Source organism: Arthrobacter silviterrae (genome assembly GCF_011045165.1).
GTDB classification, from domain to species: Bacteria; Actinomycetota; Actinomycetes; order Actinomycetales; family Micrococcaceae; genus Specibacter; species Specibacter silviterrae.
In genome coordinates this window covers 1-57,554 of record NZ_JAAKZI010000009.1, presented here as the reverse complement: position 1 = coordinate 57,554, position 57,554 = coordinate 1, and the positions used below count along the sequence as shown (strand labels likewise).

At 66.6% G+C, this 57,554-nt stretch carries 49 protein-coding genes (1 of these 49 running past the window's edge); 27 read left to right on the top strand and 22 right to left on the bottom strand.

Annotated elements, in window-relative coordinates:
• From G6N77_RS07215 to G6N77_RS07190, 6 genes are all read left to right on the top strand, one after another.
• A protein-coding gene (locus G6N77_RS07215; RefSeq protein WP_420867313.1) for a 5-oxoprolinase subunit B/C family protein crosses the window boundary here: on the top strand, nt 1-287 show its 3' end. It extends 1,471 nt beyond the left edge of the window; the window shows 287 of its 1,758 coding nt (coding positions 1,472-1,758); its start codon lies beyond the left edge, outside the window; its stop codon occupies nt 285-287.
• On the top strand, nt 284-2,065 hold the full coding sequence (locus tag G6N77_RS07210; RefSeq protein ID WP_165181355.1) for an acetyl/propionyl/methylcrotonyl-CoA carboxylase subunit alpha: 1,782 nt from the start codon (nt 284-286) through the stop codon (nt 2,063-2,065). Before G6N77_RS07215 ends, G6N77_RS07210 begins: the two co-directional genes overlap by 4 nt.
• A gap of 58 nt (nt 2,066-2,123) precedes the next feature.
• The gene (locus G6N77_RS07205; RefSeq protein ID WP_165181354.1) at nt 2,124-2,798 is read left to right on the top strand and encodes a GntR family transcriptional regulator; all 675 of its coding nucleotides are present in this window, start codon (nt 2,124-2,126) and stop codon (nt 2,796-2,798) included.
• A 181-nt stretch (nt 2,799-2,979) separates the two neighbouring features.
• Nucleotides 2,980-3,705, top strand: a complete 726-nt coding sequence (locus tag G6N77_RS07200; protein ID WP_165181353.1) for a DUF969 domain-containing protein — start codon at nt 2,980-2,982, stop codon at nt 3,703-3,705.
• A complete protein-coding gene (locus G6N77_RS07195; protein WP_165181352.1) occupies nt 3,702-4,679 on the top strand; it encodes a DUF979 domain-containing protein in 978 nt (325 codons plus the stop codon). Before G6N77_RS07200 ends, G6N77_RS07195 begins: the two co-directional genes overlap by 4 nt.
• Before the next feature lie 68 nt (nt 4,680-4,747).
• Nucleotides 4,748-5,812 (top strand): DUF2891 family protein, encoded by a 1,065-nt coding sequence (locus tag G6N77_RS07190; protein WP_240901757.1) that lies wholly within the window; start codon nt 4,748-4,750, stop codon nt 5,810-5,812.
• Nucleotides 5,813-5,913: 101 nt separating this feature from the next.
• Here the strand turns inward: G6N77_RS07190 and G6N77_RS07185 are convergent, their stop codons facing one another.
• Nucleotides 5,914-7,563 carry a flavin monoamine oxidase family protein gene (locus G6N77_RS07185; RefSeq protein ID WP_370875240.1) on the bottom strand — a complete coding sequence of 550 codons (1,650 nt, stop codon included), beginning with the start codon at nt 7,561-7,563 and terminating at the stop codon, nt 5,914-5,916.
• Nucleotides 7,564-7,566: 3 nt separating this feature from the next.
• Nucleotides 7,567-9,036, bottom strand: coding sequence for an amino acid permease (locus tag G6N77_RS07180; RefSeq protein WP_165181418.1), 1,470 nt, complete (start codon nt 9,034-9,036; stop codon nt 7,567-7,569).
• A gap of 301 nt (nt 9,037-9,337) precedes the next feature.
• Between G6N77_RS07180 and alr the strand changes: the two genes are divergently transcribed.
• Both alr and G6N77_RS07170 read left to right on the top strand, forming a co-directional pair.
• Nucleotides 9,338-10,513 (top strand): alanine racemase, encoded by a 1,176-nt coding sequence (gene alr / locus G6N77_RS07175; protein ID WP_205678085.1) that lies wholly within the window; start codon nt 9,338-9,340, stop codon nt 10,511-10,513.
• Complete coding sequence (locus G6N77_RS07170) at nt 10,503-12,119, top strand: PucR family transcriptional regulator (RefSeq protein WP_165181351.1); 1,617 nt, start codon at nt 10,503-10,505, stop codon at nt 12,117-12,119. The genes alr and G6N77_RS07170 overlap by 11 nt, the downstream gene beginning before the upstream one ends.
• Nucleotides 12,120-12,274: 155 nt before the next feature.
• Here the strand turns inward: G6N77_RS07170 and G6N77_RS07165 are convergent, their stop codons facing one another.
• Nucleotides 12,275-13,072 carry a nitrilase-related carbon-nitrogen hydrolase gene (locus G6N77_RS07165; protein WP_165181350.1) on the bottom strand — a complete coding sequence of 266 codons (798 nt, stop codon included), beginning with the start codon at nt 13,070-13,072 and terminating at the stop codon, nt 12,275-12,277.
• A 193-nt stretch (nt 13,073-13,265) separates the two neighbouring features.
• Here G6N77_RS07165 and G6N77_RS07160 point away from each other — a divergent pair, with 193 nt between their 5' ends.
• The 6 genes from G6N77_RS07160 (at nt 13,266) to G6N77_RS07135 (ending at nt 20,438) form a co-directional block, all read left to right on the top strand.
• A complete protein-coding gene (locus G6N77_RS07160) occupies nt 13,266-13,784 on the top strand; it encodes a gamma carbonic anhydrase family protein (RefSeq protein WP_165181349.1) in 519 nt (172 codons plus the stop codon).
• Nucleotides 13,785-13,879: 95 nt separating this feature from the next.
• The gene (locus G6N77_RS07155) at nt 13,880-15,085 is read left to right on the top strand and encodes an ROK family transcriptional regulator (protein ID WP_165181348.1); all 1,206 of its coding nucleotides are present in this window, start codon (nt 13,880-13,882) and stop codon (nt 15,083-15,085) included.
• 121 nt (nt 15,086-15,206) lie between these two features.
• A complete protein-coding gene (mmsA, locus tag G6N77_RS07150; RefSeq protein ID WP_276609773.1) occupies nt 15,207-16,787 on the top strand; it encodes a multiple monosaccharide ABC transporter ATP-binding protein in 1,581 nt (526 codons plus the stop codon).
• Nucleotides 16,788-16,811: 24 nt separating this feature from the next.
• Nucleotides 16,812-18,080: a multiple monosaccharide ABC transporter permease gene (mmsB, locus tag G6N77_RS07145; protein WP_165181347.1), complete on the top strand. Its 1,269-nt coding sequence runs from the start codon at nt 16,812-16,814 to the stop codon at nt 18,078-18,080.
• Between the two features lie 58 nt (nt 18,081-18,138).
• Entirely contained in the window at nt 18,139-19,236 is a 1,098-nt protein-coding gene (locus G6N77_RS07140) for a substrate-binding domain-containing protein (protein ID WP_165181346.1), read from the top strand.
• Between the two features lie 104 nt (nt 19,237-19,340).
• Nucleotides 19,341-20,438: a Gfo/Idh/MocA family protein gene (locus G6N77_RS07135; protein ID WP_165181345.1), complete on the top strand. Its 1,098-nt coding sequence runs from the start codon at nt 19,341-19,343 to the stop codon at nt 20,436-20,438.
• A gap of 341 nt (nt 20,439-20,779) precedes the next feature.
• Here the strand turns inward: G6N77_RS07135 and G6N77_RS07130 are convergent, their stop codons facing one another.
• The 7 genes from G6N77_RS07130 to purH form a co-directional block, all read right to left on the bottom strand.
• A complete protein-coding gene (locus tag G6N77_RS07130; RefSeq protein WP_165181344.1) occupies nt 20,780-21,490 on the bottom strand; it encodes an ABC transporter ATP-binding protein in 711 nt (236 codons plus the stop codon).
• Complete coding sequence (locus G6N77_RS07125; protein WP_165181343.1) at nt 21,477-22,364, bottom strand: ABC transporter ATP-binding protein; 888 nt, start codon at nt 22,362-22,364, stop codon at nt 21,477-21,479. Before G6N77_RS07125 ends, G6N77_RS07130 begins: the two co-directional genes overlap by 14 nt.
• The gene (locus G6N77_RS07120) at nt 22,361-23,578 is read right to left on the bottom strand and encodes a branched-chain amino acid ABC transporter permease (protein ID WP_165181342.1); all 1,218 of its coding nucleotides are present in this window, start codon (nt 23,576-23,578) and stop codon (nt 22,361-22,363) included. The genes G6N77_RS07125 and G6N77_RS07120 overlap by 4 nt, the downstream gene beginning before the upstream one ends.
• Nucleotides 23,575-24,594 (bottom strand): branched-chain amino acid ABC transporter permease, encoded by a 1,020-nt coding sequence (locus tag G6N77_RS07115; RefSeq protein WP_165181341.1) that lies wholly within the window; start codon nt 24,592-24,594, stop codon nt 23,575-23,577. Before G6N77_RS07115 ends, G6N77_RS07120 begins: the two co-directional genes overlap by 4 nt.
• A gap of 132 nt (nt 24,595-24,726) precedes the next feature.
• On the bottom strand, nt 24,727-25,965 hold the full coding sequence (locus G6N77_RS07110; RefSeq protein ID WP_165181340.1) for a branched-chain amino acid ABC transporter substrate-binding protein: 1,239 nt from the start codon (nt 25,963-25,965) through the stop codon (nt 24,727-24,729).
• Nucleotides 25,966-26,223: 258 nt separating this feature from the next.
• A complete protein-coding gene (locus G6N77_RS07105; protein ID WP_165181339.1) occupies nt 26,224-28,443 on the bottom strand; it encodes an NADP-dependent isocitrate dehydrogenase in 2,220 nt (739 codons plus the stop codon).
• 309 nt (nt 28,444-28,752) lie between these two features.
• Nucleotides 28,753-30,420 carry a bifunctional phosphoribosylaminoimidazolecarboxamide formyltransferase/IMP cyclohydrolase gene (gene purH / locus G6N77_RS07100; protein ID WP_165181338.1) on the bottom strand — a complete coding sequence of 556 codons (1,668 nt, stop codon included), beginning with the start codon at nt 30,418-30,420 and terminating at the stop codon, nt 28,753-28,755.
• Between the two features lie 75 nt (nt 30,421-30,495).
• On the opposite strand from purH, the gene G6N77_RS19795 reads away from it, so the two are divergent.
• Both G6N77_RS19795 and G6N77_RS07090 read left to right on the top strand, forming a co-directional pair.
• Nucleotides 30,496-32,292 carry a glycoside hydrolase family 3 N-terminal domain-containing protein gene (locus tag G6N77_RS19795; RefSeq protein WP_240901756.1) on the top strand — a complete coding sequence of 599 codons (1,797 nt, stop codon included), beginning with the start codon at nt 30,496-30,498 and terminating at the stop codon, nt 32,290-32,292.
• 127 nt (nt 32,293-32,419) lie between these two features.
• The gene (locus G6N77_RS07090) at nt 32,420-33,355 is read left to right on the top strand and encodes an endonuclease domain-containing protein (protein ID WP_165181337.1); all 936 of its coding nucleotides are present in this window, start codon (nt 32,420-32,422) and stop codon (nt 33,353-33,355) included.
• A gap of 120 nt (nt 33,356-33,475) precedes the next feature.
• On the opposite strand, the gene G6N77_RS07085 is transcribed toward G6N77_RS07090, so the two are convergent.
• The gene (locus tag G6N77_RS07085; RefSeq protein WP_165181336.1) at nt 33,476-34,351 is read right to left on the bottom strand and encodes a MurR/RpiR family transcriptional regulator; all 876 of its coding nucleotides are present in this window, start codon (nt 34,349-34,351) and stop codon (nt 33,476-33,478) included.
• Nucleotides 34,352-34,496: 145 nt separating this feature from the next.
• On the opposite strand from G6N77_RS07085, the gene murQ reads away from it, so the two are divergent.
• The 4 genes from murQ to G6N77_RS07065 all read left to right on the top strand — a co-directional run bounded on the left by murQ (nt 34,497) and on the right by G6N77_RS07065 (nt 38,407).
• Nucleotides 34,497-35,441, top strand: a complete 945-nt coding sequence (murQ, locus tag G6N77_RS07080) for an N-acetylmuramic acid 6-phosphate etherase (protein ID WP_165181335.1) — start codon at nt 34,497-34,499, stop codon at nt 35,439-35,441.
• Nucleotides 35,442-35,464: 23 nt separating this feature from the next.
• Nucleotides 35,465-36,541: a serine hydrolase domain-containing protein gene (locus G6N77_RS07075; protein ID WP_165181334.1), complete on the top strand. Its 1,077-nt coding sequence runs from the start codon at nt 35,465-35,467 to the stop codon at nt 36,539-36,541.
• Nucleotides 36,542-36,556: 15 nt separating this feature from the next.
• Nucleotides 36,557-37,909: an MFS transporter gene (locus G6N77_RS07070; RefSeq protein WP_165181333.1), complete on the top strand. Its 1,353-nt coding sequence runs from the start codon at nt 36,557-36,559 to the stop codon at nt 37,907-37,909.
• Between the two features lie 177 nt (nt 37,910-38,086).
• A complete protein-coding gene (locus G6N77_RS07065; protein ID WP_165181332.1) occupies nt 38,087-38,407 on the top strand; it encodes a hypothetical protein in 321 nt (106 codons plus the stop codon).
• Between the two features lie 22 nt (nt 38,408-38,429).
• On the opposite strand, the gene purN is transcribed toward G6N77_RS07065, so the two are convergent.
• The 9 genes from purN to moaA form a co-directional block, all read right to left on the bottom strand.
• On the bottom strand, nt 38,430-38,993 hold the full coding sequence (purN, locus tag G6N77_RS07060) for a phosphoribosylglycinamide formyltransferase (RefSeq protein ID WP_165181331.1): 564 nt from the start codon (nt 38,991-38,993) through the stop codon (nt 38,430-38,432).
• 34 nt (nt 38,994-39,027) lie between these two features.
• On the bottom strand, nt 39,028-40,362 hold the full coding sequence (locus tag G6N77_RS07055) for a cell division protein PerM (RefSeq protein ID WP_165181330.1): 1,335 nt from the start codon (nt 40,360-40,362) through the stop codon (nt 39,028-39,030).
• 190 nt (nt 40,363-40,552) lie between these two features.
• Nucleotides 40,553-40,756, bottom strand: a complete 204-nt coding sequence (locus G6N77_RS07050; RefSeq protein WP_038467205.1) for a cold-shock protein — start codon at nt 40,754-40,756, stop codon at nt 40,553-40,555.
• A gap of 390 nt (nt 40,757-41,146) precedes the next feature.
• A complete protein-coding gene (locus G6N77_RS07045) occupies nt 41,147-41,467 on the bottom strand; it encodes a hypothetical protein (RefSeq protein ID WP_165181329.1) in 321 nt (106 codons plus the stop codon).
• Between the two features lie 106 nt (nt 41,468-41,573).
• Complete coding sequence (locus G6N77_RS07040; protein ID WP_165181328.1) at nt 41,574-43,259, bottom strand: acyl-CoA dehydrogenase family protein; 1,686 nt, start codon at nt 43,257-43,259, stop codon at nt 41,574-41,576.
• A gap of 9 nt (nt 43,260-43,268) precedes the next feature.
• Nucleotides 43,269-43,853, bottom strand: coding sequence for a hypothetical protein (locus G6N77_RS07035; protein ID WP_165181327.1), 585 nt, complete (start codon nt 43,851-43,853; stop codon nt 43,269-43,271).
• An 89-nt stretch (nt 43,854-43,942) separates the two neighbouring features.
• A complete protein-coding gene (locus G6N77_RS07030) occupies nt 43,943-46,252 on the bottom strand; it encodes an FdhF/YdeP family oxidoreductase (RefSeq protein WP_165181326.1) in 2,310 nt (769 codons plus the stop codon).
• Between the two features lie 139 nt (nt 46,253-46,391).
• Nucleotides 46,392-47,900 (bottom strand): GntT/GntP/DsdX family permease, encoded by a 1,509-nt coding sequence (locus G6N77_RS07025; protein ID WP_205678092.1) that lies wholly within the window; start codon nt 47,898-47,900, stop codon nt 46,392-46,394.
• A 174-nt stretch (nt 47,901-48,074) separates the two neighbouring features.
• Complete coding sequence (gene moaA / locus G6N77_RS07020) at nt 48,075-49,091, bottom strand: GTP 3',8-cyclase MoaA (RefSeq protein ID WP_306987349.1); 1,017 nt, start codon at nt 49,089-49,091, stop codon at nt 48,075-48,077.
• Between the two features lie 186 nt (nt 49,092-49,277).
• Between moaA and G6N77_RS20295 the strand changes: the two genes are divergently transcribed.
• Nucleotides 49,278-51,692 (top strand): DEAD/DEAH box helicase, encoded by a 2,415-nt coding sequence (locus tag G6N77_RS20295; RefSeq protein ID WP_165181324.1) that lies wholly within the window; start codon nt 49,278-49,280, stop codon nt 51,690-51,692.
• Nucleotides 51,693-51,702: 10 nt separating this feature from the next.
• On the opposite strand, the gene G6N77_RS07010 is transcribed toward G6N77_RS20295, so the two are convergent.
• Nucleotides 51,703-52,383, bottom strand: a complete 681-nt coding sequence (locus G6N77_RS07010) for an alpha/beta fold hydrolase (RefSeq protein WP_165181323.1) — start codon at nt 52,381-52,383, stop codon at nt 51,703-51,705.
• Nucleotides 52,384-52,507: 124 nt separating this feature from the next.
• Between G6N77_RS07010 and G6N77_RS07005 the strand changes: the two genes are divergently transcribed.
• From G6N77_RS07005 to G6N77_RS06980, 6 genes are all read left to right on the top strand, one after another.
• Nucleotides 52,508-53,401 carry an aminoglycoside phosphotransferase family protein gene (locus tag G6N77_RS07005; protein WP_165181322.1) on the top strand — a complete coding sequence of 298 codons (894 nt, stop codon included), beginning with the start codon at nt 52,508-52,510 and terminating at the stop codon, nt 53,399-53,401.
• A gap of 128 nt (nt 53,402-53,529) precedes the next feature.
• A complete protein-coding gene (locus G6N77_RS07000) occupies nt 53,530-54,999 on the top strand; it encodes an MDR family MFS transporter (RefSeq protein ID WP_165181321.1) in 1,470 nt (489 codons plus the stop codon).
• A gap of 126 nt (nt 55,000-55,125) precedes the next feature.
• Nucleotides 55,126-55,488, top strand: a complete 363-nt coding sequence (locus G6N77_RS06995) for a hypothetical protein (protein ID WP_165181320.1) — start codon at nt 55,126-55,128, stop codon at nt 55,486-55,488.
• Nucleotides 55,489-55,532: 44 nt separating this feature from the next.
• Nucleotides 55,533-55,760, top strand: a complete 228-nt coding sequence (locus tag G6N77_RS06990; protein WP_165181319.1) for a hypothetical protein — start codon at nt 55,533-55,535, stop codon at nt 55,758-55,760.
• Between the two features lie 45 nt (nt 55,761-55,805).
• Nucleotides 55,806-56,204: a hypothetical protein gene (locus tag G6N77_RS06985; RefSeq protein WP_165181318.1), complete on the top strand. Its 399-nt coding sequence runs from the start codon at nt 55,806-55,808 to the stop codon at nt 56,202-56,204.
• A gap of 127 nt (nt 56,205-56,331) precedes the next feature.
• The gene (locus G6N77_RS06980; RefSeq protein WP_165181317.1) at nt 56,332-56,676 is read left to right on the top strand and encodes a hypothetical protein; all 345 of its coding nucleotides are present in this window, start codon (nt 56,332-56,334) and stop codon (nt 56,674-56,676) included.
• A 100-nt stretch (nt 56,677-56,776) separates the two neighbouring features.
• On the opposite strand, the gene G6N77_RS06975 is transcribed toward G6N77_RS06980, so the two are convergent.
• Entirely contained in the window at nt 56,777-57,313 is a 537-nt protein-coding gene (locus G6N77_RS06975; protein WP_165181316.1) for a hypothetical protein, read from the bottom strand.
• Between the last annotated feature and the right edge of the window lie 241 nt (nt 57,314-57,554).

Genomic DNA, 57,554 nt, shown 5'->3' with positions numbered 1-57,554 from the left:
TCCGCCTGGAACTGGCCGACGGCGGCATGCCCGTTCCGCGGCTGCGTGACGGCGAGCTGGCCAGTGAAGGCGTGGTCTGGGGGGCCCTGCAGGTGCCGCCGTCCGGGCTGCCCGTGCTGTTTTTGGCCGACCACCCGGTCACGGGCGGCTACCCAGTCATTGCCGCCGTCGTTCCGGAGGATCTCTCCGCCGCCGCGCAGCTGCCGCCAGGCACCCGGGTGCGCTTTGTCCCCGCGAACCCCGCCACCCCCACCGACACCCCGAGCCACCAAGGAACCCGTTCATGAAGAAAGTCCTGATTGCCAACCGCGGCGAAATTGCCGTCCGCGTGGCCCGCGCCTGCGCCGATGCCGGGCTCGCGTCCGTTGCCGTATACTCCGAGCCCGACGCCGACGCCCTGCACGTGCGCCGGGCCGACGAGGCCTACGCGCTGGGCGGGCGTAGCGGTGCGGACACGTACCTGAACATCGAAAAGCTCATTGACGTGGCCGTCCGCTCCGGGGCCGACGCCGTCCACCCCGGCTACGGCTTCCTGTCCGAGAACGCGGATTTCGCCCAGGCCGTGATCGACGCCGGGCTGACGTGGATCGGGCCGCCGCCGCAGGCCATCCGGGACCTGGGCAACAAGGTCACGGCCCGCGACATTGCCGTCCGCGCCGGCGCCCCGCTGGTGCCCGGCAGCGACGGCCCCGTGGGATCCGGCGCCGAGGTCCGGGCGTTCGCGGAGCAGTTCGGCCTGCCCGTCGCCATCAAGGCGGCGTTCGGCGGGGGCGGTCGCGGGCTGAAAATTGCCCGGACCCTGGACGAGATTGACGACGCCTTTGAATCCGCCGTCCGCGAGGCAACCGTCGCGTTTGGGCGCGGGGAATGCTTCGTGGAGCGGTTCCTGGACCGCCCCCGCCATGTGGAGGCCCAGGTGCTGGCGGACCAGCACGGCAATGTGGTGGTGGTGGGCACGCGGGACTGCTCCCTCCAGCGCCGCCACCAAAAACTGGTCGAGGAGGCCCCGGCGCCATTCCTCGGAGATGCCCAGCGGGCCAGCATCCACGCCTCCGCCAAGGCCATCTGCCGGGAGGCCGGCTACCAGGGCGCAGGCACAGTGGAGTACCTCGTGGCCGATGACGGCACTGTCTCCTTCCTGGAGGTCAACACCCGCCTCCAGGTGGAACACCCCATCACGGAGGAAACCACCGGCGTGGACCTGGTTGCCGAGCAGTTCCGCATCGCCGCCGGGGAGCCGCTGAGCTTCACGGAGGATCCGCCGGCTGTGGGCCACGCCTTTGAGTTCCGCCTCAATGCCGAGGACCCGGCCCGCGGTTTCCTGCCCGGCCCCGGCACCATCACGGCCTTCGAGCCGCCCACAGGGTCCGGCATCCGCGTCGATTCCGGCGTCCGGAGCGGCTCCACCGTGCCCGGCGACTACGACTCCCTGCTGGCCAAGCTCATTGTCCACGGCGCCGACCGCGCCCAGGCCCTGCGCCGGGCCCGGGTGGCCCTGGACGAAATGGCCATCACGGGCCTGCCCACCGTGCTGCCGTTCCACCGCGCCGTGGTCCGCGACCCTGCCTTCACCGCGGAGGGCCGCTTCGGCGTGCACACCACCTGGATCGAGTCGGAGTTCGCGGCCACGCTGGCCGCCTCGGACCAGATCGCCCGGGCCGAGCCGGATGGCCGGCGCGAGGAACTGACCGTGGACGTGGACGGAAAGGCGCTGCGGATCGGGCTGCCCGCGCGGCTGCTGGCCGGCCTGCGCAACGGAAACAGCGGGATTTTTGACGACGACGGCACCGCCGGCCGGATCTCCGGCGCCGGCACCCCGGACACCACGGACGACGGCGGCCCCGCCGTCGACGCCGTGGTACTGGCGGCCCCCATGACCGGCAGGCTCGTGAAGTGGGCGGCAGCCGACGGGGCCACCGTCGCGGCCGGGGACGCCGTCGTCGTGCTTGAAGCGATGAAGATGGAATCAACCGTCACGGCACACCGTGCCGGCACCGTGGTGCACGGCCCCCACACCGTGGGCGGGCAGATTGCGCGCGGCGAGGCAGTGTGCCGCATCGAATAGCCCCCATCGAATAGCTGCCGTGCGCAGCATGGCCCGCCGGGTTGGATAGATTGGAACCATGCCAATGAACGCCGCCCTCGGGGACCTTCCATCCGCCGCCACCCATGCCCACACGGGCGCATGGGTGGCCTCGGTGCTGCGCAGCCGCATCGCAGAGGGCCAGCTGGTGCCCGGCACCAAGCTCTCCGAACAGTCCCTCTCGGCCACGTTGGGCGTTTCCCGCAACACCCTGCGCGAGGCCTTCACCGTGCTCGACGGCGAGCTGATCGTCACGCGGATCCCGAACCGTGGAGTGTTTGTCGCCTCCCCCGGGCCGGAGGAGATCCGTGAGATTTACAGCGTGCGCCGCATCCTGGAGCCGGCGGCCGCCCTCTGGGGACCCGGGCCGGACATCGCGGAACTCCGCCGGGTGGTGGCGGAGGCCCGGGACGCCCAGGCGCGCAGCTCGGTGCCGGAAATGGCCGCCGCCAACCAGCGTTTCCACGAGGCTCTCATCCTGGGCACGGGCAGCACCGGGCTGCTGGAGGTGATGTCGCGGGTGCTGGCGCAGATGCGGCTGGTGTTCCATGCCATGGGCAGCGCCCCGGGCTTCCACAGCCGCTACGTGGAACTCAATGCTGAACTCCTCGAGCTGCTGGCCGCCGGGCAGCGGGCCGAGGCCGCCGAGAGGCTGCGCAGCTACCTCGACGTCGCTGAGGCGGAGCTGCTGGAGCAGTTCGCCGTCGCCCCTTAAGACCCTTTCCGGGATTGTTCAACAAACACTTGCAGGATTGTTGAACAAAAGCATATGATGTAGTTCACAGTGACGGCCGCCACCCTTGGCGGGCGTCCGGCCGGCCCGGGCAGCACGCCCACCGGATCCACTACGCCCGTCATAACGGCCCGGCTTCCTGCCGCGGCAGGAACGGATAATTATGCTTGTACTCATCGGGGTCCTGCTGGTGATTGTTGGCTTCGCCATCCGCCTGAACCCCCTCCTTGTTGTCACCATTTCCGGCATCGTCACGGCGCTCCTGGGCGGCATGACCCCTCTGCAGATCCTCAACGCCTTCGGCTCCGGATTCTCCAGCAGCCGCTCCGTCACCATCTTCGTGGTGGTGCTCCCTGTCATCGGCCTGATCGAGCGGTTCGGGCTGCAGGAACAGGCCAAGGCGCTCATTTCCAAGCTGGCCCGGCTCACCACCGGCAGGGTGCTCATCGGCTACCTGTTGATCCGCCAGGCCACCGCCGCTGTGGGCCTGACCAGCATCGGCGGTCACGCCCAGACGGTCCGCCCGCTGGTCTTCCCCATGGCCGAAGGTGCTGCGCTGCGGCGCTACGGCTCCGTGCCGGACAAGGTGCGGGAGAAGATCAAGGGCCACAGTGCCGCGGCGGACAATGTCGGCGTGTTCTTTGGCGAGGACGTGTTTGTCGCCGTCGGCTCCATTCTGCTGATCACCACCTTCGTCGACACCACCTACGGGCTCCACTTGGAGCCCCTGCAGCTGGCCATCTGGGCCATCCCCACGGCCATCTGCGCCTTCCTGATCCACGGCTTCCGCCTGCTGCGCCTTGACCGCCAGCTGGACAAGGCCGTCCAGGAGGCCCGCGCCGAAGAGTCCGCAGCCGCACACACCGCCCCCGCCGGAGGAGCAGCATGATCAACGTCGAATCCATCTACTGGCTCATTGGCCTGCTGTTTGTCGGCTGGGCATTCCTGATAGCCCGTGACGCAACCCACCCGCGCCGCTGGGGCAGCTCGTCCTTCTGGGGGCTGCTTGGCCTGTGCTTCTTCTACGGCACCGCCGTTGAGGCGAAAACCGCCCCGGCCTGGGTGCTGGGCATCGCCGTCCTGGTTCTGGTGGCCCTGGCCAGCACGGGGCTGCTGGGCGACGGCCGCGCCAAGACCACCACGGAGGAACAGCGGACCGCCTTCGCCGGAAAGTTCGGCAACAAGCTCTTCATCCCCGCCTTGGCACTGCCGGTGGTTACAGTCGCCGTCGTCCTGCTGGCACCCGTGCTCAAGATTGGCGCCAAGCCCCTCATCGACCCCACCCACACCACGCTGGTGGCCCTGGGCATCGGCGCCGTGGTTGCCGCCGTCGTCGGTGTCGCCATCCTGCGCCCGAAGAATAAGCTGGCCCCAGTCCTGGAGGGCCGGCGCATCCTGGAAACCATCGGCTGGGCCGCGCTGCTGCCCCAGATGCTCTCAACCCTGGGCATCCTGTTCACGAAGGCCGGGGTGGGGACCGCCGTCGGAACGCTTGCCAAGGGTTTGCTGCCGAACGGTTCCCTGATTGCCGCCGTGGTGGTCTACTGCGTGGGCATGTTCATCTTCACGGTGCTGATGGGCAACGGTTTTGCCGCGTTCCCGATCATGACGGCGGCCATCGGCTGGCCCGTGCTGGTGCAGGGCTTCCACGGCCAGCCGGCCATCGTGTTTGCGATCGGCATGCTGGCCGGATTCTGCGGCACCCTGTGCACGCCCATGGCGGCCAACTTCAACCTGGTCCCGTCCGCGCTGCTGGAAATGAAGAACAAGTACGGCGTCATCACGGCCCAGGTGGCCACCGGCGTGCCGCTCCTGTTCGTCAACATCGCCCTGATGTACTTCCTCGCCTTCCCCCACGCCTAGCCCCTCCCCCGCTCGCCCCCTCCCCCCGTCGCCCCGTCGAAGTTCGAGATAACCACCGAAGGATGCCCATGACCACCGCCCCCGACGCCGCCGCCCGCATGGATTCGCTGGCCAACCACTACGCCGGGATCGTCCTGGACAACCTGGCCCGGCCTTACCCGTACGCTTCCCACCATGTGGAGACGTCACTGGCGGACAGGCCCAGCCCGCAGGAACTGCACCCCGCGTTTTACACGTCCTTCGACTGGCACTCCTGCGTCCACATGAGCTGGCTGGGCGTGACGCTGCTGGGCCACGGGCTCGACGCCGGCCTGGACGCCCAGCTGCGCACGGCCCTTGCTGCGAACCTGACGCCGGAAAACCTGGTCGTTGAGGGCGCGTACCTGCTGAACAACCCCAGTTGGGAGCGCCCCTACGGCTGGGCCTGGCTGGTGCGGCTCGCCGCGGCGGCGGCCGCTTCCGCCGATCCGCAGGTCAAGGCGTGGGGCGCCGCCCTCGATCCGCTGGTGGACATCGTGGCCGGGCTTGTGGCGGGTTGGGCGGAGAAGGCGGAATTCCCGGTCCGCCACGGCCTGCACACCAACGCGGCCTTCGGCTTGGGCCTCCTGCTCGACGCCTTCCGCGCCCTGGGGCGCGACAAGGCGGCTGGTGTGTGCGAGCAGACTGCGCTGCGCTGGTTCAAGCACGACGCCGGCTGGCCCGGCGGGTGGGAAATGAGCGGGCAGGACTTCCTCTCCGCGGGGCTGAGCGAAGCCGACCTCATGGCGCGGGTGCTCGCTCCCGAGGCGTTTGCCGAGTGGTTCGCCGCCTTCCTGCCGGACCTTGGCCCGGACTCGCGGATCCTGGCGAGGTATTCGGTCACCGACGAATCCGACGGCTACCTGGCCCACCTGAACGGGCTCAACCTGACCCGGGCCGGGCAGCTCATTCGCATCGGCCAGGCCCTCCGGCATGGCGGGGCAAACGGCGGCCCCGACGCCGGACAGCTCGCCGCAGTGGTGGACGCCGCCGTGCCGCTGCTGCTCGAGCCGGGCCTGGCTTCCGTAATGACGGAAGAGTTCATGTCGAGCCACTGGCTGGCCAGCTTCGCCTGGGACGCCCTGGCCTCCGCCGCTCTCCACCCTCAACTGTGAGTCAGAAACTGCACGGAATTCGCCCAAAACGACGGGTTTTCGTGCAGTTTCTGACTCACAGTTGGGGGGGGTTGTCGATTCTCGAACGCGCCCACCGGGGGTCAGTCGAGGGACATCGGGCCAATCTCCGGAAGAAGCTCGCCCGGCCCGGGATTCCCCTCGGCAGACGTGCCGCCCAGATGGCGCACCACGCCCCAGACGGCGTTCAGCGCCGTGGTGACGGCGCCGTCGGCCCAGCCCGCGGTCCAGGAAACGTCGTCGCCGGCCAGGAAGATGCCGCGCTGCGAATCCGGCAGCCCGTCCTGCGCAAAGTGCGTGAACAGGCGCTGCTGGTAGCGGTAGTGCCCGGGCAGGTTGGCCTTGAAGGCACCCATGAAGTTGGGGTCTGCCTCCCACGAAACGGTGATCGGCGCGCCCACAATGTGGGACGCGATGTCCACGCCCGGGTAGATCTGCGCCAGCGAATGCAACATCAGCTCCACGCGTTCCTCGGCGGAGAGCGCCAGCCACTTCAGCGCGTCGTCGTTCCAGGTGTAGGACAGCAGGATGACGGCGGGCTTGTCCGGGCCGTTGTCCAGTAGGTATGTGGCGCGGTTGAGCCGGTCCGTCAGCGTCATGGACATGGTTTCGCGGCCCGTGGCGGGGTCAATGTCCTTCCAAAACGGCCGGTCCACCATGACAAAAGTCTTGGACGACTGCATGTAGTGCGACCGCTCAATGGCCGTCCACATGGGCGCGGCAAACAGCGATTCCTCCGTGTTGATGCGCGTGGACAGCAGCCACGACTGGCAGGTGCTGACCACGGCCGCGAAGCGCTGCACCCGCCCCCACCGTTCGGTGATCTCGAGGGAACCGTCGCCGGCGCGGGCAATCTTCGCCACGGCACCGCGCGGGGAGCCTGCATGCAGCGAGCTCAGCGAGGTGCCTTCGGGCCAAAATTCCAGGCCCGACGGCGTGTCCCGCCAGAGTGCCTCGGGGAGCCTCTGCGCCCCGCCTGAAATGCTGCGGTGGCCGTCGTCCGCATCGGTGTAGACCACGCGCAGGATCTCCAGGATGGAATTCGGGAAGTCGGTGTCCCAGCCGCCCGTGCCAAAGCCCACCTGGCCAAAGGCCTCCCGGTGCCCGAACCCTGCCTTCCGGAACGAGGCGGAGCCGGCGATGAAGCCGTAGAACGTTTCCTCGTCCAGCTCCGGGACCAGTGCGTTCCACAGTTCCTTGATGCGCCTGGTGTCCCTGGCCCGGATGGCGTCCTGCATCTGCGAGAACGCGGCGCCGTCGTTAACGGCGTCCTTCCAGGCCCGCGCCACCTCGCGGAAGAATTCCGGCAGTTCCGCCTCGGTGGTGGCGTAGTGCCGCTTCCCGGCCAGCTCGATCACGGTGCTGGAGGTGGCCTCGGCGAGCGGGTTGGGGAACGCCTCGGTGGACAGGCCCAGCAGGTCCACATAATGGTAGAAGGCGCGGCCGGAGACGGGGAAGCGCATGCCGCCCAGGTCGGCCGTGACGTCCGGGGCGCCCGGGAAGCTGGCCGTGCGCAGCCGCCCGCCGATCTGGTCCGCCTCGAAGATGACTGGCTTGAGCCCCATTTTCATGAGCTCGTACGCGGCGACAAGCCCGGAGAGCCCGCCGCCGATCACGGCAACCTCCGTCCCGTAGGCTGCGGCGGGCACGCTGCCCAGGCCGGCCGGGTGCGCAAGGTAGTGGTCGTAGCTGAACGGGAAATCGGGGTTCAGCATGGTGATGGCTTCGGTCATGCCTTACGGTACCTTTGCCTCGGGTGCGGCGGAAGCGGCAGCCGGGGACCCGGCGTCGAACATGTCAGTGGTTTCCAGGGACTGCGCGGAGAGTTCGTCGTACTCTGCAACCGTCAGGGCGGCCACGCGGGAGTGCTTGCGGCCGTAGCCAAAGTACGCCAGCAGGCCCACCAGCATCCAGGCAACGAAGACAATCCAGGTGACGCCGCCCAGGTTGACCATCAGGTAGATGCACATGAGCGAGCCCAGGATGGGGGTGACCGGGTAGAAGGCCACTTTGTAGCTGCGCTTGAGGTCAGGGCGATTGCGGCGCAGGTAGATCACGGCCACGTTGACCAGCGCGAAAGCAAAGAGCGTGCCGATGCTGGTTGCGTCGGCGAGCGCGCCCAGCGGGATCAGGCCCGCGGTCAGGGCGACGGCGATGCCCACGATCAGGGTGCCGGCCACGGGGGTGCCGCGCTTGGCTGAGATGCGGCCGAAGATTTCCGGGACCAGGCCGTCGCGGGACATGGACATCAGGATGCGGGTCTGGCCGTAGAGCACGGTCAGCACGATGGAGGCGATGGCGAGCACGGCGCCCACGGAGAACACCAGGCCCATCCACGGCTGGTGCGTGATTTCAAGCAGGATCTGCACCAGGGCGGCCTGCGTGCCCTCAAACCAGGTCCACTGGCGGGCGCCCACGGCGGCCACAGCCACCAGCACGTACAGCGAGGTCACGATCAACATGGAGAGCATGATGGCCCGGGGCAGGTCGCGCTGCGGGTTCTTGGCTTCCTCCCCGGCCGTGGAGGCGGCGTCGAAGCCGATGTAGGAGAAGAACACGCGTGAGGCTGCCGCGGAGACGCCGGCGGCGCCCATCGGCATGAGCGGGCTGAAGTTGCCGGCCTGGAAAGCGGTGAAGGCGATGGCGCAGAAGAAGAGCAGGATGATGATTTTCACGAACACGATCACCGTGTTGATGACGGCGCTTTCCTTGGCGCCGCGCACCAGCAGGAACATGGCCAGCAGCACAATGGCCATGGCGGGCAGGTTCAGGAATCCGCCCGAACCCGGCGGCTGGGAGATGAAGTCCGGCAGCGCCCACCCGAAGCCGGCCACGGCCTCGTTGATGTACTGCCCCGCGCCCACGGCCACGGCTGCCACGGACACCGCGTATTCGAGCACCAGGCACCAGCCGCAAATCCAGGCCATGCCCTCGCCGAGGGTGGCGTAGGTGTAGGAGTAGCTGGAGCCGGAGACCGGGACCATGCCGGCCATTTCCGCGTAGGACACGGCCGAAAGCAGGGCCGCGACGCCGGCGATGAGGAAGGAGATGAAGACGGCGGGCCCGGCCAGCGGCACGGAGTCGCCCAGGATCACCAGGATGCCGGTGCCCAGGGTGGCGCCCACGCTGATCATGGTCAGCTGCAGCACGCCAAAGCTGCGCACCAGCTTCCGGCCGTCGGTGCCGTTGCCGGCTTCGTGGAGCATCTGGCCCAGCGGCTTGCGCCGCATGAGCTGGGTGCCAAGCCCGACGGCGGGGCCGCCGCCATGGTTGCCGCCTTGCGGCCCGCGTCCTTGCGGCCCGCGTCCTTGCGGCCCGCGTCCTTGCGGCCCGCGTCCTTGCGGGCGTGGTGCGGTCGCCTTTGACCGCTGGCTGAGTTGATCACGCAGTGTCATCCTCTTGATCCAATTCTCTCGAAAGCCTGCTGGAGGCGCTGTTCCCGTTTCTCAACAATAAAGCTGTGACCCACATCTCAACGTAGTGCAAAACATCCTGTACGCTATCCACATGAGACAGAATGCACTACCAGCCTCCGCTGTGGCGGAGCTCACCACCGGCACGGTCAGCGTGGACCTGGATGCCATCGGGCACAATGTGGGAATCCTGCGGGAACGCACGCGTTCCGCGCACTTGATGGCCGTCGTCAAGGGTAACGCCTATGGGCACGGCCTGCTGGAGACGGCCCGGACCGCCCTCGCCGCCGGCGCGGACTGGCTCGGCACGGCACAGCTCTCCGAGGCGCTGGCCCTGCGCCGCGCCGGCATCACGGCCCCCATCCTGGCGTGGCTCTACCTGGCCACCACCTCCGGCGGCGCCATGGCCGAGGCGGTGGGGAACGACGTCGACATTTCCCTGGGCAGCCCGGCCCAGCTTGAGGTGGTGGCCGGCATAGCAAGCGGGCTGGGCCGTACCGCGTTCATCCACCTGGAGCTGGACAGCGGACTGAGCCGCGGCGGCGCCCGGCGCGAGGATTGGCCGGCCCTGGTGGCGGCCGCACGGGCGGCGGAGCTCAGCGGCTCCGTCACGGTCCGCGGCGTGTGGACGCACCTGGCCTGGGCCGACGTCCCCGCCCACCCGGCCAACACGGCCGCCGTCGCCGAGTTTGAGGAGGCGGTCCGGGAGGCGTTCGACGCCGGGCTGGCGCCCACCCTGCGACACGTGGCCAGTTCGGCGAACATCCTGGCCCGGCCCGAGTTCCACTTTGACATGGTGCGCGCCGGGCTGGCCATGTACGGCCTCTCCCCCGCAGAGCACATGGACCCGGCCGACTACGGGCTGCGCCCCGCGCTCTCCGTCACGGCCCCCGTGGTGCTGGTCAAGCATGTGCCGGCGGGCACCGGCGTCAGCTACGAACACCGCGCCATCACGCACGAGTCCCGCTACCTCGGCCTGATCCCGCTGGGTTACGCGGACGGCATCCCCAAGGGGATATCCGGCAGCAGCGTGGTGATGGTGGGCGGCCAAAGGGTGCCGGTGATCGGCAAGGTCTGCATGGACCAGTTCATGGTGGATCTGGGCCACGAGACATCCGTCCGCGTGGGCGAAACCGCCCTGCTGTTCGGCGACCCGGCCGCCGGGGCCGCGAGCGCCGACGACTGGGGCGCCGCCATCAACAGCCACGGCGACGAGGTCATCAACCGGATCGCGCCCCGGCTGCAGCGGGTGTACACCCATGGCCGCTAGCACCGACGGCGGCACCTCCGGGCGGGTGCGCTCGCTGCCGCTTTCCACGGAGGAAGTGGAGTCCCGCTTCCGCTCCGTGACGCTGTCCCAGTTCCTGGCGGAGCTGCCGCATGAGCTGAAGATCCTGCACGCCGCGGACCTGGACGCCCGGCTGCGCTGGGTGGAGCCCAGTGAACTGGCGGACCCCACCCCGTACCTCATGGACGGCGAGTTTGTGCTCACCGCCGGCCTTCCCCTGATGGACGACGGCGGCACGGCGGACGCGGTCGAGGCCTACGTGGCGCGGCTGGCCGTGGCCCGCGTCTGCGCCCTGGGCTTTGGCCTGACCCCGTACCATGATGCGGTGCCGCCCGCATTGGCGGCGTCCTGCCGCCGCCACGGGATCACACTGGTGGAGGTGCCGCCGTCCGTCCCGTTCGCCGCGATCGGGCTGCAGTTTGCGCAGCTGCTGGAATCGGATTCGGCGAAGGTGTTCCGCAGCCTGGCCGAGACCAACCGGCTGCTGATGCGCTCCGTGCTCTCCCCGCGCCCCGACCAGGAGGTGCTGGCAACGCTGGTGCAGCGGGTGCCCTGCTGGGCCGTGCTGGTGGGGGCCGACGGCAAGGTGCGGGCGCGCGCCGGAACCCGGCCGGCCGACGTCGTGCTGCTGGGGCCGCTGCTGGAACGGCTGTTCCAGGGCTCGGGCCCGCGCGTGGAGCTGGACAGCTACCCGGCGGAGGGGTCCGAATTTGTGGTGGGGCACCCGCTGCGCAGCAACCGCGACGTCAACCTGGGCGCCCTGGTGATTGGCTCCGCGGAGCGGCTGTCCCCGGCGCACAACAACATAGTTTCCGCCGCCGTCGGCCTCCTGGAGCTGCTCTCGCGCCAGCGCACCAGCGGCTCCCTGGCACCGAGCCAGCTGGCCACCGCGCTGCTGCTGCACCCGGAAACACTGGCCGCCGGAACCTCACGGCAGATAACGGCGGCGAAGGACCTGCTGGCGCAGAGCCTTTCCTCCTCCCGGTCCGCGCCCATGCGGGTGGTGCAGGGCGTGAATGTGGATGCGCCGCAGTGGCGCAGCACCGACAGCCCCGTGCGGGAACTGCTGCAGTGGCGGCGGATCTTCGACACCAAGCTGGTGGAAATCACCGACTACGGCTTCGCGGCCGTGACCCGGCTGAAGGTGGACGAGGCTTCCGTGGCCGAGGTGGAACGGCTGGGCTGGCGGCTGGTGGTGGGCGACCCCGTGGAACCCAACGACCTCCCGGCCGCGTATCAGCGGGTCGGCTCGCTGCGGGCCCGGGCCCGGGCCACCTCGGAGACGCTGCGCGTGGATTCGGTGACGTGGTCCGTCACGGGCCTGCTGGGCCGGGAGGCCGGCACCATGCTGGCGGGGCAGGTCCTGGCGCCGCTGCTGGAACTGGAGCCCGAACGGCGGGACGTGCTGCTGGAGGTGCTGCGCGGCTGGCTCACGCACAATGGCAGCTGGGACGCCACGGCCAAGGCGCTGTCGCTGCACCGCAACAGCGTCCGCCGGCACATAGGCGCCGCCTTCGAGCTGCTGGAGCGGGACCCCAACGACCCCCAGTCCCGCGCCGACCTCTGGATTGCGCTGCAGTACCTGTAGGCCGGTGGTCGAGCGTCGAGACCCGGTGGTCGAGCAGCGAGCCCTGCGAGCGCGTCGAGACCCGAGAGCGCGTCGGTGGTCGAGCAGCGAGCCCTGCGAGCGCGTCGAGACCCGGCGGCGGCCCGAGATTTCGACAAGCTCAATCAGCGGCGGCGCTACCCGTTCTCCCACTCGCGGTAGAGCTCCGGGCGGCGCTCGGCCAGGTAGGGCACGCCTGCGCGCGAACCGCGGATCGCGTCCGCGTCCAGCTCGGCGTACAGCAGCTCGGCGCCGATCCCCGCGGAGGCCAGGACACCGCCGTCGGGCCCGGCAATGATGCTGCCGCCGCCAAAAGTGGTGCCGTCCTCGATGCCGCAGTGGTTGGCATAGGCCACGGCAACATGGTTTTCCAGGGCCCGTGCCCGCAGGATGATGTTGGGGACCTCGTCAAAGCCGTGCGCCAGCGCCGTGGGCACCAGCACCGCGTCGGCGCCCCGCACCGCGGCAGCCCGGACGGTTTCGGGGAATTCCACGTCGTAGCAAATGACCATGGAGATGTTGAGCCCCATGAACTGCACGACGCCGGGCGGCCGGCTTGCGGGGGAAAAGGCCGTGCGCTCGTCCCCGCCAAAGAGGTGCACCTTGCCGTACGTGAGGAGTTCGGTCCCGGCAGCGTCCAGCAGGGTGGCCGAAATGCCGGGACGGGTGCCGTCGCGGTCCCCCGGCAGGCTGTAGACCAGGCCGATCCCGTGGCGGCGCGCTGTTTCCGCCAGCACAGCCCGGATGTCGGGCAGGCGAGCCATGTCAAAGTCTGCGTGGATGCGCAGCGGCGCGTAGCCGAGGGGGAACAGCTCCGGCGTCAGCAGCAGCTGCGCGCCGGCGGCCGCGGCGTCCCGGGCGGCGTGGTCAATGGCGGCCAGGTTCGCCGCCACGTCCAGCGGGCGGGCCTGGGCCTGCATGAGTGCCAGCAGCATGTGGGGGCTCCTCCTCGTAGGGTTTCCCTCAACAGTAATGCCGGCGGGGTCCGGCCGCCCGGGCGAAAAATACTGCGGCGCAGCACATTTGGGACGATTTGCCCGTTGCGCCGGCGTGGATCTGGGTAGCATCGGCTGTGACAGTGAAATGCCGGCACGTGAATTGACGGCACCCAAAGGAACGGACCCCACCATGAACCAGCTCATCGACTTCGACGGCCACTCGCCCTCCGTCCACGAATCGGCCTTCGTGGCGCCGACAGCCACCCTCATCGGCCAGGCCTCCCTCGGTGAGGATTCCAGTGCGTTCTACGGCGTGGTTGTGCGCGGCGACACGAATTCCATCACGGTGGGGGCCGGTTCCAACCTGCAGGACAACGTGGTGCTCCATGCCGACCCAGGCTTCCCCACCGCCATTGGCGACGGCGTCAGCGTGGGCCACAATGCAGTGGTGCACGGCTGCACCGTGGAGGACAACTGCCTGATCGGCATGGGCGCCACCGTCATGAACGGGGCCGTCATTGGCGCCGGTTCCCTGGTGGCCGGCGGGGCCGTGGTCCTGGAGGGCGCAGTGATTCCCGCCGGTTCCCTGGTGGCCGGGGTGCCCGGCAAGGTCCGGCGGGAGCTGACCACGGAGGAACAGGAGCATGTGCGGGAAAACGCAGCGCACTATGTGGAGCTGGCCCGCAAGCACAAGGCCATCCACGGCTGACTGCGGCAGACGCTTGACTAAACCCGCTTAACGCAAATCACAAAACTCGCGTTAAGTTCTTGACCTCAAGGGCGGAGTAGGGCACGCTTTTGTTTATGTTCGACGACGAAACCACCGCGCGCCCCAAAGCTGGCCGATCCGCCAATCCCGGATCGCAATCCGCCCTGCGGATGCGCAACCAGCTCCGGGTGACGGACCAGCTGCTGCGCGGCGGGCCCGCCACCCAGGCAGAGCTGTCCAGAATGACCGGGCTGTCGACCGCCACCGTGTCCAACATCGTCAAGAGCATGCACACTGCCGGCCTGGTCAGCCTGACACCCACCACCAGTTCCGGGCGGCGCGCACACTCCGTGCGCTACGTCGGGGACAGCTCCATTGCGGCAGGAATCGACTTTGGCCGCAGCCACCTCCGCGTGGTCCTGGCCAACCGCTCCCACCAGGTGGTGGCAGAACGTGAGATCCCGCTTCCCCTGGGACACGATGCCACGGTGGGCATTGCCGCCGCCGCCAAGCTCCTTGAGGTGCTGCTTGCGGAAAATGGCATTTCCCGCTCGAACCTGATCGGCGCGGGGGCCGGAATCCCGGGGCCCATCGACCGGCGGACGGGGAAGGTCATCCAGGGTGCCATCCTTCCCGAATGGGTGGGCATCAACCTCCATGAACGGCTCAAATCCGCCCTGAACCTGCCCGTATTCATTGAGAATGACGCCAACCTCGGCGCCCTGGCCCAAATCTCCTGGGGCGCCTTTGCCGCCGTCCCCAACCTGGTCTTCGTCAAGATCGGCACGGGCATCGGTGCCGGCCTGATCGTGAACGGGGCGCTGTATTCAGGCAGCATCGGGGTGACCGGCGAAATCGGGCACCTGACCATCACCGAGGCCGGACTGATCTGCCGGTGCGGGAACCGCGGCTGCCTGGAAACCATAGCCTCCACGGCCACCATGATCCAACTGCTCAGCCGCGACAGGTCGCAACCCATCGACGCGGAGGACATTGTCCGGCAGGCCAAGTCCGGGGACCCCACCACCTTGCGCGTGCTGGAGGACGCCGGCACTGCTGTGGGCCGCGCACTCGCCACGATCTCCAACCTGATGAGCCCGGATGTCATCGTCATCGGCGGGCCATTGGCCACCCTGGGCGAACTCCTGCTCACACCCGTGCGCCGCGGCCTGCTGCGCCACGCCGTGCCCGTGGTCGGGGAGAACACCACTCTGGCCACCTCGTCGCTGGGACCGCGCTCGGAAGCCCTGGGGGCCGTGTCGCTGGTGTTTCAGCACGAGCCCTCGCAGCAAACTTTGTAAAACCGTTACCATCCTGTTGCGTTAAAGGCTTGACGTCAACGCCGCAACCGAGTTGAATCTCCTAAGTACCAAATTTTGATGTACCGCATCACACCCACTCACCTGTTGTGGCTGTGGGGCAATGACAAAGACGTCCGTCTTGGAAAGCGACACGCTCATGCCGTCCGCAAACCCCATCATTCTTCAGATGCAATCCATTACCAAGGAATTTCCCGGCGTCAAGGCCCTCTCCGACGTCTCCATCACAGTCCGCGCCAGCGAGATCCACTCAATCTGCGGCGAAAACGGGGCCGGCAAGTCCACGCTCATGAAGGTCCTCTCCGGCGTCTACCCTTACGGCAGCTACGACGGCGAGATCGTGTTCCAGAACGAGGTCTGCCAATTCAAGGACATCCGGGCCAGCGAGCACGCCGGCATCGTGATCATCCACCAGGAACTCGCGCTGATCCCTGAACTCTCCATCACCGAGAACATCTTCCTCGGCAACGAACCCACCAAGTTCGGCATCATCAACTGGGACGAAGCCCGGCTGCGGACCATCGAGCTGATGGCCCGGGTGGGGTTGAGCGAGGACCCCGACACCCCCGTCAAGGAAATCGGCGTCGGCAAGCAGCAGCTGGTGGAAATCGCCAAGGCCCTCAACAAGTCGGTCAAGCTGCTCATTCTCGACGAGCCCACGGCAGCCCTGAACGAGTCCGATTCCCAGCACCTCCTGGACCTGATCCGCGGCCTGAAGGGCAAGGGCATCAGCTGCATCATGATTTCCCACAAGCTCAACGAGATCGAGCAGGTCTCCGACTCCATCACCATCATCCGCGACGGCAAGTCGATCGAGACCCTGGACGTCAAGGCAGACGGCGTGGACGAGGACCGGATCATCAAGGGCATGGTGGGCCGGACGCTCGAATCGCGCTTCCCCGAGCACACGCCCAAAATCGGCGAGGTCTTCTTCGAAGTCAAGAACTGGACCGTCAGGCACCCACAAATTGCGGACCGGCTGGTGTGCAAGAACTCCAGCTTCAATGTCCGCCGCGGGGAGATTGTCGGCTTTGCCGGCCTCATGGGTGCCGGGCGCACCGAGCTGGCGCGCTCCCTCTTCGGCCGCTCCTACGGCCACTACATTTCGGGGCAGATCATCAAGGACGGCAAGGAAATCACCCTTCGCAACGTCCCCGAGGCCATCAAGCACGGCCTGGGCTATGTCACCGAAGACCGCAAGACCCTGGGGCTGAACCTCCTCGACGACATCAAGACCACCACTGTCGCCGCCAACCTCGATGCCATCTCCAAGCGCTCGGTGGTGAACCTTGGCAAGGAATACGAGGTGGCCGAGCAATACCGCAAGCAGCTGCGCACCAAGACGCCCAGCGTGGATGAGGGCGTGTCGAAGCTTTCCGGCGGGAACCAGCAAAAGGTGGTCCTGGCCAAGTGGATGTTCACCGACCCGGACCTCCTCATCCTGGACGAACCCACCCGCGGGATCGACGTCGGCGCCAAGTATGAGATTTACGGCATCATCCAGGCCCTCGCCAACCAGGGCAAGGGCGTCATCGTCATCTCCTCCGAACTGCCCGAACTGCTGGGCATTTCGGACAGGATCTACACCATCTTTGAAGGCGCCATCACCGGCGTCCTGAACAAAAGCCAGGCCAGCCAGGAATCGTTGATGAAACGCATGACCGCTGCCAAGAAATCTGCCTAGACCAAGGGAAGAAACAGGACCCCCATGAACGCCATCAAACAGCTATTCGGCGGCAACACCCGCCAATTCGGGATGATCTTCGCGCTCGTCGCCCTGATCGTCTTCTTCCAGTTCATGACAGGCGGAGTGATTCTCACCCCGGACAACGTCATCAACCTGGTCAATGGCTACTCCTACATCCTGATCCTGGCCATCGGTATGGTGCTGGTCATCATCGCCGGCCACATTGACCTCTCCGTGGGCTCCGTTGCCGCCTTCGTGGGCATTGTGGTGGCCCTGACCATGCGTGACTGGCACCTGCCCTGGTACATGGGGATTGTGGTGGGCCTGGTGCTGGGTGCCCTGATTGGTGCCTGGCAGGGCTTCTTCGTGGCCTATGTGGGCATCCCGGCCTTCATCGTCACCCTGGCCGGCATGCTCCTCTTCCGCGGCGCCAACCAATACTTCGGCAAGTCCCTGACCGTGCCCGTGCCCACCGACTTCCAGTTCATCGGCGCCGGCTACCTGAATGAAGTCGGCCCGGACACCGGCTACAACAACCTGACCCTTTTGGTCGGCTTCATCATCGTCGCCGCCCTCATCTGGAGCGGGCTGCGCAACCACCGCAAGGCCGTGGCGCTGGGCGCCGACGTCAAGCCCCTCTGGGTCACCATCACCAAGCTCGTGATCCTGTGCGCCGTGGTCCTCTACGCCACCTACCTGTTCGCCACGGGCCGCCCCGGCACGTCCTTCCCGGTCCCCGGCATCATCCTGGGCGTCCTGGTCCTGGCCTACGGCTTCATCGCCGCCCGCACCACCATCGGCCGCCACATCTACGCAGTGGGCGGCAACAGGCACGCAGCCGCACTCTCCGGCGTCAAGAGCAAGCGCACCGACTTCCTGGTCATCCTCAACATGGCCGTGTTGGCCGGGCTGGCCGGCATGATCTTCGTGGCCCGCTCCAACGCCTCCGGCCCGTCCGACGGCGTCGGCTGGGAACTGGATGCCATTGCCGCCGTTTTCATCGGTGGCGCCGCAGTCACCGGCGGCGTCGGCACCGTGGTCGGCTCCATGATTGGTGGCCTGGTCATGGCCGTGCTGAACAACGGCCTGCAGCTGATGGGCGTCGGTTCGGACATGACCCAGATCATCAAGGGCCTGGTCCTGCTGGCCGCCGTCGTCTTTGACGTCTACAACAAGTCCCAGGGCAAGGCGTCCTTCATCGGCCTGATGATGAAGAAGCTGGGCGGCCGGGACAATCCGGACCTGGCCGTGGCCGAACCCCTCAGGGACGCCGTCAGGACCGAATCCTAATTCTTCCCCGAAGCACCACCGAGCAACACTTCACGTAACCCAACAGAAAGTGAACACCATGTTCAAGCTCAACAAGGCTGCCAAAACCATGGCGGTTGTCCTGGCGGCCTCCGCCCTGGCACTGACGGGCTGCGGACGCGCGGCTGCGCCCGCAGCGTCCTCCGGCGCGGCAGGCGGTTTCGCCGCGGACGCGCTGATCGGCGTCGCGCTTCCCCAGAAGACCAGTGAAAACTGGGTCCTGGCGGAGAAACTCTTCAACGACGGGCTCACCCAGGCCGGCTTCAAGGGCGACGTCCAGTTTGCCAACGGCGGCGTTGCCGAGCAGCAGAACCAGATCAGCGCCATGGTGGCCAAGGGCGCCAAGGTCATCATTGTCGGCGCCATCGACGGCGGCCAGCTGGGCACGCAGCTCAAGCAGGCCAAGGATGCCGGCGCAACGGTCATCGCCTACGACCGCCTGCTGCTGAACACCCCGAACGTGGACTACTACGTGGCCTACGACAACTTCAAGGTCGGTGAGCTCCAGGGCCAGGCCCTGCTGGACGGCATGAAGGCCAAGAAGCCGAACGGCCCGTACAACATCGAGCTCTTCGCCGGCTCCCCCGACGACGCCAACGCCAAGGTCTTCTTTGACGGCGCCATGAAGATCCTCCAGCCCAAGATCCAGGACGGCACCCTCAAGGTTGTTTCCGGCCAGAAGACCTTCGAGCAGGCAGTGACCCAGGGCTGGAAGGCCGAGAACGCCCAGAAGCGCATGGACTCCCTGCTGGTGGGCAGCTACGGCACGGCCGCCCTGGACGGCGTGCTGTCCCCGAACGACACCCTGGCACGCGCCATCATCACCTCCGTGAAGGCCGCCGGCAAGCCCGTCCCGACCGTCACCGGCCAGGACTCCGAGGTTGAATCCGTCAAGTCCATCATGGCCGGGGAGCAGTACTCCACGATCAACAAGGACACCACCGCGCTGGTCAACCACGCCATCGAAATGGTGAAGGGCCTGCAGAAGGGCACCAAGCCGGAGATCAACGACCCCACTTCCTACAACAACGGCACCAAGGTTGTTCCGGCGTTCCTGCTGGTTCCCAAGATCGTGACCAAGGCCAACGCTGCCGAGGAATACGCCAATGACAAGGTGCTTGGCCCGCTGACCAAGTAGCCCCAACCAAGGCAACACAACAGCCCAAGGCCTCGTCCGGCGTCGTGCATCACGACACCGGACGGGGCCTTCGCCATCCCCCCAATAGCTGGCAGAATGGCGCCATGACCATTCCCCGTTATGTCGGCCGTCCCGACTGGTACACCACGTTCAACCCCGAGACCCTCTCCGCCACCGGCGCCCCCCTGCGCTGGGGCGTGGTGGCCACAGGCAACATCGCCAGGACCGTCACGGCGGACCTGGCCCTGCTGGAGGATGCCGTGCTGTCGGCCGTCAGTTCGCGCAGCGGGGCCAGCGCCGCGGCGTTTGCCGAGGATTTTGGCTTCACCTCCCACTATTACGACGGCGGTCCGGACGGCCTGGGTGCCCCGGGTTACCTCCAGCTGGTGCAGGACCCCGCGGTGGATGTCGTCTACATCGCCACCCCGCACGCCCAGCATTACGACATTGCCCGGGCGGCGCTGGAGCATGGCAAGCACGTTTTGTGCGAAAAGGCGCTGACCATCACTGCTGCGGAGGCACGTTCCCTGGTGGCGCTGGCCCGGGAGCGGCAGCTGTTCCTCATGGAGGCCGTGTGGGCGCGCTTTGTCCCGGGCTTTCAGCGCGCGCTGGAGATCATTGCCTCGGGCGAGATTGGCGAGGTGAAGTGGGTGCGTGCGGACCTCGGCTTCCCGGCCCCGCTCGACGACACCGCCCGCATTTGGGCCCCGGCCGACGGCGGCGGCGCCCTCCTGGACATCACGGTGTACCCGCTGCTGTGGGCCTGGGCCACGCTGGGCAAGCCGGCCGCCGTGGCAGCCACCGGCGAGCTGACGGCCCCCGGCGTGGATGCCCAGAATTCGCTGTCGCTCAGCTATGCCTCCGGGGCGCAGGCGCAGCTGATGAGCTACCTGGTGTCGCAAGGGCCGCGGGTGGCCACGGTGGCCGGAACGGAAGGTTTTGTGGAGACCGTGGGCTCCCCCAACAATCCCAAGGGGCTGCGTGTCTCGGTGGGCTGGGACGGGGTGCGCACCGAGTCATTCGAGCACCCGGGCCGCGGCTACACGTACCAGCTGCGCGAGGTGACCCGCTGCATCCAGGCCGGGCTGACCGAATCCGCCACCATGCCGCTGGACGACTCCGTGGCCATCATGGAACTCTTCGACGAGGCCCGCCGCCAGCTCGGAGTCACCTACCCCAACGATTCCCGCACCGACCTCTAGCGACCCTCCCTCACCTTTTGTCGGTTCCTGCCCGACCCTCCCTCACCTTTTGTCGGTTCCTGCCCGACCCTCCCTCACCTTTTGTCGGTTCCTGCCCGACCCTCCCTCACCTTTTGCCGGTTTCCACCCGACCCTCCCTCAACTTAAAGTACGACGGCGGCGGGTCACCTTCCGCATCGAAGGTAACCCGCCGCCGTCGGCCGTTGGGAGAGAAGCCGCGCGACCCGCTGGCTACCCCGGGAAGCACTAAAGGTGAGGGAGGATCCCCGCCAAACACCCCGAAAAGTGAGGGAGGATCCCCCCAAAACACCACAAAAGGTGAGGGAGGATCTTAGGTGGGGCTAGACGCCTAGGTAGGCCTCCTTGATGGCCGGATTCGCCAGCAGCTCCTTGCCGGTGCCGCTGTGCGTGATCTCCCCGGTCTCCAACACAAAGGCACGGTGTGCCCGGGCCAGCGCCTGGTTGGCGTTCTGTTCCACGAGCAGCACCGTGGTGCCCTGGCTGTTGATCTCGGTGATGATCTTAAAGATCTGCCGGATGAACTGCGGGGCCAGCCCCATGGAGGGCTCGTCCAGCAGCAGCAGCTTGGGACGGGACATCAGTGCGCGGCCAATGGCAAGCATCTGCTGCTCGCCGCCGCTCATGGTGCCGCCGAACTGCTTCTCGCGCTCCTTCAGGCGAGGGAAGAGGGTGAACACGCGGTCCAGGTCCTCGCTGACACCGCTGCGGTCCTTGCGGCCGAAGGTCCCCATGTCCAGGTTCTCCAGGACCGTCATGGCGGGGAAGATCCCGCGCCCTTCGGGGGCCTGGGAGATTCCCTGCACCACGCGGATGTGGGCCTTCATCTTGGTGATGTCCTGCCCCATGAAGGAAATGGAACCGCCCGAAGGGTTCAGCAGCCCGGAAATGGTCTTCATGGTGGTGGTTTTCCCTGCACCGTTGGCCCCGATCAGGGAAACGATCTCCCCTTCCTCCACCGTAAAGGACATCTCCTTGATGGCCTGGATCCGCCCGTAGTGCACGGAAATGTTTTTCAGCTCAAGCAAAGTCATCTTCGGGCTCCCCTAGGTAAGCGGAAATGACCTTCGGGTCTTCCCTGATCACGGATGGCACATTGTCGGCAATCTTCTTCCCGAATTCCAGCACCACAATCCTGTCGGTCACCCCCATGACCAGTTTCATGTCGTGCTCGATGAGCAGCACAGTGTAGCCGTCGTCGCGGATGGTGCGGATGAGCTGCATGAGCTCTTCCTTTTCCGCAGGGTTGAAGCCGGCCGCGGGCTCGTCCAGGCACAGCACCTTGGGGTCCGTCGCGAGGGCGCGGGCAATCTCCAGGCGGCGCTGGCTGCCGTACGGCAGGTGCCGGGACAGCGTGGCTGCCTGGTCGGCAATGCCCACAAATTCCAGCAGCGCCATGCCCCGCTCGATGGCGGACTTTTCTTCCCGGGTGTGCCGCGGCAGGCGCAGCAGGGCCCCGATCACGGACGTCTTGTGCCGGGCGTCCAGGCCCACCACCACATTTTCCAGCGCCGTCATCTCGCCAAAAAGGCGGATGTTCTGGAAGGTGCGGGCCAGTCCGGCACGGGTGATCTTGTGCTGCTTGACCCCGTTGAGCACCCGCCCCTCCAGCAGCACCTGGCCGCTGGTGGGCTTGTATACCCCTGTCATGGCGTTGAAGCAGGTGGTCTTGCCGGCGCCGTTGGGGCCGATCAACCCCAGAATTTCCCCGCGCTTGATGGTAAAGCTGATGTCGTCCAGCGCCAGCAGGCCGCCGAACCTCATGGTGAGGTTCTTCACCTCGACCAGGTCGTCGCCCACCTTGACGGCGATGTCGCGTTCCGGTGCCGCGGCTTCCGCCACTACGGTGTCGACCCCGGCAATGTCGACGTCGGCATGCCGGCCGCTCGTTTCGTTTGACTCGCTCACAGTGACGCCTCCTTCCCGGGCGCGGCCTTGGCCTTGGCGGACTTGGCGTCCGTGCGGGCCTTTACCTCGTTGTAGGCGTGTCTGCCATAGGCCAAAAGTTGCTGTCGCGCGGCAAGCAGGCCGTGCGACCTGAAGATCATGATCAGGCACAGCGCCAGGCCAAAGATCAGGTACTTGTAGTCGGCGATTGCGGTGAAGCGCAGCGGAATGTAGGCCACCAGGGCCCCGCCCAGAATGGCGCCAACCTTGTTGCCTGCCCCGCCCAGCACCACCGCGGCGACGAACAGGACGGAAGTGACGACGTCGAACTTCTGGTTGTTCACGAAGCCGACCTGCCCGGACATGAGCGCGCCTGACATGCCGCCGATGCCCGCGCCGATCGCGAAGGCCCAGACCTTGTACTTGAAGGTGGGAACGCCCATTGTCTCGGCGGCGTCCTCATCCTCGCGGATGGCGATCCAGTTGCGGCCCACGCGGCTGCGTTCCAGGTTGCCCGCCAACAGCAGCACAATGATCAATATTGTCAGTGTGAGCCAATACCAGGGGGTTCCGTTGGAGTTGGCAAAGATTGGCACCCCGTGGGCGTCCAATCCCGGCGGATGGCCCAGGTTTTGGAAGCCGACCTGGCCCTTCATGGCCGGGATGATGGTGGCCAGGATGCGCACGATCTCACCGAAGCCGAGGGTGACGATTGCCAGGTAGTCCCCGCGCAGTCGCAGCGTTGGCACACCGAGCAGCACGCCGAAGAACATGGTCACCGCCATGGCCACCGGAATGGTCCACAGGTACGGAATCTTCAGGAACGTGGAGTCGGGACTGGTGAGCATGGCCGCCACATAGGAGCCGACGGCGAAGAAGGCGATGTAGCCCAGGTCCAGCAGGCCTGCGTAGCCGATCACCACGTTCAGGCCCACGGCCACCAGCGCCCAGACAGCCATGGTCTGGCAGGCGAGCGGGAAGTCGTTGCCTGGTTCGGTGGAAATCAGCGGCGGGTTGATGACCGGCAGCAAATAGGCCAGGACCACCACGATGATGAGCACCGCCCATTGCTTCTGGCGCGGCAGCTCCTGCCATTTCTCGCCCAGGCCGCCAAACCAGCCCTTGCGGCGGACTGCGGCACTGGAGCCGGGCGGCGTGCCGACAGCTTCTCGGTCCTCCGCAGCCTGATCTGCCTTGGCGGTGTGGAGTGGTGTGGGTCCGTCTACCATGCTCATGCCCTGCTCCTTCCCAGAGAGGTGCCCAGGATGCCTTCGGGCCGCAGCAGCAGCACCAGCACCAGCACCACAAAGGCGACGACGTCGGTCCACTGGGAGTTGCCCAGCAGGATTTGCCCGTAGTTGCCGATCAGCCCGAGCAGCAGGCCGCCCAGCAGCGCGCCGCGGACGTTGCCGATGCCACCCAGCACAGCTGCGGCAAAAGCCTTGATGCCGAGGATGAACCCGCCGTTGTACTGCACTCCGGATGGGATCTTCATGACATAGAACAATGCCGCCGCGCCGGCCAGGATGCCGCCGATCACGAACGTGGTGATGATGATCTTTTCCTTGTTGACGCCCATCAGCGTTGCCGTGTCAGGGTCCTGCGCAACGGCGCGGATGCCGCGCCCCGTGCGGGACTTGCTGATGAAGCGCTCGGTGACAACCATCATGATGACGGCTGCAATGACAATGAGCAGCTGCTGCGAGTCAACGATCGTGCCGAAGACGTCAAATATGGGGGTCGGCTTGAACATGGTCAAGGCCTGCTCCGGCACGGGTCCGCGGACCAGGAAGATCGTGTACTGGATGGTGAAGGACGCGCCGATGGCCGTGATCAAAAAGACCAGGCGGGGCGCGTTGCGTTTGCGCAGCGGTTTATAGGCCAGCCGCTCGAGCACGAACGCGGTAAGGGCGGAGGCGCAAACGGCCACAATCAGCGCCAGCAGCAGGTTGACGACGATCGACCCGAGCGAGAGGTTGGGTGCGGACGGCCCGAACCCCAGAAAGCTGAGGGTGAACCAGACGCCGTAGCAGCCCATGATGAACACTTCGGAGTGGGCAAAGTTGATGAGGTTCAGCACGCCGTAGACGAGGGTGTAGCCCAGGGCCACCAGCGCGTAGATGGAGCCGAAGGTCAGCCCGTCAAAGGTGGCGCTCCAAAAGTTCTGCATCAGCGACGGAATGTCGAAGGTGATCCAGGAATTGTCGTCAGTGGACAGGGCGGGTAGGACGGTTAGGAGGGTGGGAATCATGCGGACATCCTGATCTTGGCAGCGCCCACGGCATCGGATGGGCCGGCCGCTGCCGGTAGGGAGAACGGGATAAGGTGGCACGCAAAGGCTGTGGGCCGGAGATCCCCCGTCCCACAGCCTTGTGCGCCCGAATTACTGGCCGATGGCGCCGATCGGAACGATCTTGCCGTTCTCAACCTTGTAGCCGTAAACAGTCGGGGCCTGGAGCTCGCCCTTGTCGTCCCACTTGTAGTGCTTGCTCAGTCCGTCCTTGTCGTAGGTCTTGACCCAGTTCACGAGCTTGGCCCGGTCCTGGTTGCCGGCGTCAATGCCCGCCAGCAGCACGGTGGCGGCGTCGTAACCCTCAATGGAGTACGTGCCGGGTTCGGCGTTGGCCAGAGCCTTGTACGCGGATTCAAACGTCGGGATGAGCTCGCCCGGGATGCAGGGGCAGGTGAAGAAGGCGTTGGCCGAGGCCGAGCCTGCCTGCTTGATGAACTGGTCATCCTTCAGGCCATCCGGGCCGACGAACGTTCCGGTGAAGCCCTTCGCCACCAGCTGCTGGTCGAAGGGGGCGCCCTCGGCGTAGTAGCCGGAGTAGAAGACGGCGTCGGCCTTGGCGTTCATGATCTTGGAGATCGTGACCGAGAAGTCCTTCTGGCCCGTGGTGACCTTGTCGGTGCCGATCAGCGCCGAACCGAGGCCGTCCGAGGTGGTCTTGCCCAGGCCGATCCCGTAATCCGAGTCATCCTGAACAACGTAGACCTTCTTGGCGCCGAGCTTGCCGGTCATGAACTTCGCGGCAGCAGGACCCTGCACGGCGTCGTTGCCCAGGCCACGGAAGAACGTCTTCCAGCCGTTGGTGGTCAGCGTCGGGTTCGTCGCCGCAGGGGTGATGTGGACCAGGCCCTGCTGTTCGAAAATGTTGCCGGTTGCCTTGGACTCGCCGGAGAACGGCAGGCCCACGACGCCGATGATGTCGGCTTCCTTGGTGGCCTGGGTGACCGGGCCGGTGGCCTTGTTCGGGTCGCCTTCAGTGTCAAACTTCTTGAACTGCACCTGGCAGCCGGCGTTGGCCTTGTTGTGCTGGTTGATGGCCAGCTGGATGCCGTTGAAGATGTTGATGCCGAGCTGGGCATTTGCGCCTGTTTCGGCACCGATGTACGCCAGCGTGGTGGTGGAGGGGCAGGTGGCCTTGCCGTTGCCTGCGGGGAGCACCGCATCCTTCGGCGTTTCGATGGAGGTCAGGGCCGGGATGTTGACGGTGGTGGAGCCTCCACCGCTTCCCGACGTGCTGCCGCCTGGAGTGGCAGCTTGGTTTGCACAACCACCGAGCAGCATGCCAAGGGTGGCGGCTGCGGCCAGCGTGGTCATAACTTTCTTACGGTACATAGATTCGCCTTCCAGACTATGTCGCAAGGGCCGGCGGACGTCGTCGTCCTACCGGGATCCTTACTCTTCACGACATCAGACACTACCCCCCAAATGTGGTGCAAGACACATTTGCTCATAAAGATCTGATAACGGAAGGTTTTTTGCGCCGAAAGGCACGACGGCGGCGCCCGGGGACAATAAAAAGCCCGCCTCCAGTGGGAGGCGGGCTTTTCTTGCGGCGCAGGCCCGCGGGCGGGCTTTTTTTGGGGCCGGAGCCTAGCTCAGGGTGTCGATGGCCTTGTTCAGCGTGGCCGAGGGGCGCATGACGGCGACAACCTTGGCCGGGTCAGTGCGGTAGTAGCCGCCCAGGTCCACCGGGGAGCCCTGCACGGCCAGCAGCTCGGCGACGATGGTGTCCTCATTGTCGGTCAGGTCCGCGGCGACGGCTGCGAACGCGGCGGCCAGTTCGGCGTCGTCGGTCTGGGCTGCCAGTTCCTGCGCCCAGAACTTGGCCAGGTGGAAGTGGCTGCCGCGGTTGTCAATTTCGCCCACCTTGCGCTTCGGGGACTTGTTCTGCAGCAGGAACGTGCCGGTGGCGCGGTCCAGGGTGTCGGCCAGGATCTGTGCCCGGGCATTGCCCTTGGAGACGGCCAGGTGCTCAAAGCTGACGGCCAGGGCCAGGAATTCGCCCAGGCTGTCCCAGCGCAGGTGGTTTTCCTTCACGAGCTGCTGGATGTGCTTCGGGGCGGAGCCGCCGGCGCCGGTTTCAAAGAGCCCGCCGCCCGCGATGAGGGGGACGATCGAGAGCATCTTGGCGCTGGTGCCCAGTTCCAGGATCGGGAACAGGTCCGTGAGGTAGTCGCGGAGCACATTGCCGGTGACGGAGATGGTGTCTTCACCGCGGCGGATGCGTTCGAAGCTGAACGCCGTGGCCTCCTCCGGGGTCATGATCCGGATGTCCAGGCCCTCGGTGTCGTGGTCCTTGAGGTACTCGTTGACCTTTTCGATCAGCCGGGAGTCGTGCGCGCGGCTCGGGTCCAGCCAGAACACGGCGGGGGTGGCGGAGGCGCGGGCGCGGGTGACGGCCAGCTTGACCCAGTCGCGGACGGGGATGTCCTTGACCTGGCAGGCACGCCAGATGTCGCCGGCTGCCACGTCGTGGGAGATCAGCACTTCGCCGGCAGTATTGACGATCTGGACGCTGCCGGCTTCATCGAGAATGAAGGTCTTGTCGTGGCTGCCGTACTCTTCTGCGGCCTGGGCCATGAGCCCCACGTTGGGCACGGTGCCCATGGTCACGGGATCCAGGGCGCCGTTGTTGCGGCAGTCGTCAATGGCCACCTGGTACACGCCGGCGTAGCTGCTGTCCGGCAGCACGGCCAGGGTGTCGTGCTCCTTGCCGTCGGCACCCCACATGTGGCCGGAGGAGCGGATCATGGCGGGCATGGAGGCATCCACAATCACGTCGGAAGGGACGTGCAGGTTGGTGATCCCCTTGTCGGAATCGACCATGGCCAGGGCGGGGCCGTCGTCGTACCCCTTCTTGATGGCAGCCTGGACGCCCTCGCGGACATCGGCCGGCAGCGCGTCCAGGCCGTTGAGGATGGAGGCGAGGCCGTTGGCGGGGCTCAGGCCCGCCTTGGCCAGCGCATCGCCGTAGCTGGCGAAGAGCTCGGGGAAGTAGGCCTTGACCACGTGGCCGAAGATGACGGGGTCGGAGACCTTCATCATGGTGGCCTTCAGGTGCGCGGAGAACAGGATGCCCTCCTCCTTGGCGCGGGCCACCTGGGCGGCCAGGAATTCGTCCAGGGCGGCGGCGCGCATCACGGTGCCGTCCACGATCTCCCCCGCCAGGACGGGGAAGGCGTCCTTGAGCACGGTGGCGGTGCCGTCGGCGGCCACGAACTGGATCTTGATTTTGTCGTCGGCGGGGATGACCACCGACTTCTCGTTGTGGCGGAAGTCGCCCGTGGACATGGTGGCCACGTTGGTCTTGGAGTCCTTGGACCAGGCGCCCATGCTGTGCGGGTTCTGGCGGGCGTAGTTCTTCACCGACAGGGGCGCGCGGCGGTCCGAGTTGCCTTCGCGCAGCACCGGGTTCACGGCGCTTCCCTTGATCTTGTCGTAGCGGGCGCGGACGTCCTTTTCCTCATCCGTGGAGGGGTCGTCCGGGTAGTCCGGGAGGGCGAAGCCCTGGCCCTGGAGCTCGGCGATGGCGGCCTTGAGCTGCGGGATGGAAGCGCTGATGTTCGGCAGCTTGATGATGTTGGCGTCGGGGTCCTTGGCCAGGGCGCCCAGCTCGGCCAGGGCGTCTTCAATGCGCTGGTCCTCGGCCAGGTAGTCGCCGAAAACAGCAATGATGCGACCGGAGAGTGAAATGTCGCGGGTTTCGACGTCAACGCCGGCAGTCGAGGCGAAGGCCTGGACGATGGGCAGGAGTGAATACGTGGCCAGCATGGGCGCTTCGTCGGTATGGGTGTAGATGATTTTAGCCATGGGTTGAGGCGTCTCCTGTAAAAATCAGGTGCTTAAAAGCGAATCTGGTGAGATTTCTATCCCCTCCAACTTACCCGAGGGAGCGCCCCAGCCCGCTATCGGCCGCCGTGCGGGCGCTATTATGACCCACTGCGGCCCGTCCGCCAAAAGCTGTCCGGCACGTTTCCCTGCGCGGGCCCGGGGGTGGTTGTTGCCATGCGCCCCCGGTGCGCCCCCGGCGTTTGGCATTGTCCACCCCGAACGCTCTTAAAGCACGACGGCGGCGGGGCACCTCCCGCTGGAAGGTGCCCCGCCGCCGTCGTTCTCCAATTAGTGGAAGAAGTGGCGCGCGCCGGTGAAGTACATGGTCACGCCGGCCTTGTTGGCGGCGGCGATGACTTCCTCGTCGCGGACTGAGCCGCCAGGCTGGACCACCGCGCGCACACCGGCGTCGAGCAGGATTTCCAGGCCGTCGGCGAAGGGGAAGAACGCGTCGGAGGCGGCCACGGCACCCACGGAGCGCTGTTCGGAAACAGCACCGGTGCCGGCTGCCCCGCCGGCGCCGTCCACGTCGGATTCAACCGAAACGCCCAGCGTGTTGGCGCGTTCCACGGCCAGCTTGCAGGAGTCAACCCGGTTGACCTGGCCCATGCCGATGCCCACCGTGGCGCCGTTGTGGGCGAGCAGGATGGCGTTGGACTTGGCGGCCCGCACGGCCGTCCAGGCGAACGCGAGGTCCGCGAGGGTGGCGTCGTCGGCGGCGGGGCCTGCGGCGAGGGTCCAGTTGGCGGGATTGTCGCCGTCGGCGTTGATCTTGTCAGCCATCTGCACCAGCATGCCGCCGGAGACCTGGCGGACCTCGGCCGGGTAGCGGTCGTAGCCCTCGGGCAGGGCCAGCAGGCGGATGTTCTTCTTCTTGGACAGGATTTCCACGGCTTCGGGCTCAAAGTCGGGGGCGATGACCACCTCGGTGAAAATGCCCTTCACCGTCTCCGCCATGGCCTTGGTGACGGTGCGGTTGGCCGCGATCACGCCGCCAAAGGCAGAGAGGGGGTCGCAGGCGTGGGCCTTGGCGTGGGCGTCCGCGATAGGATCCGCGGCGTCCGGGGAGCCCACGGCCACGCCGCAGGGATTGGCGTGCTTAACCACTGCCACGGCCGGTCCGGCGAAGTCGAACGCGGCGCGGAGGGCGGCGTCGGCGTCGACAAAGTTGTTGTAGCTCATGGCCTTGCCGTGGAGCTGGTCTGCCTGGGCGATGCCGGCCGGGGCCGCCTTGTCCACGTAGAGGGCCGCCTGCTGGTGCGGGTTTTCGCCGTAGCGCAGCACCTCGGAACGCTCCAGCGAGTAGCCGGCGTAGGCGGGCCAGTCAATGGCGCCGTCGCCGTCCTCATCCAGGAACTGGGCGGACGTCCAGGCGGCCACGGCGTTGTCATACGCGGCCGTGTGGGCAAAGGCTGCCGCGGCCAGGCGCTGGCGGGCCACCAGCGTAAACCCGCCTTCCGCTGCGGCCAGCACGACGTCGGCGTACTTGGCCGGGTCCACCACCACGGCCACCGACGGGTGGTTCTTGGCGGCTGCGCGCACCATCGAGGGGCCGCCAATGTCGATCTGCTCAACCACTGCGTCCTGCCCGGCACCGGACTTCACGGTGTCCACGAAGGGGTAGAGGTTCACCACCACCAGGTCGAAGGGTTCAATGTTCATTTCGGCCAGCTGGCGGACGTGGTCCGGCAGGCGGCGGTCAGCCAGGATGCCGGCGTGGACCAGCGGGTGCAGGGTCTTCACGCGGCCGTCAAGGCATTCCGGGAAGCCGGTGACCTCGGAAACTTCCGTCACGGGGACGCCCGCCGCGGCAATCCTGGCCGCGGTGGAACCCGTGGAAACAATGGCGACGCCAGCGGCGTGCAAGCCCGCGGCCAGCTCCTCCAAACCGGTTTTGTCGTAGACCGAGATGAGGGCCCGGCGGATGGGAACACGATTAAGGCGTGAGCTGGTCACAGAAATTCTCCAGGGGTTGGTCGATGATGGCGACACCTCAAGTTTATGCCACTACCACTAGGTAGGCTGTCAGGCATGACGTCCCGTGAGCTGCCCCACTCCCCCGCGCCCGAATCCAGCCCCGATGCCGCCGAGGCTGTTGGATTTTCCGGGGCCGCAGCCGGGGCTGAAGCCGGGGCTGCCGCCGGGGCCGCAGCGGGGTATTCCCCGGAGCTGTCCCGCCTGGTCAACTCCGTCATCTGGCCCGGTTTTGTCGGCACCACGGTCCCGGCCTGGCTCGATGCGGCCCTGCGCAACGGCCTGGCGGGCGTGGTGTATTTCAGCCACAACATCGATCCCGACGTCCCCGGACAGGTGGCGGCACTCTCTGCCGCAATCCGGGAAGCCAACCCGTCCGCCGTCGTCGGCGTTGATGAGGAAGGCGGAAACGTGACCCGGCTGCAGTCCCGGGACGGCTCCACCGTACCCGGCGCCGCGGTGCTGGGGGCGCTGGACGATGCGGCCGTCACGGAAGCCGCGGGCCGGGCCATTGGGCGGTTGTGCCGGGAGGCCGGCGTGAACCTGGCCATCGCACCGGTGGCGGACGTCAACACGAACCCGCTGAACCCGGTGATCGGGGTGCGGGCGTTTGGTGCCACCACGGACCTGGTCAGCAAACACACCGCGGCGGCCGTGGCCGGCATCCAGTCAGTGGGCGTGGGCGCGTGTGCCAAGCATTTTCCGGGGCACGGGGACACGGTGGCGGACTCGCACATGGATGTGGCCCGCGTGGACCTGACCCTGGCTCAGCTGCGCCGGGACCACCTGCCGCCATTCCAGGCCGCCGTGGATGCCGGTGTGGCCGCCGTCATGACGGCGCACATCATTGTGCCGGAGCTGGGCGAGGCGCCCTCCACGCTGAATCCGCGGGCGGCGGCCCTGCTCCGCGGGATGGGGTTCAACGGGCTGCTGGTCACCGACGCCCTGGACATGGCCGCCGTCCGTGCCACCGTGGGCCCGGGCGAAGGGGCGGTGCTGGCGCTGCTGGCGGGCTCAGACCTGCTCTGCGTGGGCAACCCGCTCAATGCCTACACCACGGGGCGTGACGACCAATCGTGCTACCTCGAGGTGCATTCCGCGCTGATGTCGGCGGTTTCCTCCGGCCGGCTGCCGGTTTCCGTGCTGCAGGGCGCGGCGGCGCGGGTCGCTGCGTTTGCCCAATGGTCGACGGCGGCTGCCCGGGCGGGGAGCGCCGCGGCCGACGGCGGCAACGCGTCCGACGGCGGCAACGCGTCCGACGGCGGCAACGCGTCCGACGGCGGCAACGCGTCCGACGGCGGCAAGGCGGACGACGGCGGCAAGGCGGACGACGGCGGCAAGGCGTCCGACGGCAACGCGTCCGCCGGCTCCAACGTGGACGTGGACTCCCCCGACTGGATCTCTGTGGCCGCCAAGGCATGCCAAGTGGACCAGGGCGCCGGGACGTTGCCGCTGCCGGACGCCGTCGTCACCCTGGTTGATGCCCGCACGGGCCACAACATGGCGGCCGGACCCACGGACAACTTCCTCGCCGCGGCCCTGCTGGACCATTTCCAGGTGAACGCACTCTCCGCGTCCTCGCTGAATGCGGAGAACCTGTCCGACCTGGTGAGCACGGAGGAATCACTGGGCGAACCGGTGCTGGTGCTGGTGGATTCGCTGATGTCCCACGACCAGCAGGCCACCCTGGCACAGGTGGCCTCCGTGGCCCCGCACGCCATCTGCATCAACGCCGGGCTGGTCCCGGCCAGCCGCAAGGCCTCCGGCACGGCACTGACCACCATCCACTGCCACGGCTTCAGCCAGGTGACCGCCCAAGCCGTCACCACCCTCCTCACCCTCTCCCAACTGTGAGTCAGAAACTGCACCGAAACTCGTCGAAATGTCCATTTTTCATGCAGTTTCTGACTCACAGTTCCCTACCCGGCGGAGGCTGTGGATAACTTAAACGGAATCCGCCCAAAATTGCCATCATGGTCACATGTTCACCCGCGCCGGGTTCCCGGACCGACTTCAATCCGGACCCTTTACTCTCGACACGGCCAAAGACTGCCTGGTGAGTCCCGGCCGGCTGCGCCACAAGGAAATCGTGCGGATCAGCCGCGGCATCAAGAGCCTCGATGACGCTGATGTTCCTTTGGCGCTTCTCACCCGGCCATTCACCCAGGTCACCGGATATTCCGCTGCATCCCACGCCACGGCGTTTGCCATCTGGGAACTTCCAGGGTTCCTCCCCGTCCGGAATGACACCCTCATTCACATTTCCCGCCAGTTCCCACACAACATTCCCCGCCGCCACGGCGTGGAAGGCCACCGAACCAAATTCCGGGACGATGAAGTGGAATGTCTCGACGGCCTGTGGATCACCACCCGGGTAAGGACGTGGCTGGACTGTGCCCGCCGAATGACAGTCGATGAGCTGGTGGTGGTCGCGGACCACTTGATCCGCATTCCGCGGCCCGAGTTCGAAGGCCGCTCCGAGGCCTACGCCACTTTGGCTGAACTGTCCCAAATGTTGGAGCGGCACAAGGGCACACCTGGCATACAAAAAGCCCGTGCCGCACGTACGCTTGCGAGAGTCGGGTCCGATTCAGCGCCTGAAACACGTCTCCGGCTCGCCGTTGTCTATGCTGGCCTTCCGGAACCGGACATCAACAAGAACATACCGCTGGCCGACGGGAAGTCACGCCAGCCGGACCAGTCCTACCCCGACTATCGGGTCGCGGTGGAGTACGACGGCGGCACACACGCCGACCCCGACCAGGTCATTCGCGACATCAGGCGCCAGGAGGACTTTGCGGCGGCCGGATGGACCGAGGTGCGGATCGCGAAGAACCACATGACGGACGACGCCCGCGCCGCCGTCCGGAAGATTCGTTCGGCGTTGTTCAGTCGCGGCTGGCGTCCGCAAAACTAGGTGTCAGAAACTGCACGAAAAGACGCCAAATCGGCCACTTTCCGTGCAGTTTCTGACGCACAGTTGGGAGGGCGGGAGGGAGGGAAGGCGGGCGGACGGGCCGGACGGGCCGGGGAGGGGTCAGGCGCGGGAGGCGGAGTCCGGGCCCCTGACGGCGGAGCGCGTGGCGCCAAGTGCGGCCACGGACTGCGCGTACTTGCCCTGCGCCACGGCCACAAACAGGCAGTCCACCACGGCCAGCTGCGAAATACGCGAGGCCATGGCCCCCGCCCGGAACGCCGTCTCACGCACCATCGTGGCCAGGGCCACCGTGGCGTGCGCCGCCGCCGGGGACTGCGGCGCATTGGTCACCAACACTGTCGGCGCACCGGCCGTGCGGGCCAGCCGGAGAAACTCGACCACGGATTCCGTCCGGCCGCCGTGGGAAAACGCCACGGCCACGTCCTGGCCGCTCATGAGGGAGGCCCCCATCAGCGCATTGTCGGCATTGCCAAACGCGCTGACGTTCAAGCCAATGCGGAACAGCTTGTACCGCAGGTCCTCGGCCACGATGGCACCGGCCCCCACGCCGTAGATGTTAACGCTCCGCGCCCCGGAGACCAGGTCCACGGCACTGCGCAGCAAGGCGAGGTCAAGGTTGTGGGTGGTTTCCTCAAGGCCCATCACCTCGGTGAAGCGGATCCGCGCCACAATGTCCGCCAGCGTGGCGTCCGGGCTGATGTCGTCACCAAAGGCGGGCTCGTGCACCTCCGTCAGGGAGGCATCCTCGCGGCCCAGTTCGGCGGCCATGGCCAGGCGCAGCTGCGCGTAGCCCGTCAGCCCTACGGCACGGCAAAACCGCACCACGGTGGGATCGGAGGTGGAGCACAGCTGTGCCAATTCCGTCACGGTGTGGTCCAGCACCACGGCGGGGTTGGCAATAATGGCATCTGCCACGCGCCGGGCGGCGGGCGTGAGGCCCTGCCGCCGGGAATAAATAACTGACTGAATGCTCACTGCAGCCTTCCTCCAACGATCCGGACCCCCTCCAGTTCCCGCCAGTCTACGGCCGCCCCTGTCCAAAACGCGTAAATAATTTACAATCGTTATATATGGCCGTAATTTCCGGCCACCACGCACCCGCCGCACTAGGGAGAACACCGTGAGCGCCCCACGCACCACGCAGGCCCAGGACGCCGTCCGCACCGAACTGGGCACGCTCACCACCGAGTCCCCCAACCCGCGCCACCCCGACCTGGCCGCGCTCACCACGGGCGAACTCGCTGCCGCCATGAACGCCGAGGACGCCCTGGTCCCGGCGGCCATCGCCCGCCACACCGCCGACATCGCCGCCATCATTGACCGCATTGCCGCCAACATGGCCAGCGGCGGCCGCCTCATCTACGTGGGCGCCGGCACGCCCGGGCGCATGGGCATCCTCGACGCCAGCGAGTGCCCTCCCACCTTCGGCACCGATCCTTCCCTGGTGGTGGGCGTGATTGCCGGCGGCAGCAGGGCCGTGGGCCAGGCAGTGGAGAACGCCGAGGACAGCGAAGAGGAAGCCCAGAAGGACATGGCCGCCCTGGCCCTCACCGACAAGGATTCCGTGATCGGCATCGCCGCCTCGGGCCGCACGCCCTACGTCATCGCCGCCGTCGCCGCCGCGAAGAAAAGCGGCGCCTACACCGTGGGCTTCTCCTGCAACGCCAACTCCGCCCTGGGCGCCGCCGCGGACACCGCGCTGGAGATCGAGGTGGGCCCGGAAATCCTCACCGGCTCCACCCGCCTGAAATCCGGGACCTGCCAAAAACTGGTCCTGAACATGGTCAGCACCATCACCATGGTCCGCCTCGGCAAAACCTACAAGAACTTCATGGTGGACCTGCGCGCCACCAACGCCAAGCTCCGCGCCCGCAGCGAACGCACTCTGATGCGGGCCACCGGCTGCGACGCCTCCACGGCCGCCGCCGCCCTCGAAGCCGCCGGCGGCCACGTCAAGGCCGCCATCCTGGCCGTCATGACGGGCCTGCCGGCCAGCCGCGCCGAGGATTTGCTCGAGCAAAACCGGGGCTTCCTGCCCGCCGCCATCACCGCTGCAACCCTTTAGAAGAACGACGCCGGAGCCCGCCAATGCCTGCCATCCACCGACACCTTGCCACAGACATACAGCGCCTGCTGGACCAGGCAGTCACTGAAGGGGTCGCGCCCGCGGCGAGCTGCGCCGTCGTGCTTGGCGGGGAAGCGCTGCCCACGCTCACGTCCGGCCAGGCAGGGGAAGGGACCTTCTTTGACCTGGCTTCAGTGACCAAGCTGTTCACCACGGCCACCATGCTTTCCCTGGTGGACGGCGGCGTGCTGGAGCTGGACGCCCCCATCGGCAAATGGCTGCCCGCGTACTCGCACGGAGCCAAGGCCGGGGTGACGCTGCGGCACCTGCTGACCCACACCTCGGGCCTGCCGTCGGAGTGGCGGGGCTGGGAAAGTGCGCTGCGCGAGGGACGGTCGTTTGACCGGATCCTGCTCATCGACGAGCTGCTCGGCACGGCCCTGGAGGCGGCGCCCGGCACACGGTTCGAGTATTCCTGCGCCGGCTTCAACACGGCCATGGCGCTGGCCGAGCACGTGACGGGGCGCCCGTGGGCCGCCCTGGTCAATGACAGGGTGCTGTCCCGGCTTGGCACCGGCGCCATCACGGGCACGCCGGATCCGGCACTGTGCGCGCCCACGGAATTACAGCCGGAACTGGGGCGTGGGCTGGTTCGCGGCATTGTGCACGACGAGGCAGCCTGGTCCCTGGGCGGGCTCAGCGGCAACGCCGGCATGTTCGCCACGGCCGCCGGGCTGGCCGTCTTTGGCGAGGCCCTGCGCACCGGGCTTGACGGCATCCTCTCCCCGGAACTGGCCGCCGAGATGTGGCGCAGCCAGCTGCCCGAGGTGCTGGGCACCAACTTCAACCCAGCCGACCCGGGATTTGGCCACGGCCTGGGGCTGCGCATCAACCAGCAGCCGTGGATGGGCAGCGCCGGCAGCGAGGCCCGCGGCCATGGCGGCTTCACGGGCACCTCGCTCCTGGTGGACAAGGCCCGCGGGGTGGTCATCGCCCTGCTCACCAACCGCGTCAGCCCCAGCCGGGACGGCGATGACGCGACGGGGCTGCGGAAGGCGGTGTCCGACGTCGTCTATTCTGGTGGAAATGACCATAACTAACCGGAAATAGGCACCATGGGCACAAACACCGCACTCATCACCGGCGACCAGGTGGTCCAGGAGCTGCCGTGGCGGTGGCGCGTCCAGGGCAGCATCTTCCTCATTGGCGGGCTGGGCTTCATGTTCGACGCCTGGGACGTGACCCTCAACGGCTTCCTCATTCCGCTGCTGTCGAAGGAGTGGGGGCTGGTGCCCGGGCAGGCGGCCTGGATCGGCACGGCGAACCTGATCGGCATGGCCGTGGGCGCGTTTGCGTGGGGTTCCATTGCGGACGTGATCGGGCGCAAGAAGGCGTTTGCGCTGACACTGCTGATTTTCTCCCTGTTCACCGTGCTCGGCGCCGCGTCCAATGACATGGTGCTGTTCTGCGCGTTCAGGTTCATGGCCGGCTTTGGTCTGGGCGGCTGCATCCCCGTGGACTACGCGCTGGTGGGCGAGTTCACCCCGCGCAAGCACCGTGGCCGGGTGCTGACCGCCATGGACGCGTGGTGGCCCATCGGCGCTTCGCTGTGCGGCGTGGTGTCCGCGCTGCTGATGGCCTCTTTCGGGAACTGGCGATTCCTGATGCTGGTGCTGGTGCTGCCTGCGCTGCTGGTTTTTTGGGTCCGCACCCATGTGCCGGAATCGCCGCTGTTCCTGGTCCGGGCGGGCCGGACTGTGGAGGCGAAGGCCGTCATTGAACGCCTCATCGAGCGCACGGGCGCGGAGGTGGGGCCGTGGAAGCTGCCCGATCCGGCCGCCGCGCCCCGCCTGTCGCTGGGCAGGGTCACCGACCAGCTGGCCGGGCTGTGGAAGTTCAACTGGCGCGTCACCGGCGTTGCGTGGTCGCTGTTTCTGACCATCCTGCTGGTCTACTACGGCGCGCTGACCTGGATGCCGTCCATCCTGGTGGCCACCGGCTACGCGCAAAACAAGGCATTCATGGCCACGGCGTCCATGACGGCCATCGGCTTCCTGGGCGTGGTGGCCGCGGCCCTGCTGGTGGAGCGTGTGGGCCGCAAGTGGATCCTGGCCGTCACCGGCCCCGGCGCTGCGCTGTCGTTGGTCATCTTTGCCCTGGTCCTGGATGCGCCGGCCGCCGCCCAGGCGTGGCTGCTGGTGTTCGGATTCGTCATCCAGGTGGCCATCCCGGTCCTGTACACCTACGTCTCGGAGCTGTACCCGACGCATTTGCGCGCCACCGGCTTTGGCTGGGCGTCCACCGTTTCCCGCGTTGGTGCCGGGCTGGTCCCGCTGATCTTCGGCTCGCTGCTGTGGCCGGTGCTGGGCCTGCCCCTGACGTTCGCACTGACCGGCGGACTGGTGCTGCTGGCCGTGGTGTGGATGGCGCTGTCGGCGCCGGAGACCCGGGGCGCCGCGCTGCACTGATTGGTTCCTGGGGCGCGGCTTGTGAGGCACGACGCCGGCCACCCCCTCCCATGCGCCGCCCCCTTCCGCGCGCCTCCCTGTCGGGAGCGGAGCCTGCCCGGAGCGGAACCTGTCAGCATTTGCCCACCTTGGACGGGTAGCCTGTTGCCAATTCCCATTTCACGTTTAAGGAGAACCATGAACGCCCTGCTCCCCACCGCCTTCACCACCGCCGGCCTGATTGGCGGCTTCAAGGCCGCCCGCGCCACGAAGAACCGCCAGCTGGGCGGCGCGGTCCTCGCGGCCGCCGGGGCTGCAGCATTTTTCGCCTGGAAGAAGAACGCGGGGGCGGGAACCGCGGCGGCGCTGACTGCCGGTTACCTTGGCGCATTCGGCGCCTCCCACCCGCTGGCCAAGAAGATCGGCGCCTGGCCCGCCGTATATGCCGTGACCGGCGCCACGGCCCTTGCCTCGCTGGCGCTGGGCCGCAAGCGCAAGGAAGACGTCAAGCGCAAGTAAGAAGGGCCCCACCCCCGGGCGCTCAGGCGCGGGACAGCTCCCCGAGCACCTGGATGAGCAGTTCGCGCTCGGCCACCTTGATGCGCTCGTGGAGGGTTTCCTCGGTGTCGCCGTCGAGCACGGCAACGGGGGTCTGGGCGATGATGGGGCCCGTGTCCACGCCGGCGTCGGCGAAGTGGACGGTGCAGCCGGTGACCTTCACGCCGTAGGCCAGCGCGTCCCGGACACCGTGGGCGCCGGGGAAGGCGGGCAGCAGCGCGGGGTGCGTGTTGACATAGCGGCCGGCGAAGGCGTCAATGAAGCTTGGTGCCACAATCCGCATGAATCCGCTGGAAATGACGTAGTCCGGCTGGTGCACGGCCACGGCGTCCAGCAGCGCGGCGTCCCAGTCAGCCCGCACGGGATAATCCTTGAAGTTCACCACAAATGTCTCCAGCCCGGCCGCGGCGGAGCGCTCAATGCCGTAGGTTCCCTGCCGGTCCGCGCCCACGGCGGCAATCTCCACGTCCAGCGAGCCCGAGGCCACGGCGTCGATCACTGCCTGGAGGTTGGAGCCGGTCCCGGAAACTAAAACAACAATGCGCATGGCCACAATTTTAGGGGCATGCGCGGGCAATGCCCTATTCGCTGTGCTGGTTCCTGCGCCGCGGCGAAGGTGTGGTGGCGCGGGCGGTGGCGCGGCTTTCCTCCAGCCACGGTGCCACCAGGGATCCCAGCACGACGCCGGCGGCCACCTCCGTGCCCACCCACAGTGCCGCCGTGGCCGGGTTGGGCCCGATCTCGGTCAGGCGCCCCAGCCCCGCGGAGCCGCCCGAGAGCCAGAAGAGCACACCCGTGAGCGCCGCGGCGACGACGCCGACGGCGATGCCCAGCAGGAGCGTGGAGACGGGTAGGGAGACCCACCGCTGGCGCGCCTTGAGGGAGATCCATTCGTCCAGGTGGTTTTCACCTGTGCGCACAAACCACCAGCCGGCCAGCAGTCCTCCCAGCACGGGGATGACCATGGCCGCGAAGCCCCAGCCAAGGGTCCCGGACGGCAGGGCCGCCAGCAAAGGGATGGGCGGGACGGGAGCCACGGAGGTGGCCAGGGGTGTCACGGTGGAGCCGACGCCCAGGGAGAAACCGGCGCCGCTGGCCCAGGCCAGGGCCCAGGCCGCAAGGTTGGGCAGGTAGCTGAGCTGGGCGAGCGTCAGCCCCGCTCCCCCGACGGCACCGGGGCGCAGGCCCTGGTAGACGCCGATGATGTCCGTCCACCGGGCCATGATGTCCACGGCCAGCAGGAGCGCGGCCAGCGAGATCGCGGTCATGGCCGCCACGAAACCGGAGCGGGCCACGGCCCAGACATAGGAGCCGGCCCAGCGCTGGTCCTGGCTGGTCTTGGCGATCCAGTCGGCCGCGTTGACGCCGATCAGCCGGCCCCAGGAGCCGGCCTCCCGCCGCGCGCCGATGATCATGCCAAGCCCGGCGGGGATGACGGGAATGAACGTGCTGGCCAGCAGGGGCGCCTGGATGCCGGGCTCACTGCACACAAATCCGGTGGCCAGCCCCGCAGCGGCGTACACCACCAGGGCGCCAAACAGGGGCTGCCACAACTGGTCGGTGTAGGAGGCGCGGGCCAGGCGGCGTCCGGCCCGCCACGACAAGAGGAACGGCAGGAGCACCAGGCCCAGCGGCAGCAGGCTGAAGACACCGGTCTCGACGGAGGCGGAGCTGGGGCCGTTGGTGACGGTTAGGGTGAGCGGCACGCCGTGGATGGCCAGCCACATTTGCCCTGCCAGGCGTGCCATGACGGAGGGATCTTTCTGGGCAAAGCCGCCGGCCAGCCAGACGGCCGCCAGAGGCACCACGATCACGAGGGCGGAAATCACAAAGACCTGGGCAGCCTCAAATGCCCCCTGCAGCCCCAGCGGCATGGGAAGTCCGTCGCGTTGGCCCCGGGCCGCTTTGGTATTCATCGTCTTCCATGGTGCCACACGGAACCCGGGGTGGCCTTGAGAAGCGCCGGTAAGGGCCCGCAATCGGTGCGCAAACGGTCCGCGAAAGGGAAGTTAAAAACGAATAGGGCCGGGACACGCCCGAACCCTATTCGCTCCAGCCTGTTAAGACCAAAGTGGTTATGCGGTTTCCCGCATGGTTACTTTGAAATTAGATGGCCTGGATGTTGACTGCCTGAGGACCCTTCGGACCCTGCTCAACATCGAAAGAGACCTTCTGGTTCTCTTCGAGGGAGCGGTAGCCGGAGGAGTTGATCGCGGAGTAGTGCGCGAAAACATCCTGGCTCTGGTCATCGGGGGAGATGAAGCCGAAGCCCTTTTCAGCGTTGAACCACTTGACGGTACCTGTTGCCATTATTTCTATTTCCTTCTGAAGTTGGAGATTCCGCCCGACCTTCGGGCCTCCGTTTTTACGGTGTAAGTCCGCTTCTCCAGAAAAGCGACGTCGTCCCGAAGGATGGCGTCGCTTCAACTACAAAAAACGCAACACTACAACTACGTCCAAGTATACATACCTATTGCGCCAATGCCAGTAATTTTTGAGAGGTGCGTCACTCTTGCCGCCCCATTCGTCACAGTGGTGGAATAAATGCGCTGGATCTAGCGGTTTTAGGGTGCCGCAGGAGTGATGCGTGACTCAAAGTGTCATTTTCCGTTCACACAATGTTAAGGCACGACGCCGGCTGCCCGCCCAGGTGCCCGGCTCACCGAGCTGCGGCCCACGGCCGCCGGATCACGGCCGGGCTCACTGCCCGCTGGAGTACCTGTCGGTGTCGTCGTGGGCGATCGCCTTTTCGATGCTTTGGCTGTTGGTGTCCCGGCCCAGCAGGAGCGATTGGTACACCTCTGCGGCGCCGGCAAGCGGTGACAGCGCCGAACGGATCTTGCGGCCGCGCTTGGCCTTGACCAGCCTCAGGGCCACTCCGAACACCACGGCCAGGGCGAACACCACAATGATGGCGGTGGTTGTGCGGCGGAGCCCGGCCGGATCAAAGTAGCCGTAAACCGCAACGGCCACAAGTGCCAGAACAAACCCGGCGGCAATGAATACTCGTTTCCAGGTCATGGCGCCTCCCCTTGGCTTTTGGCCAGTCTAGGCTCTTTTCAATTTCGGGGTGTCAAACGGTTGTCAAACGACTAATTGAAACCACCTTGCCGCCCGGCTGAACCGCTTATGCCCGCGCCAATATGCCGTCCAGGTCCACCGAGTCCGGCAGTGTGCCGTAGTTGAAGGAGCGGCCAGGTCCCAGCCGGGAGACAACAAACGCATCCGCCACGGCGGACGGGGCATACCGGACCAGCAGCGATGCCTGCAACGCCAGGGCCATCTTCTCCACGAGCGCCCGAGCCGAGCCGGCAAAATCTGCCGGCGCAAGCCGGACCGGCGACACAGCCTCCTTCAACCCGGCGACAAAGTCGTCAAGGATGGCGTGGGTCCCGGACGCCAGCCGCAACTCGGCAAAAAACGCATCCACGGACTCCAGCTCAACCGCCATGGCCCGCAGCACATCCAGGGCAATGACGTTCCCGGTGCCCTCCCAGATGGCCATGACAGGCTGTTCCCGGTAGCGCATGGCCAGCGGGAAGTCCTCTATGTAGCCGTTGCCGCCCAGGCATTCCATGGCCTCGTAGGCGTGGTTGGGCCCGCGCTTGCACACCCAATACTTGGTGACGGCCACCGCAAGGCGGCGGAAGGCACTCTCGGAGGTGCCGGCGTCGTCGTCAAAGGAACGGGCCAGGCGCATGCCCACAATTGCGGCAGCCTCGGCCTCCAGGGCCAGGTCGGCCAGCACGTTGGCCATGGCCGGCTGGTCCACCAGCCGTGCCCCAAAGGCCCTCCGGTGCCGGGCATGCCACACGGCCTCCGCCACCGACTGGCGCATCCCGGCAGCCGTGCCCAGCACGCAGTCCAGCCGGGTCCGGCCCACCATGCCAATGATGGCCCGCACACCGCGGCCGGGCTCGCCGATCCGCCAGCCGTGCGTGTTGGCGAACTCCACCTCGGAGGAGGCATTGGAGCGATTGCCGGCCTTGTCCTTGAGCCGCTGGAGCAAAAACGGGTTGCGCTCCCCGCCCGGCAGCACCCGCGGGACTAGGAAACACCCCAGCCCCGCGTCCTCCTGCGCCAGGACCAGGAAGGCGTCGGACATGGGCGCCGAACAAAACCACTTGTGGCCGGCCAGCAGGAAATGGTCGTCAAACGGTTCGGCGCGCGTGGTGTTTGCGCGGACATCGGAGCCGCCCTGTTTTTCCGTCATCGCCATGCCGAACAGGGCACCCGGCTTGCCCTCGGCAAGTTCGGGCGAATATTCGCGCGAGAACAGCCGCGGCAGCCACTCCCCCGCCAGCTCCGGGGCCAGCTGCAGGGATTCCACCGCCGCGTGCGACATGGAAATGGGGCACGCATGGCCCGGTTCCACCTGCGCGAACAGCATGAACGCTGCGGCCCGCCGCGCGTTCGCGCCCGCCCCGGGAGCGGCCCACGCGGAAGTGTGCGCCCCCGCCGCCACTGCCTGGCCAATGATCCGGTGGTAGGCAGGGTGGTACTCCACCTCGTCAATCCGCTGCCCGTACCTGCTGTGGGTGTGGAGCACGGGCGGGTTGCGTTGGGCCAGCCGCGCGTCCTCCTGGAACTGCGCAGAACCAACCACGGCGCCCAGCACCTCCAGCCCTTCCGCCGCCTCCGCGCCGGCCCCGCCAAGCGTGGAGAGGTATTCGGCCAAGGGGACATTCGCGGTGAACTCGTTGACATCGACCCGCGGCGGCGGCTGGTTGAACACCTGGTGGGTGGGATAGCTGGCGCGTGCGGCGGGAGGGGCTGGGGGTGCGGCGGCAGTGCCGGCGTCGTTGGCGGTCATGGCAACAGGCTACAGCGGCAGTGTCATCCCCAGGGAGAAGTTCAGCCCCGTGGCAAACGTCAGGTACATCAGCCAGAGGCCCGTGACCAGGTGCCACAGCCCCAGCGAACGTTCGCCCCACGCCTGCCCGATGGTGTGGAAGAAGTCGCTGATGTAGATGAGCGTCAGGCCCACAAACAGCAGTCCCACGGGCCAGTCGCCGGCCGCGAAGAACACGACAATGCCGAGCACCGACAGGATGGTGTACGCCACGGACATCCCGGCGTTGGTGCGCGGGTCCACGCCCTGCCACCGGTTGTAGCCCAATGCGAACCAGTGGATCCCGTACGCGGAGAACGCCAGCGCAGCCATATACAGCGGCGCGTCCTTGAACACCTGGAACCAGGTCATGCCCACGAACAGGATGATGCCCGTCACCAGCTGGCAGAAGCCGGGGAGCCAGATGCCCCACACGCCGGTCGACTTGTCCACGGACTCATTGCGCTTGGGCCAGTGGAACAATTCCTCGGGACCATAGATCAAATACCCGGTTCCCAAACCGAAAAAGCCCAATGCAAGCGGTGCATATGCCGAGGACGCAAAGATCAAGTTCATTGCCCTACTCCTTTGCCTTAGTGAAAAGTTGTTGACAATTCAGGCAGGTTCATAGGCATGCACTTCCTTATTTCCGCAAGGCGCAATCCCTAGTTGGCGTAGGCCGGGGCCGCAGCCTTTTCCAGCCGGACGACGACGGACTTGGACACCGGGGTGTTTGAGCCTTCCGCTGTTTCATCCAGGGAGACAAGCACATTTGCTTCGGGGAAGTAGGCGGCCACGCAGCCGCGCGCCGTGGGGTAGCTGATGATCCGCTGCTGGCGCAGCACCCTGTCGACGCCGTCGGCGGATTCGCTGTGGATGTCCACATAGCTGCCGTCCGCGATGCCCAGCCCGGCCAGGTCCTCCGGGTTCACGAACAGCACGTGCCGGCCCTTCTTCACCCCGCGGTACCTGTCATTGAGGCTGTACATGGTGGTGTTGAACTGGTCGTGGGCGCGCACGGTCTGCAGCAGCAGCCGGCCCGCGGGCACCTCAACCGTCTCCAGGGCGCTGACTGTGAACACGGCCTTGCCGGACGGTGTGGGGAAGGTGCGGCTGTCGCGCGGCGGGTGGGGCAGCACGAAGCCGCCCGGGCGGCGGACCTTGGCGTTGTAGTCCTCGCAACCCTTGCAGACGTGGCCGATGTGCTCGCGGATGGTGTCGTAGTCGGCCTCGAAGCCGGCCCAGTCGATGGGGTGGTCATTGCCCAGGACGGCCCGGGCCAGGCGGCTGACAATCGCCATCTCGGACAGTAGGTTCTCCCCCACCGGTTCCACCTTCCCGGAGGAGGCGTGCACGGCACACACCGTGTCCTCGACGGTGACGAACTGCTCGCCAGCGGCCTGACGGTCAATTTCGGTGCGTCCCATGGTGGGCAGGATCAGGGCCTGATCGCCCGTGAACGCGTGAGATCGGTTCAGCTTGGTGGAGACCTGCACCGACAGCCTTGTCTTTTGCAGCGCAGCCTCGGCCACGGCGGTGTCGGAGATGGCTCCCACCAGGTTCCCGCCCATGGCGAAGAGCACCTTGAGCTTGCCGTCGCGCATGGCGCGGATGCTCTGGACGGCGTCCACCCCGTTTTCCCGCGGAGGCTCGAAGTTGAATTCCTTGCCCAGGGCGTCCAGGAACGACGGCGGCATTTGCTCCCAGATGCCCATGGTCCTGTCCCCCTGGACGTTGCTGTGCCCGCGGATGGGTGAGGGCCCGGCGCCGGGCTTGCCGATGTTTCCACGCAGCAGGAGCAGGTTGATGATTTCCTTGATGGTGGGGACGGCCCGCTTGTGCTGGGTCAGGCCCATGGCCCAGGTGATGATGACCTTGTCCGCCTTCAGATACCGGGCGGCGAGCTCGTCGATTTCCGCCGTCGTCAGGCCGGTGGCTTCCAGCACGGCGGCGTCGTCCAGCTGGTCAATGTGCGCCCGGTACTCTTCCAGGCCCTGGCAGCTGCTTTCCAGGAAGGCGTGGTCCAGCACGGCGCCGGGGGCGGCGTCCTCGGCGGCAAAGACCCGCTTGGCCACGGCCTGCATGAGTGCCATGTCGCCAGCCAGCCTGATTTGCAGGAACTGGTCGGCCAGGTCGGTGCCCTTGCCCACCAGGCCGCGCGGCTTTTGCGGGTTCCGGAAGTTGATGAGCCCGGCCTCGGGCAGCGGGTTGACGGCCACAATTTCGGCCCCGGCCTCCTTGGCCTCCTCCAGCGCCGTCAGCATGCGCGGATGGCAGGTGCCGGGGTTCTGGCCCATGATGATGATCAGGTCCGACTTGGCAAAGTCTTCATAAGCGATGGCGCTCTTGCCCACCCCGATGGTCTCCCCCATGGCCAGGCCGGTGGACTCGTGGCACATGTTGGAGCAGTCCGGCAGGTTGTTGGTGCCGAAAGCTCGGGCAAAGAGTTGGTACTGGAAGGCTGTCTCGTTGCTGGTGCGCCCGCTGGTGTAGAAGGCGGCCTCGTTGGGGGAATCGAGGGCGTTGAGTTCCCGTGCCACTATGCGGAACGCATTGTCCCAGCTGATGGGCTGGTAGTGGTCCGCACCGGCCGGCTTGTACACCGGGTCAACCAGCCGGCCCTGCTGGCCCAGCCAGTACTCGCTGCGGCTGCGCAGGGACGACACCGAATTGGCTGCCCAGAAATCCTTCGGCACTGTCAGCAGCCCGGCCTCCCAGGTGACGGCCTTCGCGCCGTTCTCGCAGAACTCGGCCAGCTTGCGGTCCGGCGGATCCGGCCAGGCACAGCTCATGCAGTCGAAGCCGTCCTTCTGGTTCATTGCCCGGAGCGTCTTCAGGGTGCGCACGGGTCCCATGGCCGCAAGAGCCTGAGGCACGGATTCGGTAATGCCATGCAGCCCGGCCGCCGCCCGGGCCGGCCGGCTGACCTCAATGTCGGCGTCGGAATCATCCTGGACTGGGGGCTTGCTGCCCATGGCAAACACAACCTTCTGTAGGAAGAATGAGCTTTCCATTCCGGTCTATCACCGCCCCACGACAAAGGCAACGGGAATCCATGGTGACGCAGCTCACATGGGATGTCCCCCCTGCACGCCAGCGGGGGCGGCCGCCTTGCTACAAGATGGCGAACAAAAGCCAGGTCAGCAGCAGGCCCATGACCGAAATGATGGTTTCCATGACGGACCAGGTCTTGATGGTCTGGCCCACGGTCAGGCCAAAGTATTCCTTGACCAGCCAGAAGCCGGCGTCGTTCACGTGGGAGAAGAACAGCGATCCGGCGCCCACGGCCAGCACCACCAGGGACAGGTGCACGGGGTCCAGGCCGCCGGCCAGCGGGGCGATGATGCCCGCGGCCGTCACGGTTGCCACGGTGGCGGAGCCGGTGGCCAGGCGGATCAGTACGGCCACGATCCAGCCCAGCAGCAGCACCGAGAGGCTGGCGGCAACGGCGATCTTGGCAATGGCAATGCCGGTTCCGCCGTCCACCAGGACCTGCTTGAAGCCGCCGCCGGCGCCCACAATCAGCATCACGCCGACGATGGGGAGCAGGCTCTGGCCGATCTTCTTCGTCAGCACATTGGCGGAGAAGCCCACGCCGGTGCCGAACGTGACCATGGCCAGCAGCACGGCCACCGTCAGGGCAACCACCGGGTCGCCAATGAAATCCAGGAGGGGGTGGAACGGGTTGCCCTTGGCCATCCAGACGTCCGCAGCGGCCTTGATGAGCATGAGGACCAGGGGGGACAAGAGGGTGACCAGGGTGATGGCGAACGACGGCGTGCCGGTTGCGTCGGGATCCTGGGCGCGGGTTTCGCCCGTGCCTGCCGGGGCGTTGGCCTTTTTGCCCTTTGCGGAACCGCCGCCGGAGCGTCCCACAGCGGCGGGTGAGGCGGCCGCCGTCGTGCCTCCTGTGACGGCGAGCGCGGCACCGGCGGCACCGATGGGGACCATGCGGGCGGCCAGGATGCTGAAGAGCGGGCCGGCCACGATGACTGTGGGAATGGCAACGATGAGGCCCAGGGCCAGGGTGACGCCGACGTTGGCGTTCAGGATGCCGATGGCGGCGAGCGGGCCGGGGTGCGGCGGGATGAAGCCGTGCAGCACTGACAGGCCGGCGAGGGCCGGGATGCCCAGGCGCATGGCGGGGCCGTTGGTGCGGCGCACGGCCAGCATGACCACGGGGATCAGCAGGACCAGGCCGATTTCAAAGAACATCGGGATGCCGATGATGCCGGCGATGAGGGCCATTTTCCACGGGAGGGTGGCGGGCCGGCCGCGCAGCAGCGTCTCCACCACCTTGTCGGCGCCGCCGGAATCCGCCAGGAGCTTGCCCAGCATGGCGCCGAGGGCGATGAGGATGCCGACGTAGCCGAGCACGCCGCCCACGCCGGTTTCAAAGGAGCCGGTGACCTTGTTCAGCGCGATGCCGGAGCCAATGCCCACGAACAGGGCGCCGATGGTCAAGGCCAGGAAGGCGTGCATCTTGAGCCAGACGATCAGGAGCACCACGATGGCGATGCCGACGGCGGCGACCACCAGGACCTGGGTGTCGTGGCCGGTCCAGGGCGAGTTTGCGGTGTCTGCGGCGGCGAGGAAGGCCCTTGCCATGCCTGTGGTTGCCATGGTCACGGTTCACTCAATTCCGCCCGGCTTGTGGGGCCGCGCACCCCGTTGTCAATTCTGTTAAATCGTCCGTGGCAACAGTAGACCCATGGCAGCGTGCTTCGCCAGCGTGCCGGGGTTAATGTGACGCAATGTTCATGCGGGTTGTTTATGCGGGTTGTTCACGCGCGGAGGTCAGCCGCCGATGTAGCTCATCTCTATCTTTTTGCGCAGCCCGGGCGTATTGGCGCTGCGCAGCTCCGAGTACCTGTCCGTGCGGGCGCCCCACAGGGCTGCGAGCGCATTGGCCAGTTCCTGATCGGTGGCGCCGCCGCGCAGCAGCTCCCGGAGGTCGGTACCGGCCGTGGCGAACAGGCAGGTGAACAGCTTCCCGTCAGCGGAGAGCCGGGCGCGCGTGCACCCGCTGCAGAAGGCGCGGGTCACGCTGGAGATGGCGCCAATTTCCCCTTGGCCGTCCACATAGCGCCACCGCTGGGACGTTTCCCCGCGGTAATTGGCCTCCAGCGGCTCCACGGGGAACACCTTGTTGATGCGCTCCATGATTTCGGCGGAGGGCACCACCTGGTCCATCTTCCAGCCGTTGGAGGAGCCCACGTCCATGTACTCAATGAAGCGCAGGATGAACGGCGTGCCGCGAAAGTGCCGGGCCATGTCCACAATGCTGTGGTCGTTGAGTCCGCGCTTGACCACCATGTTGACCTTGACCGGCCCCAGCCCGGCCTCCTCGGCGGCGTCCAGCGCGTGCAGCACCTTCGCCACGGGATAGGCCACATCATTCATGGCCTGGAATACGGAGTCGTCCAGGGAATCCAGGGAAACGGTGACCCGGTCCAGCCCGGCAGCCTTGAGGGCTTGTGCTTTCTGGGCCAGGGCCGAACCGTTGGTGGTCATGGCCAAGTCCGGCGGTTCGCCCTCCGGGGTGCGCAGTGCGGCGAGCATGGCCACCAGGTCCTCGATGCCCTTGCGCAGCAGCGGTTCGCCGCCCGTGAGCCGGATCTTGCGCACGCCGTGGTCCATGGCAATCCGGGCCAGGCGGGTGATTTCCTCGAAGGTGAGCAGCTGGTCCTTGGGCATGAAGGCGAAGTCGCGGCCAAAAACCTCTTTCGGCATGCAATAGACGCAGCGGAAGTTGCAACGGTCGGTGACGGAAATCCGCAGGTCACGCAACGGCCGCTTCAACGTGTCAGTCACTGGAGTCGTAACCATTTTTCAGCCTTCTGGTGCGGCCCGATTGGGATTCCGGGCCCTTGCTTCCACCATAGGCCCGGACTGCGGCGGCGTCGAGGGTTGGGCGGTGCGCTCAAGCCGCCCTGGGTTCATCGCATGCGTTGATGTCACAACGCGGCAAACTGTCGATTCCACGCAAGAATTGAGAGTGTGAGCGGAGAATTTGCACCCGACGACGGACAAGCGGCACTTCCGGGCCTTGATGCGGACGGCGACCGCGCGCTAAAACGTGAAATCGAGGAGCTCCGGCTCGACAATGCACGCCTGCGCAAGCTGCTGGAACTGAGCGAGGCGGAAGCGAAGGCCGCGCACCCGGACCAGCCGGCGCTGGCCCCTGCGATCACGCCCATCGGGCCAGTCACCATGGATTCCAGCCCGGAAATGAAGGTGCGGCTCTACCAGGACCTGTTCCGGGCCCGCACCGACGTGTATGCGACCCGCTGGGAAAATGCGCGCGAGGGCCGCTCGGGGTGGGTGCCAGCCGTCGTCGGTGGTTGGCGGAAGGGAACGGTGCGGGACAACGCCAACTTCCTGCGCCTCACCCCCGCCACCGTTGCCGACCATTTGCGGGGCACCCAGCACATTGGCTTTTATCCGCTGCTGAAGAATGACACCTGCTGGTGGGTTGCGGCCGACTTCGACGGCGCTGCGGCCATGATGGATGCCCTTGCCTATGTCAAGGCGGCCCGGTTTCGCGGGATTCCTGCGGCCCTGGAAATTTCGCAGTCGGGCCGCGGCGCGCATGTTTGGATCTTTTTCACTGACGCCATCCCCGGGGAGCGGGCCCGCCAGCTGGGCACCGGCCTTATCCATGAGGCGATGGGGCTGCGCGGCAGCATGAGCCTGTCCAGCTACGACAGGCTATTTCCTTCCCAGGACGTTCACTCCGGCAAGGGCATGGGTAACCAGATTGCCGCCCCGATGAACGGCAAGCGCCGCCTCCACGGGACCACCTTGTTCCTCGACACCACCACCCTGGAACCGTACCCGGACCAGTGGGCGTATCTCTCCAGCCTGGACCGGCTCACGCCTGCGGCAGTGTCCGCGCTGATCCGCAGGCTGCCGCCCGTCCGGCTCGGCCAGGAGGTCAGGCGGCTGGAGCTGCCGCAGTCATCAAAAATTGTGCCGCGGCCGGCGTTGATCGTCCGGGCCACGTTTGCAGCGCGGATCACGATCCACGCGGAGGAACTTGGCCCAGCCATGATCTCCGCCGTCAAGCATGCGGCGTCCATGCTGAACCCCGAGTACTACGAACGCCAGCGCCTGCGCCGTTCCACCTGGAACGTCCCCCGCATCCTGCACTTCTTCGATGAAACGCTTGAGGGCGACCTCATCCTGCCGCGGGGCCTGCTTCCGCTGTTGCGCCAACTGGTCGAGTCCGCCGGCAGCACGCTCCAAATCACGGACCAGCGCGTCTCCGGCACTACTGAGGAACTGGATTTTTCGGCAACGTTGCGCCCCGAACAGCTGCGGGCCGTGGAGGCCATGCTCGCCGTGGACCAGGGCATTCTCGTGGCACCGCCGGGCACAGGGAAAACTGTGATCGCCTGTGCAGCCATGGCCCGTCGGGGCGTTTCCACCCTGATCCTGGTCGACCGGAAGGCACTCGCAGACCAGTGGCGGACCCGGATTCGTGAGCTCATGGACATCAAGTGCGGCCAGATTGGCGGCGGGCGCGCCAAAACCACGGGCCGCGTCGATATCGCTCTCCTTCCCACCCTGGCAAGGCGGGAGAACGTGGCCCAGCTGGCTGCCGGCTATGGGTTCGTGATCGCGGACGAGTGCCACCATGTTCCAGCCGCCGCGTTCAGTCACGTCATGAACCAAATCCCGGCGCGATATTGGCTGGGGCTCACGGCCACGCCATACCGCCGGGACAAACTGGATGCGCTTATGTACCACCAGTTGGGCCAGGTGGAGCACACCATCACCCCGGTGGCGCCCCAACAGCTCCCTCGGCACGAACTGGAGATCCCTTCGCCCTCGCTGGAACTGAAGCTGCACCGGACTTCATACATTTACGACGGCGAAGCGGACCCTAGCGAGCCCGGCCAAATCGCGGTGATCTACAAGGACCTGATTGCCAATGGGCCCCGCTTTGAGCAAATTTTCGACGACGTGATGGCTGCCTATGCTTCCAACTCGCGCATTCTGCTCCTCACCACATGGAAGGCGCATCTTGAGGCGTTCCGAGTGCGGTTGGAGGAAGCCGGGATTCACCCTGTGGTCTTTTCCGGCGGGATGAAGGCGAAGGACCGGACGGCCGCCGTCGAACTCCTTGATGCCTCCCCGGACGATGAGCCGCTGCTGGTCTTGGGCACGGGTCAGTACATCGGCGAGGGTTTTGACTGTCCGAAGCTGGACACCTTGTTCCTGGCGGCGCCGATCTCCTTCAAGGGCCGGCTGGTGCAGTACGCCGGGCGGATCACGCGGCCGTACCCGGGGAAGCCGCGGGCGGTGGTGCACGATTACTGGGACCACCTCACACCGGTTTTGGCGTCATCCCTGGCCAAGCGGGCACCAGGCTACGTGTCGCTGGGATTCCCGGATCCGCGCGGGCTTTAGGCCACCAGATTCATAGCGCGGCCCTGCACGCCGCGTCCAGGAACTCCGCCAGCTGCCGGGGGTGTGACCACATGGGTGCGTGGCTGGAGTCGATCTCCTCAATCCGTGCGCCCATGCGCTCCGCCAGCTCGCGCTGCAGGGCCGGGGGCACGGCCTGGTCCGCCGTGGTGAGCAAATAAAACGAGGGCAGGTCCAGCCAGGCAGGCCGGCCCACGGGAACGCGGTCCAGGCCAATCCGCACCATCCGTTGCACGGCCGCCGCCGCGTGAACGCGTTCGGCGGGCGCATCAGCGGCCAGCACTTCGCCAAAGTAGGCGCGGTCAATGTACGTGTAGCCGCCGGCAACCACCACATGCTTCGGAATCAGGCTGCCGGGGTGTTTCCGGGAAAGCCCGCTCACGGTTTCCCCCTCCGCAGGCGCAAAGGCTGCCACATACGCCAGCGCCTTCACGCTGCCCTCGCCGCGGGCCGCCTCGCCAATCACGGCCCCGCCATACGACCACCCCGCCAGCAACACCGGGCCCACCACGGTGGCGAGGGTGCGGCGCACGGAGGCAACGTCGTCGTCCATGGACTCAAGCGAAAGCTGGGCCGCCACCGGCACATGGCCCAGGGCGCGCAATTCGGTGATGACCTCGTTCCAGGCGGACCCGTCGGACCACAGGCCATGCACCAGCACAATTGTTGCCATGTGAAACACCCTCCCGGAGGTTTTGCTCCCAAGGTACCAGCCTGCCTTGCATCCGCACGTCCGATATCCACAGGGAAGAACGACGGCGGCCTCCCGCGTCAGTGCCTGCAGGTACCGTGAAGGCATGCTGATTGAAAAACTGCATGTGGACGAGGTCGACATTGACACCAACCTGGTGGCCGAGATGGTGGCCGGGCAGTTCCCGCAGTGGGCGGGCCTGCCCGTGAAGCCCGTGTTTCCGGCCGGCACGGACAACGTCATGTTCAGGTTGGGTGGCCGTCTGGCCGTGCGCCTTCCCCGCACACCGGCTGCAGCCCTGTCACTGGAGAAGGAACTGAAATATCCGCCGAAACTTCGGTTGTGGCTGCCGGCACCGATCCCCCACCCGCTGGAATCCGGCACCCCCACGCAGTGGTACCCGTTCAGGTGGTCCGTCTCCACCTGGCTGGAGGGCTGGAATCCGCGCACCGTCACCAGCGCGGACACGTTCACGCTGGACATGGCCCGATTCATCCGCGCCCTGCACGCCATCGCGCCGCCCGACGCCACGGAGGAGCTGACGCAGTACCGTGGCGGGGCCGTGGCCGCACGCGAGCTGGAAACCCGGACGGCCATTTCCCGCTGCGGCGAGCACTTCGACACTGACGCGCTCACCCGCGCCTGGGACATTGCACTCGAAGCCCCGGAAGGCAACGTCCCGCACACCTGGATCCACACGGACCTCCACCCCGGCAACCTGTTGACGCTCCAGGGCAGGCTCTCCGGGGTGCTGGACTGGGGCGGCCTGGCCGTAGGGGATCCGGCCGTGGACCTGATCGTGGCGTGGAACCTGCTCGGCGGGGAGGCACGCCGGCGGTTCCGCGCGGAACTCAACGTGGAACGCGGCATGTGGGAACGCGGCCGCGCCTGGGCATTGTCCATCGGACTGGTGGCACTGCCCTACTACGAGTATTCCAACCCGGTGCTGGCCGAGGTTTCCAAGTACCAAATCCGCCAGGTGCTTGAGGACATTGGGTAACCCTGCCGCACCGTCACCAGCACGGCAGCACGCGGGAATTGCCAAGGGCATGCGGGAATACTGACACCGGCTTCAGCGCTGCTAACTGATAGCTCGCAACCCCAAACTTTTATGGATCAGGACCCTTCATGCCCCGCCCCAACGCAACATTGCCCGACAGGCTGCCTGCGCGCGACCGCACCACCATCACCGTGCTGATTGTCTCCGCGTTTGTGGTGATCCTCAACGAGACCATCATGAACGTTGCCCTGCCGCGCCTGATGGAACAGTTCCACGTGTCCGCGTCCGCCATCCAGTGGCTGGCCACGGCGTTCATGCTGACCATGTCCGTGGTCATTCCGGCCACCGGCTACCTGCTGACCCGCTTCCCCATCCGCAGCGCATTCATCCTGGCCATGGGCCTGTTCTCCACGGGAACATTGCTGGCCGGGCTTGCCCCGGGCTTTGAGGTGCTGGTGGTGGCCCGCGTGATCCAGGCCTCCGGGACGGCCATCATGATGCCGCTGCTCATGACCACCATTTTGGACCTGGTCCCGTCCAACCGCCGCGGCGCCATCATGGGCAACGTCTCGATCGTGATCGCCGTGGCGCCAGCCATCGGCCCCACCCTGTCCGGATTCATCCTGCACTCGCTCTCGTGGCGCTTCATGTTCCTTGCCGTGCTGCCCATCGCCCTGCTGGCGCTGGTGCTGGGCGCGCGGCTGCTGCCCTCCGACGGCAAACGGAGCACGTCCAGGCTGTCAGTGCCGTCGCTGCTCATTTCGATTCCGGCCTTCGGGGGCCTGGTCTATGGGCTCAGCGGCATTGGCTCACCTGACGCGAAGACCCATGATATTGCCCTGCTGGCACTGGGCGTTTCGCTGGTGGCGCTGGTGACCTTCGTGCTGCTCCAGCTGCGGCTGCAAAGGCACGACGGCGCCCTGCTGGACTTGCGCCCGTTCCTGCACCGCCAGTTCACCCTCGCCCTGGCCCTGATGGTCATGGCCATGGTGGCCATGTTCGGGGTCATCATCCTGCTCCCCATGTACCTGCAGAACGTGCGCGGCCTGGACGTTTTGTCCACCGGCCTGCTGATGCTGCCGGGCGGGCTGCTCATGGGCCTGCTGGCGCCCTGGGTGGGGAAGCTGTTCGACAAGTTTGGCGCCCGGCCGCTGCTGATTCCCGGAGGCCTGGTCCTCTCCGCCGTCCTGTTTGGCTACACGCAGCTCAACGCCACCACCCCGCTGGTCGCCGTTGTCGGGCTGCACATCCTGATGTCGATCGGGCTGGCCTTCATTTTCACACCCGGTTTCACGGCGGGTTTGAACCCGCTGCCGCACTCGCTGCACTCGCACGGCTCGGCGGTGCTGGCCACGCTGCAGCAGCTGGGCGGCGCCGCCGGCACGGCCCTGTTGGTGGGGGTCATGACGGCGGGAACGCTGGCGGCAGCCACGGCCGGCAAGGATCCCCTTGCGGCACAGGCCAGCGGCTTCAGCGCCAGCTTCCTGGTGGCGGCGTTTGTGTCGCTGGGCATCGTGGTCATTGCGATGTTCATGGGCAAGGCCGCCGCAGCGCAGGACACGGACCACGCGCCCGCGGAAGCACTGGAAATGCACTGACCGCGCGTTGGCCGCGCCCTGACCGCGCATTTCCCCCGCATTCACCCCGCATTTCCCCGACGGACCGGCCCCGGGCCCCTTGCATCGGGTTCGGCAACGCCGCACGTTCACTGGTAGAAATAGAGCATGACCGGCCCCCAAAATCCAGCAGCCCCCAGGCGCGACCAGCAGCTGCCGCCCCGCCCGCAAGTGGCCGGCACAGTGGCGGCCCTGGTGGGCTGGGTTGTTGTCATTGTGCCCATCATTGCCATGGCGCTAATCATCTTTGCCGCAGTGACCAACCCAGAAAGCAGCATCGCCACGGTTGGCAAGATCGCCCTGATCGTGCTGGGGGCCGTGCTGCTCTTCTGCATGATCGCCTCCCCACACCTGTTGGGCCAGGCCGTAATCCACCGCGAGCGGGCCTTGTGGAAGGCGGCCCTGTGGACCGGGGTGCCAACGGTGGGAGTGCTGCTGTACCTCGCGTTCCGGTGGCTGCTGAACAGCTGATCGTACTGCTTGTCCGACGACGGCAACACTGGTAGACATGGCCCATGGCACACACGGGTCGGGCTTCCACGGCAGCACCGGAGCAGCGCTCCATGTGGTGGATGGTGGGCATCTTGGTGGGTGGCACTGTTTTCATGGCCCTTCCGGTGGGTGCACTTTTTGTGTTGGCATCGCTGGCCTTCTTTGTTGGTCCGGCCTGGAGCGGCGGATCTGATCCGGGCGACTTGGCCTTTGCCGTGGTGCTGTTGGGGTGGCGGGCGCTGAACAGCTGAGCCACGGCACAGCATCCGCATAGCTTCCCCTGCTACAAATGGTTCATGAGCCGACGCCCACACCACATCCCCTCCCAGCGCCTGCCCCTGTCCGTCTCCACCGTCCAGGTCAAGGAGGCCGCCAAGGCGCCGCGGTCCATGTGGTGGGCGGCAGGCATTGCCATTGGCGGTTGGGCCCTGTTGGCGTACCCGGCCGTTTTGCTGGTGCTGATTTCGTGGATCTTGATGACAGGCAGCGGGATCGACGGCTCGACAGGCGGTTCCACGGCTGCCGGGGTGCTCGGACTGGCGTTTGTGTTGTGCATGGTTGCGGCGCCTGTGCTGTTCGGGCTGGCCGTGGCAAGGCGCGGCCGAGGCTTGTGGATCGGTGCCATCGCCACGGGCATCCTCTCCCTCGCCGCCGTGGTCTATGTGATCGTCGAGTGGGTGGTTCCGCTGGGCTGAGGCGCTTGCCTGAAGTCCAGCTGTCTGAAGCACGACGGCGGCTGCCGGGCTTCGGCGGCCGGCCCGGTTCGGGTTCGGAATAATCCATTTGGTAGACTAACCGACCGAATGCTGGTACAAAGTTGCCATGGACCGCTTACCTGCCAAGGCGCCCCTGCTGGAGAAATCCGCCACTGGACCGATGTCCCCATGGTGGGGCGTGGGCATTACCCTGGTCGGCTGGCTGATCTTGGCGATCCCGGCATTCTTCTTGCTGTTTGCGACGGCGACAATGTTCTCCGGCTGCTTTCTGGAATGCACCGCACCGGACCCCGCAGGAGGAACAGCGGGCGTGGTCTTCCTGGCCGCCATGGTTGCCGGTCCCCCGCTGCTCGGCACCGCCGTGGTGACTCGCAGGCGCCTGTGGTGGATCGCGCTGGGTGCATGCGTTTTCGTTGCCGTTGCGGTATTCATTGTGGTGGCATCGCTGTAGCCCCGGCGGAATGATTGCAACGCCTGCCACAGAGGCGTGGCAGGCCGCCCTCCCGGGAACGACCCGCCACGAAATCATCTTCCCGACAGCCGTCCAGGCGCTATTTGACGGCGCCCTTGAATATGGCGGCCTTGTCGGTAAAGGGGTTGGGACCCATGACCTCCACGCGGACCACCCCGGCATCCGCGGCCGTGATGCCGGCCGCGAACTTAACTGTCTGGGTTTCGCCGGGCAGAATGGTGCTGAGCGTGTCAACGCCGAGCTTGGCCTCCGAATCAATCACAGACTCTGCCTTGGCGTTTTTGGCGCCGACGGTGACCTTGGGCATGGACATGAGCCCGGCGTTCAATTCTTCCTTTCCACCGTTGACCACGGTCAGCTCGAAAACAGCCGCCTTGCCGTCAACAGCGCCGTAGGCATACTGGCTCACCGGCTTGAAGCCGTCCGACTTCACCGTGACCTTGACCCCACTGTCGTAGGTGACCGTCCCGCCCAGGGCGGCCGAACGGTCGGCCGTCTTTGCGGCCTGGGTCGCCGCGGGCTTGTCAGCCGCAGCCTTGTCCACCGTGGGAGCGGGAGTGGAACAACCGGCCAGCAAAAGCCCCACGAGCGGTACTGCAATGAACAACTTTTTCATGATTTCCCCTATGAGTGATGATGAAGCTGCCACGGCTTGGTGTGTGCCGCCGGCGTGCGAATCCGGTGCGAATTCGCATATTCACAATGTAGGTAGGGGGTCTGACAAAGTAGTCTTCAGGAGCAAGTTGACGGCCGGACCGCTGGCACGGAGGTCACCGCGTCATGGGGCAACGCCCGAGCAGTCCTTGTCTGAAACTTTGGCGCTAACGGAAATATCCATGGGGCCCTTCTCGAACATG

Bases quoted from the DNA above. Each gene is read 5' to 3' on its own strand.
- G6N77_RS07210 (WP_165181355.1), top strand. From the start codon at position 284: ATGAAGAAAGTCCTGATTGCCAACCGCGGCGAAATTGCCGTCCGCGTG.
- G6N77_RS07205 (WP_165181354.1), top strand. From the start codon at position 2,124: ATGCCAATGAACGCCGCCCTCGGGGACCTTCCATCCGCCGCCACCCAT.
- G6N77_RS07200 (WP_165181353.1), top strand. From the start codon at position 2,980: ATGCTTGTACTCATCGGGGTCCTGCTGGTGATTGTTGGCTTCGCCATC.
- G6N77_RS07195 (WP_165181352.1), top strand. From the start codon at position 3,702: ATGATCAACGTCGAATCCATCTACTGGCTCATTGGCCTGCTGTTTGTC.
- G6N77_RS07190 (WP_240901757.1), top strand. From the start codon at position 4,748: ATGACCACCGCCCCCGACGCCGCCGCCCGCATGGATTCGCTGGCCAAC.
- G6N77_RS07185 (WP_370875240.1), bottom strand. From the start codon at position 7,563: ATGACCGAAGCCATCACCATGCTGAACCCCGATTTCCCGTTCAGCTAC.
- G6N77_RS07180 (WP_165181418.1), bottom strand. From the start codon at position 9,036: ATGCTCCACGAAGCCGGCAACGGCACCGACGGCCGGAAGCTGGTGCGC.
- alr (WP_205678085.1), top strand. From the start codon at position 9,338: ATGAGACAGAATGCACTACCAGCCTCCGCTGTGGCGGAGCTCACCACC.
- G6N77_RS07170 (WP_165181351.1), top strand. From the start codon at position 10,503: ATGGCCGCTAGCACCGACGGCGGCACCTCCGGGCGGGTGCGCTCGCTG.
- G6N77_RS07165 (WP_165181350.1), bottom strand. From the start codon at position 13,072: ATGCTGCTGGCACTCATGCAGGCCCAGGCCCGCCCGCTGGACGTGGCG.
- G6N77_RS07160 (WP_165181349.1), top strand. From the start codon at position 13,266: ATGAACCAGCTCATCGACTTCGACGGCCACTCGCCCTCCGTCCACGAA.
- G6N77_RS07155 (WP_165181348.1), top strand. From the start codon at position 13,880: ATGTTCGACGACGAAACCACCGCGCGCCCCAAAGCTGGCCGATCCGCC.
- mmsA (WP_276609773.1), top strand. From the start codon at position 15,207: ATGACAAAGACGTCCGTCTTGGAAAGCGACACGCTCATGCCGTCCGCA.
- mmsB (WP_165181347.1), top strand. From the start codon at position 16,812: ATGAACGCCATCAAACAGCTATTCGGCGGCAACACCCGCCAATTCGGG.
- G6N77_RS07140 (WP_165181346.1), top strand. From the start codon at position 18,139: ATGTTCAAGCTCAACAAGGCTGCCAAAACCATGGCGGTTGTCCTGGCG.
- G6N77_RS07135 (WP_165181345.1), top strand. From the start codon at position 19,341: ATGACCATTCCCCGTTATGTCGGCCGTCCCGACTGGTACACCACGTTC.
- G6N77_RS07130 (WP_165181344.1), bottom strand. From the start codon at position 21,490: ATGACTTTGCTTGAGCTGAAAAACATTTCCGTGCACTACGGGCGGATC.
- G6N77_RS07120 (WP_165181342.1), bottom strand. From the start codon at position 23,578: ATGAGCATGGTAGACGGACCCACACCACTCCACACCGCCAAGGCAGAT.
- G6N77_RS07115 (WP_165181341.1), bottom strand. From the start codon at position 24,594: ATGATTCCCACCCTCCTAACCGTCCTACCCGCCCTGTCCACTGACGAC.
- G6N77_RS07110 (WP_165181340.1), bottom strand. From the start codon at position 25,965: ATGTACCGTAAGAAAGTTATGACCACGCTGGCCGCAGCCGCCACCCTT.
- G6N77_RS07105 (WP_165181339.1), bottom strand. From the start codon at position 28,443: ATGGCTAAAATCATCTACACCCATACCGACGAAGCGCCCATGCTGGCC.
- G6N77_RS19795 (WP_240901756.1), top strand. From the start codon at position 30,496: ATGACGTCCCGTGAGCTGCCCCACTCCCCCGCGCCCGAATCCAGCCCC.
- G6N77_RS07090 (WP_165181337.1), top strand. From the start codon at position 32,420: ATGTTCACCCGCGCCGGGTTCCCGGACCGACTTCAATCCGGACCCTTT.
- G6N77_RS07075 (WP_165181334.1), top strand. From the start codon at position 35,465: ATGCCTGCCATCCACCGACACCTTGCCACAGACATACAGCGCCTGCTG.
- G6N77_RS07070 (WP_165181333.1), top strand. From the start codon at position 36,557: ATGGGCACAAACACCGCACTCATCACCGGCGACCAGGTGGTCCAGGAG.
- G6N77_RS07065 (WP_165181332.1), top strand. From the start codon at position 38,087: ATGAACGCCCTGCTCCCCACCGCCTTCACCACCGCCGGCCTGATTGGC.
- purN (WP_165181331.1), bottom strand. From the start codon at position 38,993: ATGCGCATTGTTGTTTTAGTTTCCGGGACCGGCTCCAACCTCCAGGCA.
- G6N77_RS07055 (WP_165181330.1), bottom strand. From the start codon at position 40,362: ATGAATACCAAAGCGGCCCGGGGCCAACGCGACGGACTTCCCATGCCG.
- G6N77_RS07050 (WP_038467205.1), bottom strand. From the start codon at position 40,756: ATGGCAACAGGTACCGTCAAGTGGTTCAACGCTGAAAAGGGCTTCGGC.
- G6N77_RS07045 (WP_165181329.1), bottom strand. From the start codon at position 41,467: ATGACCTGGAAACGAGTATTCATTGCCGCCGGGTTTGTTCTGGCACTT.
- G6N77_RS07040 (WP_165181328.1), bottom strand. From the start codon at position 43,259: ATGACCGCCAACGACGCCGGCACTGCCGCCGCACCCCCAGCCCCTCCC.
- G6N77_RS07035 (WP_165181327.1), bottom strand. From the start codon at position 43,853: ATGAACTTGATCTTTGCGTCCTCGGCATATGCACCGCTTGCATTGGGC.
- G6N77_RS07030 (WP_165181326.1), bottom strand. From the start codon at position 46,252: ATGGGCAGCAAGCCCCCAGTCCAGGATGATTCCGACGCCGACATTGAG.
- G6N77_RS07025 (WP_205678092.1), bottom strand. From the start codon at position 47,900: ATGGCAACCACAGGCATGGCAAGGGCCTTCCTCGCCGCCGCAGACACC.
- G6N77_RS07010 (WP_165181323.1), bottom strand. From the start codon at position 52,383: ATGGCAACAATTGTGCTGGTGCATGGCCTGTGGTCCGACGGGTCCGCC.
- G6N77_RS07005 (WP_165181322.1), top strand. From the start codon at position 52,508: ATGCTGATTGAAAAACTGCATGTGGACGAGGTCGACATTGACACCAAC.
- G6N77_RS07000 (WP_165181321.1), top strand. From the start codon at position 53,530: ATGCCCCGCCCCAACGCAACATTGCCCGACAGGCTGCCTGCGCGCGAC.
- G6N77_RS06995 (WP_165181320.1), top strand. From the start codon at position 55,126: ATGACCGGCCCCCAAAATCCAGCAGCCCCCAGGCGCGACCAGCAGCTG.
- G6N77_RS06990 (WP_165181319.1), top strand. From the start codon at position 55,533: ATGGCACACACGGGTCGGGCTTCCACGGCAGCACCGGAGCAGCGCTCC.
- G6N77_RS06985 (WP_165181318.1), top strand. From the start codon at position 55,806: ATGAGCCGACGCCCACACCACATCCCCTCCCAGCGCCTGCCCCTGTCC.
- G6N77_RS06980 (WP_165181317.1), top strand. From the start codon at position 56,332: ATGGACCGCTTACCTGCCAAGGCGCCCCTGCTGGAGAAATCCGCCACT.
- G6N77_RS06975 (WP_165181316.1), bottom strand. From the start codon at position 57,313: ATGAAAAAGTTGTTCATTGCAGTACCGCTCGTGGGGCTTTTGCTGGCC.